The 54719-nt window shown below is 71.5% G+C and carries 59 protein-coding genes (1 of these 59 running past the window's edge); 21 read left to right on the forward strand and 38 right to left on the reverse strand.

Annotated elements, in window-relative coordinates; genetic code table 11:
- Positions 1 to 77: 77 nt before the first annotated feature.
- Together AB0M30_RS39320 and AB0M30_RS39325 are read left to right on the forward strand one after the other, a co-directional pair.
- Positions 78 to 671: a TetR/AcrR family transcriptional regulator gene (locus tag AB0M30_RS39320; protein WP_364595157.1), complete on the forward strand. Its 594-nt coding sequence runs from the start codon at positions 78 to 80 to the stop codon at positions 669 to 671.
- A gap of 585 nt (positions 672 to 1256) precedes the next feature.
- Positions 1257 to 2216 carry an alpha/beta hydrolase gene (locus AB0M30_RS39325; RefSeq protein WP_364595160.1) on the forward strand — a complete coding sequence of 320 codons (960 nt, stop codon included), beginning with the start codon at positions 1257 to 1259 and terminating at the stop codon, positions 2214 to 2216.
- Here the strand turns inward: AB0M30_RS39325 and AB0M30_RS39330 are convergent.
- The 3 genes from AB0M30_RS39330 to AB0M30_RS39340 all read right to left on the reverse strand — a co-directional run bounded on the left by AB0M30_RS39330 (position 2156) and on the right by AB0M30_RS39340 (position 3935).
- Complete coding sequence (locus tag AB0M30_RS39330; RefSeq protein ID WP_364595163.1) at positions 2156 to 2662, reverse strand: hypothetical protein; 507 nt, start codon at positions 2660 to 2662, stop codon at positions 2156 to 2158. The genes AB0M30_RS39325 and AB0M30_RS39330 overlap by 61 nt on opposite strands.
- A gap of 301 nt (positions 2663 to 2963) precedes the next feature.
- Entirely contained in the window at positions 2964 to 3272 is a 309-nt protein-coding gene (locus tag AB0M30_RS39335; protein WP_364595166.1) for a hypothetical protein, read from the reverse strand.
- 162 nt (positions 3273 to 3434) lie between these two features.
- Positions 3435 to 3935: a TFIIB-type zinc ribbon-containing protein gene (locus tag AB0M30_RS39340; protein WP_364595169.1), complete on the reverse strand. Its 501-nt coding sequence runs from the start codon at positions 3933 to 3935 to the stop codon at positions 3435 to 3437.
- 278 nt (positions 3936 to 4213) lie between these two features.
- Here AB0M30_RS39340 and AB0M30_RS39345 point away from each other — a divergent pair, with 278 nt between their 5' ends.
- Positions 4214 to 5029 (forward strand): endonuclease/exonuclease/phosphatase family protein, encoded by an 816-nt coding sequence (locus AB0M30_RS39345; RefSeq protein WP_364595171.1) that lies wholly within the window; start codon positions 4214 to 4216, stop codon positions 5027 to 5029.
- A 77-nt stretch (positions 5030 to 5106) separates the two neighbouring features.
- Here AB0M30_RS39345 and AB0M30_RS39350 read toward each other — a convergent pair whose 3' ends face one another.
- The 3 genes from AB0M30_RS39350 to AB0M30_RS39360 form a co-directional block, all read right to left on the reverse strand.
- Positions 5107 to 5466: a hypothetical protein gene (locus AB0M30_RS39350; protein ID WP_364595174.1), complete on the reverse strand. Its 360-nt coding sequence runs from the start codon at positions 5464 to 5466 to the stop codon at positions 5107 to 5109.
- Between the two features lie 72 nt (positions 5467 to 5538).
- The gene (locus tag AB0M30_RS39355) at positions 5539 to 6531 is read right to left on the reverse strand and encodes a carbon-nitrogen hydrolase family protein (RefSeq protein ID WP_364595177.1); all 993 of its coding nucleotides are present in this window, start codon (positions 6529 to 6531) and stop codon (positions 5539 to 5541) included.
- 252 nt (positions 6532 to 6783) lie between these two features.
- On the reverse strand, positions 6784 to 7548 hold the full coding sequence (locus AB0M30_RS39360) for a PIG-L deacetylase family protein (RefSeq protein ID WP_364595180.1): 765 nt from the start codon (positions 7546 to 7548) through the stop codon (positions 6784 to 6786).
- An 89-nt stretch (positions 7549 to 7637) separates the two neighbouring features.
- Here AB0M30_RS39360 and AB0M30_RS39365 point away from each other — a divergent pair, with 89 nt between their 5' ends.
- The gene (locus tag AB0M30_RS39365; RefSeq protein WP_364595183.1) at positions 7638 to 10310 is read left to right on the forward strand and encodes a tetratricopeptide repeat protein; all 2673 of its coding nucleotides are present in this window, start codon (positions 7638 to 7640) and stop codon (positions 10308 to 10310) included.
- A 272-nt stretch (positions 10311 to 10582) separates the two neighbouring features.
- Here AB0M30_RS39365 and AB0M30_RS39370 read toward each other — a convergent pair whose 3' ends face one another.
- The 4 genes from AB0M30_RS39370 to AB0M30_RS39385 form a co-directional block, all read right to left on the reverse strand.
- Positions 10583 to 11545 (reverse strand): hypothetical protein, encoded by a 963-nt coding sequence (locus AB0M30_RS39370; protein WP_364595185.1) that lies wholly within the window; start codon positions 11543 to 11545, stop codon positions 10583 to 10585.
- Positions 11546 to 11665: 120 nt separating this feature from the next.
- Positions 11666 to 12463, reverse strand: a complete 798-nt coding sequence (locus AB0M30_RS39375; protein WP_364595188.1) for a hypothetical protein — start codon at positions 12461 to 12463, stop codon at positions 11666 to 11668.
- Complete coding sequence (locus AB0M30_RS39380) at positions 12460 to 12990, reverse strand: SigE family RNA polymerase sigma factor (RefSeq protein WP_364595190.1); 531 nt, start codon at positions 12988 to 12990, stop codon at positions 12460 to 12462. Before AB0M30_RS39380 ends, AB0M30_RS39375 begins: the two co-directional genes overlap by 4 nt.
- A gap of 107 nt (positions 12991 to 13097) precedes the next feature.
- A complete protein-coding gene (locus AB0M30_RS39385) occupies positions 13098 to 13283 on the reverse strand; it encodes a hypothetical protein (RefSeq protein WP_364595193.1) in 186 nt (61 codons plus the stop codon).
- 228 nt (positions 13284 to 13511) lie between these two features.
- Between AB0M30_RS39385 and hypF the strand changes: the two genes are divergently transcribed.
- Complete coding sequence (gene hypF, locus AB0M30_RS39390; RefSeq protein ID WP_364595196.1) at positions 13512 to 15662, forward strand: carbamoyltransferase HypF; 2151 nt, start codon at positions 13512 to 13514, stop codon at positions 15660 to 15662.
- Here the strand turns inward: hypF and hypB are convergent.
- Genes hypB through AB0M30_RS39465 form a run of 15 tightly spaced genes read right to left on the reverse strand, consistent with a single transcriptional unit; the run spans position 15619 to position 26958 of the window.
- Positions 15619 to 16314, reverse strand: coding sequence for a hydrogenase nickel incorporation protein HypB (gene hypB / locus AB0M30_RS39395; protein WP_364595199.1), 696 nt, complete (start codon positions 16312 to 16314; stop codon positions 15619 to 15621). The genes hypF and hypB overlap by 44 nt on opposite strands.
- Positions 16307 to 16642, reverse strand: a complete 336-nt coding sequence (locus AB0M30_RS39400; RefSeq protein ID WP_364595202.1) for a hydrogenase maturation nickel metallochaperone HypA — start codon at positions 16640 to 16642, stop codon at positions 16307 to 16309. The genes hypB and AB0M30_RS39400 overlap by 8 nt, the downstream gene beginning before the upstream one ends.
- A 1-nt stretch (position 16643) precedes the next feature.
- Complete coding sequence (gene hypE / locus AB0M30_RS39405; RefSeq protein ID WP_364595205.1) at positions 16644 to 17720, reverse strand: hydrogenase expression/formation protein HypE; 1077 nt, start codon at positions 17718 to 17720, stop codon at positions 16644 to 16646.
- On the reverse strand, positions 17717 to 18844 hold the full coding sequence (hypD, locus tag AB0M30_RS39410) for a hydrogenase formation protein HypD (protein ID WP_364595207.1): 1128 nt from the start codon (positions 18842 to 18844) through the stop codon (positions 17717 to 17719). Before hypD ends, hypE begins: the two co-directional genes overlap by 4 nt.
- A gap of 8 nt (positions 18845 to 18852) precedes the next feature.
- Entirely contained in the window at positions 18853 to 19125 is a 273-nt protein-coding gene (locus tag AB0M30_RS39415; protein ID WP_364595210.1) for a HypC/HybG/HupF family hydrogenase formation chaperone, read from the reverse strand.
- A gap of 3 nt (positions 19126 to 19128) precedes the next feature.
- Complete coding sequence (locus tag AB0M30_RS39420) at positions 19129 to 19626, reverse strand: hydrogenase maturation protease (protein ID WP_364595213.1); 498 nt, start codon at positions 19624 to 19626, stop codon at positions 19129 to 19131.
- Positions 19623 to 20777, reverse strand: a complete 1155-nt coding sequence (locus AB0M30_RS39425; RefSeq protein ID WP_364595216.1) for a hypothetical protein — start codon at positions 20775 to 20777, stop codon at positions 19623 to 19625. Before AB0M30_RS39425 ends, AB0M30_RS39420 begins: the two co-directional genes overlap by 4 nt.
- Entirely contained in the window at positions 20774 to 21403 is a 630-nt protein-coding gene (locus tag AB0M30_RS39430) for a DUF6084 family protein (RefSeq protein ID WP_364595219.1), read from the reverse strand. Before AB0M30_RS39430 ends, AB0M30_RS39425 begins: the two co-directional genes overlap by 4 nt.
- A complete protein-coding gene (locus AB0M30_RS39435) occupies positions 21396 to 22013 on the reverse strand; it encodes a DUF5947 family protein (RefSeq protein WP_364595222.1) in 618 nt (205 codons plus the stop codon). Before AB0M30_RS39435 ends, AB0M30_RS39430 begins: the two co-directional genes overlap by 8 nt.
- The gene (locus tag AB0M30_RS39440) at positions 22010 to 22534 is read right to left on the reverse strand and encodes a NifU family protein (protein ID WP_364595225.1); all 525 of its coding nucleotides are present in this window, start codon (positions 22532 to 22534) and stop codon (positions 22010 to 22012) included. The genes AB0M30_RS39435 and AB0M30_RS39440 overlap by 4 nt, the downstream gene beginning before the upstream one ends.
- Positions 22534 to 24330: a nickel-dependent hydrogenase large subunit gene (locus AB0M30_RS39445; protein WP_364595227.1), complete on the reverse strand. Its 1797-nt coding sequence runs from the start codon at positions 24328 to 24330 to the stop codon at positions 22534 to 22536. Before AB0M30_RS39445 ends, AB0M30_RS39440 begins: the two co-directional genes overlap by 1 nt.
- A 13-nt stretch (positions 24331 to 24343) precedes the next feature.
- A complete protein-coding gene (locus AB0M30_RS39450; protein ID WP_364595230.1) occupies positions 24344 to 25399 on the reverse strand; it encodes a hydrogenase expression protein HypE in 1056 nt (351 codons plus the stop codon).
- The gene (locus AB0M30_RS39455; RefSeq protein ID WP_364595233.1) at positions 25396 to 26085 is read right to left on the reverse strand and encodes an SIS domain-containing protein; all 690 of its coding nucleotides are present in this window, start codon (positions 26083 to 26085) and stop codon (positions 25396 to 25398) included. Before AB0M30_RS39455 ends, AB0M30_RS39450 begins: the two co-directional genes overlap by 4 nt.
- A gap of 19 nt (positions 26086 to 26104) precedes the next feature.
- Positions 26105 to 26290 (reverse strand): HypC/HybG/HupF family hydrogenase formation chaperone, encoded by a 186-nt coding sequence (locus AB0M30_RS39460; protein ID WP_091621794.1) that lies wholly within the window; start codon positions 26288 to 26290, stop codon positions 26105 to 26107.
- Between the two features lie 47 nt (positions 26291 to 26337).
- The gene (locus AB0M30_RS39465; RefSeq protein WP_364595235.1) at positions 26338 to 26958 is read right to left on the reverse strand and encodes an SIS domain-containing protein; all 621 of its coding nucleotides are present in this window, start codon (positions 26956 to 26958) and stop codon (positions 26338 to 26340) included.
- 511 nt (positions 26959 to 27469) lie between these two features.
- Here AB0M30_RS39465 and AB0M30_RS39470 point away from each other — a divergent pair.
- The 3 genes from AB0M30_RS39470 to AB0M30_RS39480 all read left to right on the forward strand — a co-directional run bounded on the left by AB0M30_RS39470 (position 27470) and on the right by AB0M30_RS39480 (position 30918).
- Positions 27470 to 28828: a PHB depolymerase family esterase gene (locus tag AB0M30_RS39470; protein ID WP_364595238.1), complete on the forward strand. Its 1359-nt coding sequence runs from the start codon at positions 27470 to 27472 to the stop codon at positions 28826 to 28828.
- Between the two features lie 581 nt (positions 28829 to 29409).
- Positions 29410 to 30132 (forward strand): GAF and ANTAR domain-containing protein, encoded by a 723-nt coding sequence (locus tag AB0M30_RS39475; RefSeq protein WP_364595241.1) that lies wholly within the window; start codon positions 29410 to 29412, stop codon positions 30130 to 30132.
- A gap of 45 nt (positions 30133 to 30177) precedes the next feature.
- A complete protein-coding gene (locus tag AB0M30_RS39480; RefSeq protein ID WP_364595244.1) occupies positions 30178 to 30918 on the forward strand; it encodes a GAF and ANTAR domain-containing protein in 741 nt (246 codons plus the stop codon).
- A 6-nt stretch (positions 30919 to 30924) separates the two neighbouring features.
- Here the strand turns inward: AB0M30_RS39480 and AB0M30_RS39485 are convergent, their stop codons facing one another.
- A complete protein-coding gene (locus AB0M30_RS39485) occupies positions 30925 to 31542 on the reverse strand; it encodes a hypothetical protein (RefSeq protein ID WP_364595247.1) in 618 nt (205 codons plus the stop codon).
- Positions 31543 to 31783: 241 nt separating this feature from the next.
- Between AB0M30_RS39485 and AB0M30_RS39490 the strand changes: the two genes are divergently transcribed.
- Together AB0M30_RS39490 and AB0M30_RS39495 are read left to right on the forward strand one after the other, a co-directional pair.
- Positions 31784 to 32068 (forward strand): hypothetical protein, encoded by a 285-nt coding sequence (locus AB0M30_RS39490; protein ID WP_364595250.1) that lies wholly within the window; start codon positions 31784 to 31786, stop codon positions 32066 to 32068.
- Between the two features lie 115 nt (positions 32069 to 32183).
- The gene (locus AB0M30_RS39495) at positions 32184 to 32513 is read left to right on the forward strand and encodes a hypothetical protein (RefSeq protein ID WP_364595253.1); all 330 of its coding nucleotides are present in this window, start codon (positions 32184 to 32186) and stop codon (positions 32511 to 32513) included.
- Between the two features lie 45 nt (positions 32514 to 32558).
- Here the strand turns inward: AB0M30_RS39495 and AB0M30_RS39500 are convergent, their stop codons facing one another.
- From AB0M30_RS39500 to AB0M30_RS39510, 3 genes are all read right to left on the reverse strand, one after another.
- Positions 32559 to 33710 carry a N(5)-(carboxyethyl)ornithine synthase gene (locus AB0M30_RS39500; RefSeq protein ID WP_364595256.1) on the reverse strand — a complete coding sequence of 384 codons (1152 nt, stop codon included), beginning with the start codon at positions 33708 to 33710 and terminating at the stop codon, positions 32559 to 32561.
- An 82-nt stretch (positions 33711 to 33792) separates the two neighbouring features.
- On the reverse strand, positions 33793 to 34683 hold the full coding sequence (locus AB0M30_RS39505) for a TIGR03619 family F420-dependent LLM class oxidoreductase (RefSeq protein ID WP_364595259.1): 891 nt from the start codon (positions 34681 to 34683) through the stop codon (positions 33793 to 33795).
- Positions 34684 to 34732: 49 nt separating this feature from the next.
- Positions 34733 to 35356: an NAD(P)-binding domain-containing protein gene (locus tag AB0M30_RS39510; protein WP_364595262.1), complete on the reverse strand. Its 624-nt coding sequence runs from the start codon at positions 35354 to 35356 to the stop codon at positions 34733 to 34735.
- Positions 35357 to 35499: 143 nt separating this feature from the next.
- Here AB0M30_RS39510 and AB0M30_RS39515 point away from each other — a divergent pair, with 143 nt between their 5' ends.
- Positions 35500 to 36099: a TetR/AcrR family transcriptional regulator gene (locus tag AB0M30_RS39515; protein WP_364595265.1), complete on the forward strand. Its 600-nt coding sequence runs from the start codon at positions 35500 to 35502 to the stop codon at positions 36097 to 36099.
- Between the two features lie 154 nt (positions 36100 to 36253).
- Here AB0M30_RS39515 and AB0M30_RS39520 read toward each other — a convergent pair whose 3' ends face one another.
- Positions 36254 to 37165 carry a LysR substrate-binding domain-containing protein gene (locus AB0M30_RS39520; RefSeq protein WP_364595268.1) on the reverse strand — a complete coding sequence of 304 codons (912 nt, stop codon included), beginning with the start codon at positions 37163 to 37165 and terminating at the stop codon, positions 36254 to 36256.
- Positions 37166 to 37303: 138 nt separating this feature from the next.
- On the opposite strand from AB0M30_RS39520, the gene AB0M30_RS39525 reads away from it, so the two are divergent.
- The 3 genes from AB0M30_RS39525 to AB0M30_RS39535 all read left to right on the forward strand — a co-directional run bounded on the left by AB0M30_RS39525 (position 37304) and on the right by AB0M30_RS39535 (position 42359).
- A complete protein-coding gene (locus tag AB0M30_RS39525) occupies positions 37304 to 37924 on the forward strand; it encodes an NAD(P)-binding domain-containing protein (protein WP_364595270.1) in 621 nt (206 codons plus the stop codon).
- Between the two features lie 12 nt (positions 37925 to 37936).
- Positions 37937 to 38878 carry an SDR family oxidoreductase gene (locus tag AB0M30_RS39530; RefSeq protein ID WP_364595273.1) on the forward strand — a complete coding sequence of 314 codons (942 nt, stop codon included), beginning with the start codon at positions 37937 to 37939 and terminating at the stop codon, positions 38876 to 38878.
- A 106-nt stretch (positions 38879 to 38984) separates the two neighbouring features.
- Complete coding sequence (locus AB0M30_RS39535) at positions 38985 to 42359, forward strand: glycosylhydrolase-like jelly roll fold domain-containing protein (protein WP_364595276.1); 3375 nt, start codon at positions 38985 to 38987, stop codon at positions 42357 to 42359.
- Positions 42360 to 42362: 3 nt separating this feature from the next.
- On the opposite strand, the gene AB0M30_RS39540 is transcribed toward AB0M30_RS39535, so the two are convergent.
- A complete protein-coding gene (locus tag AB0M30_RS39540) occupies positions 42363 to 43064 on the reverse strand; it encodes a TetR/AcrR family transcriptional regulator (protein ID WP_364595279.1) in 702 nt (233 codons plus the stop codon).
- Positions 43061 to 43792 (reverse strand): TetR/AcrR family transcriptional regulator, encoded by a 732-nt coding sequence (locus tag AB0M30_RS39545; protein WP_364595282.1) that lies wholly within the window; start codon positions 43790 to 43792, stop codon positions 43061 to 43063. Before AB0M30_RS39545 ends, AB0M30_RS39540 begins: the two co-directional genes overlap by 4 nt.
- A 108-nt stretch (positions 43793 to 43900) precedes the next feature.
- Here AB0M30_RS39545 and AB0M30_RS39550 point away from each other — a divergent pair, with 108 nt between their 5' ends.
- The 6 genes from AB0M30_RS39550 (at position 43901) to AB0M30_RS39575 (ending at position 49043) form a co-directional block, all read left to right on the forward strand.
- A complete protein-coding gene (locus tag AB0M30_RS39550) occupies positions 43901 to 44965 on the forward strand; it encodes a medium chain dehydrogenase/reductase family protein (RefSeq protein WP_364595285.1) in 1065 nt (354 codons plus the stop codon).
- Positions 44966 to 45025: 60 nt separating this feature from the next.
- A complete protein-coding gene (locus AB0M30_RS39555; protein WP_364595287.1) occupies positions 45026 to 45919 on the forward strand; it encodes a TIGR01777 family oxidoreductase in 894 nt (297 codons plus the stop codon).
- Positions 45920 to 46206: 287 nt separating this feature from the next.
- Positions 46207 to 46506: an EthD family reductase gene (locus AB0M30_RS39560; RefSeq protein WP_364595290.1), complete on the forward strand. Its 300-nt coding sequence runs from the start codon at positions 46207 to 46209 to the stop codon at positions 46504 to 46506.
- Between the two features lie 129 nt (positions 46507 to 46635).
- Entirely contained in the window at positions 46636 to 48135 is a 1500-nt protein-coding gene (locus tag AB0M30_RS39565; protein ID WP_364595293.1) for a UvrD-helicase domain-containing protein, read from the forward strand.
- A gap of 96 nt (positions 48136 to 48231) precedes the next feature.
- On the forward strand, positions 48232 to 48570 hold the full coding sequence (locus AB0M30_RS39570; RefSeq protein WP_364595412.1) for a helix-turn-helix transcriptional regulator: 339 nt from the start codon (positions 48232 to 48234) through the stop codon (positions 48568 to 48570).
- A gap of 56 nt (positions 48571 to 48626) precedes the next feature.
- Positions 48627 to 49043, forward strand: coding sequence for a VOC family protein (locus AB0M30_RS39575; RefSeq protein ID WP_364595295.1), 417 nt, complete (start codon positions 48627 to 48629; stop codon positions 49041 to 49043).
- 9 nt (positions 49044 to 49052) lie between these two features.
- On the opposite strand, the gene AB0M30_RS39580 is transcribed toward AB0M30_RS39575, so the two are convergent.
- Positions 49053 to 49406 (reverse strand): hypothetical protein, encoded by a 354-nt coding sequence (locus AB0M30_RS39580; protein WP_364595298.1) that lies wholly within the window; start codon positions 49404 to 49406, stop codon positions 49053 to 49055.
- Between the two features lie 356 nt (positions 49407 to 49762).
- On the opposite strand from AB0M30_RS39580, the gene AB0M30_RS39585 reads away from it, so the two are divergent.
- A complete protein-coding gene (locus AB0M30_RS39585) occupies positions 49763 to 49993 on the forward strand; it encodes a hypothetical protein (protein WP_364595301.1) in 231 nt (76 codons plus the stop codon).
- A gap of 43 nt (positions 49994 to 50036) precedes the next feature.
- Here the strand turns inward: AB0M30_RS39585 and AB0M30_RS39590 are convergent, their stop codons facing one another.
- From AB0M30_RS39590 to AB0M30_RS39610, 5 genes are all read right to left on the reverse strand, one after another.
- Positions 50037 to 51071, reverse strand: coding sequence for an alcohol dehydrogenase catalytic domain-containing protein (locus AB0M30_RS39590; protein ID WP_364595304.1), 1035 nt, complete (start codon positions 51069 to 51071; stop codon positions 50037 to 50039).
- A gap of 121 nt (positions 51072 to 51192) precedes the next feature.
- On the reverse strand, positions 51193 to 52176 hold the full coding sequence (locus AB0M30_RS39595) for a teichoic acid biosynthesis protein C (protein WP_364595307.1): 984 nt from the start codon (positions 52174 to 52176) through the stop codon (positions 51193 to 51195).
- Positions 52177 to 52279: 103 nt separating this feature from the next.
- Positions 52280 to 54094, reverse strand: a complete 1815-nt coding sequence (locus AB0M30_RS39600; protein ID WP_364595309.1) for a hypothetical protein — start codon at positions 54092 to 54094, stop codon at positions 52280 to 52282.
- A gap of 40 nt (positions 54095 to 54134) precedes the next feature.
- Entirely contained in the window at positions 54135 to 54557 is a 423-nt protein-coding gene (locus AB0M30_RS39605) for a hypothetical protein (RefSeq protein WP_364595312.1), read from the reverse strand.
- On the reverse strand, positions 54554 to 54719 hold the 3' portion of the coding sequence (locus AB0M30_RS39610; RefSeq protein WP_364595315.1) for a hypothetical protein. 215 nt of this gene lie beyond the right edge of the window; the window shows 166 of its 381 coding nt (coding positions 216-381); the start codon falls outside the window, past its right edge — the gene reads right to left on this strand; the stop codon is at positions 54554 to 54556. Before AB0M30_RS39610 ends, AB0M30_RS39605 begins: the two co-directional genes overlap by 4 nt.

A 54719-nucleotide genomic window follows, 5' to 3' on the forward strand; every position in this document is an offset into this window, starting at 1 on the left:
GGGCCGTCCGACCCCGGGGAAACAGTACGGTACAGTAGCGTACTGTTTCTGGGAGAGAAAGAAGCGGAGATCACCAGGTGGCCCGATCCGGGGACAGTGTCGACGTTCGAGTTCAGCGGTCCAAGGCGGCGGTGCTCGCCCAGACGTACGAGTTGCTGTCGGCGGGCGGCATCGGCGGGGTCAGCATCGACGAGGTGTCGCGCCGCTCGGGGGTGTCCAAGACCACGATCTACCGGCACTGGCCGTCACGGGCTGCGCTGCTGATCGAGGCGTGCTCGACGATCGGGTCGGCGCCCCCGGTTCCCGACACGGGCAGCTTCGGCGGGGATCTCGTCGCCTTGACCGAGGCGTTGGCCGAGCAGCTGCGGAGTGCCCGCTGGGCGGCGGTCCTGCCCTCCATCGTGGACGCCGCCGAGCGCGAGCCCGAGCTGGCCGGGCTTCATGCGGATCTGCACGCCCGCTTGATGGCTCCCTTCGGTGTGGTGACCGAACGCGCGCGAACTCGCGGTGAGCTCGCCGCGGATCGTGGGGCGGCCGATGTCACCGCCGCCGTGGCCGGCCCGCTGTTCTACCGTCGCTGGTTCTCCCGCGAGCCCCTGGACGCCGCGTTCGTCGCGCGCGTGGTCGAGGACGCGCTTGGCCATCTCGGCGTCCAGGCTCGTTCGACCTGATGGGCGGGCGCCGATGCCACCAGCCGGGCGGCGGCCGACGGCTGGATGGCAACTGTCCGCGCGTGCCGAGCATCCCGCAGATCGCTGATCTGTTCCGGAGGACACCCGCGTGGACGGCGGGCAGGCCGATGTCGGGACCCGGTGCGATCCCGAGCAGGTCGTGCTTCTCAGCTGCCGATCTGGGCGCTCATCGGCATGAGCGTGCATCCTCGCGCGATTGGTGTGCGGATTCCTGTGATCGAAACTCGCTCGCCGTGGCCGGCGCCCGCGACCTACCATCGCGACGAGCCCGCCCAAGGCGCATCTACCCGGTAAGGGTGCGTCCTGCCCGTCGCACGGTGGGGGTGGCAGCCCGTTCGAGCCGGGCCGGGTCCGGGGAACTCACGTCTCGACGGGAGGTGTCGGGGTTCCCGCCTCAACGCTCGCACCGCGGCAAGAGCGGACGTTGGGCGCAAGCGCCGTCCTCTCGGACGGACGGTGCCGCCCGCCGATGGAGCAAAGCCCTGCTCACCCTGGTACCGGCGACGCGACAGCGCGATCTGCGATGCGGGAGCGCGATGTGCTGGGCATCCGGATACTGGGTAGATGGTGACCGGTGAACGCGTTCGCGATGTGACTTTCCCCAGCGTCGACGTGGTGCTGTCAGGAACATTTGCCGGTCCCGCCGGCCGTGACCCGGCTCCAGGGGTGGTCATGGTCGGTGGCTCCGGACCGTCGGACCGCACCAACGACAACTTCTTCCCGCCAATCCAGCGAGGACTCGTGGAAGCCGGGTTCGCCGTGCTCTCTTACGACAAGCGTGGTGTTGGCTCGTCTTCCGGCGACTGGCTCGCGGGAACGATCGACGACTTCGCCGCCGACGCTGCAGCCGCACTGGACTTCCTCCGCTGCCAGCCTGGCGTCCAGGCCGAGACCACCGGCCTGTTCGGGCACAGCGAAGGTGGTTGGGTCGTTCTGCGCGTCGCAGCCCGGGGGGACGTGCCCTGGGTGGTCACCAACGGCTGCCCCGGCATGACACCCGCCGTTCAAGACCGTTACGCGCTGGCCACCGCCCTTCAGGCGATCGCCGGGATCACGCCCCACGATGTCGAGGTCACCCTGGCCGTGTACGACCAACTCGTCGAAGCGGGTCGGCGCGGCGCCGACTTCGATGAAGCGACGCGGTTGGTCGGGTCTTTCTCGATCCCCGCCTCCGTCGAAGATTTGTTCGGCGAATACTGGTCAGAGACCGACGAAAGCCTCTGGGAGTTCACAAAGCGCAAACAAGACCACGATCCGATCCCGGACGTGTTTCGTCTGCGTTGTCCGCACCTGGCGACCTTCGGCGGCGCCGACGAACTGGTTCCGGTCGCGGACAGCATCGGCCTGTTCGCCGCGGCCGCCTGCCATGCCGAACGTCATCCGCGAGCAACCCTGACAGTCCAGCTGTTTCCCCATGCTGACCACCGCGTTCAAGTACACGGTGGTACCGCTCTGGTACCCGGCTACGTCGAAACCTTGGTCCGGTGGATCACCGAGCGGCGCGACGCCAGTTCGCAGAGCTGAACGCACGCTCGGCGCCAGGCTGTCCGGAGACCTTCCAGGTCATGGCGGGGGAACGGGCGACCCCACCGGGTCTGGTAGACGGTCTCGCCCAGGTCGTCGGAGAGGGTGTCGAATGCTCTGAGCACGGTTTTGGCGAGCGTCGTCGTTGGCTGCTCGCTTTGCCAGAGCAGCTTTCCCTCATGCTCAGGTGTTTTCCGGTCGGCTGCTTCGAGAAGGCGGATCGTGACCGTGTTCGTGCCACGGTGGAAGAACCAGCGGTAAACGGTGGGTTCGGCTTCGAACTCGGCCTTGGTGTGGGTCTCGTGGAGGATGACCCTGGCGACGGCCTTCAGCAGCTGCTCGGGACCATCGGTGACGTAGGAAGCGAACGCCTCGGCGCCGGCGTGCTCGTCCTCGACAAAGCAGAGCGCCCAACCGTGGTGCTGGATCGTCCAGGTGAGTCGCATGTTCAGCATTGTGACCGGATACGGTACCTGGCGTCATCCGATTACCGCTGCCGACTGCAGCGGCGTCCGCCCATCGGCATGAGCGCGTGTTCCGACGGACAACCGGTCGGCAGGAGAAGGCGATGTCCGGCTCAGACTCGCACCTGGCGGTGCTGGCTCATCAGCGCGTCGGTCAGCGGCACTTCGGTGCAGCGACGGAGGGCACAGACGGAGCATGGGAAACCCCTCAGCCTCAGAACCAAGCCGGTTCGGCAGCACTTCGGCGCATCCTGACCTGCAGCGCCTGATCGCCGGTGTAGCGCTAGAGATCGTCCGGACTCCCACGTTGCCATGGATGGTTCGTCTCCAGCGCCAGTACCGCCATGTCCAGAAGTCTTTGGTAGTAATCGCGACCATGGGCGTCCAGCTCGGGGATGACCCGGACGAGTCGCTGTTCGCATTCGGCGAGGACGGCGAATCCGCGGTCGTCCAGGAGACCTTGTCTTTCCAGCCAGGCAGAGACACCACCGGCTGCGGTTGCATCAAGCATCACCATGTCGATGCCTTCCACGTCGGCACCCCGCCACCGGCTCGGGAACGGCGCTTCGCGGTGGGCCTCGAAGAGCGTCATGACTGCTGCCCGACGATCCGTGAGATCCACCGGTTTACCTCCCTGCTTCACGCGAAGCCGAGGGCCGAGTCGTTACCCGGTGTCGACGCCGAGACCACATGGGTAGGCAGCACAGCTGCGCGGCCGGGCAGCCGCAACGACCGCACCAGTGTACTGCGAGTGTCACCGTGAGAGGGACGCTCGCAGCCGGCCGATGACTTGCAGGATCTCGGTGCGGTGCTTGGCCGACTTCATCCATCCCGGAAGCCGGGCCAGCATGGTCATCCCGGGACGTTCGCCGCGTTCGCGGAGCCGGGCACCGACGTATCCCTCCAGGATGTCCAGGTGGCGTTCGTTGAACGCCCACAGAGTCTGGCCTCCGCAGCAATCCGCTCGCAGCCACAGCGGTTGTCGGAAGTACGGATCAACCGGACCGCCCCAGCACGAGGTCGCGTGCTTGGCCTCGCCGGGCCAGTTCCTGACGTGGCCACAAGCGTGGCACGCCAGCCGGCGAGGCCACCTGATCGAGTAGGGGCTACGCGGTTGCCCATCAAGCCACGGCACCACCTCAGCGCGGCCCTGGCACGCCGGACATACCACCTGGATCGCGTTCTCCGCCACGGCATACAGCGATACACCGGGATCGGCAAATCGCATTGGCGCCGTCGACGGGTTGGTGTTCATACCGCGATTGTGCCCACGGGATCCGTCTCCACGCACGCCGATTTCCGGTACGTGCCCACCAACACACACCACGGCGAGTCCAGCTGACCACCTTCGGGAAGCGCCGCGTCAGCACGCACGGCACTGCGGACGCTGGACTGACCTGCCTGGATCTATTCAGGGGGCATCTGCGGGACGCAGACCGGCATGCCCGCCCATCGGCATGAGCGGACACCGGGAGGCTCGGAAGCCTGGAAGCACCTGCAGTCCGCCGTCCCGCGGCGGTATCGTCTCGGGTCGTGACGGTCGATCCTCTCCAGCCGTATGGCCCGCTGATCGACTCGCGGCTTCGGCTGCTCACGTGGAACGTCTGGGGTCGGTTCGGGCCGTGGGAGCAACGGCAGGCCGGCATCTCCGCCGTCCTCGCCGAGCACGCTCCGGACGTCGTGGCGCTCCAGGAGGCGTGGTCGGCGCCCGGATACGATCAAGCGCGGGAGCTCGCCGCCGCGGCGGGGCTGCACCATCACCGGTTTTCCGGCGACCGGGTGGAAGACGGTGTGACGTCGGGCAGTGCGGTGCTTTCCCGCTGGCCGATCGCCGCGGTGGAACCCTGGGTCCTGCCCGGGCCCGCCGGTCATGGGGGCAGCGCGGTCCGGGTCGACCTCGACGGTCCGCGCGGCCAGGTCCGGCTGGTCAACGTCATGCTCGACTGGCCGCTGCACCACACCCGCGTCCGGCAGGACCAGGTCACCGAGCTCGCGCGGCGGGTGCGTGAACTGGGCCGTGGCCCGCTGACGGTGGTGTGCGGCGACTTCAACGCCGCGCCGGACTGCGACGAAATCCGGATGCTCACCGGCCGCGCGGCGGGTACCGGGACGTGCTGGCACGATGCCTGGGAATTCGCCGGTGTCGGCCCGGGATACACGTGGTCCACCGGCAATCCGTGGGCTGCGGCGGCGTTCCCCCGGGACCGGCGCATCGACTACGTCTTCTCGACATCGTTCCATCGGGGCGGGGCCGGGCAGCCCCTGCGGGTGGAACTCCTCGGCACCGCGCCGGTCGGGGCCACCGTGCCCTCCGACCACTACGGGGTGCTGGCCGAACTGCGCTACTGAACCGGACGGCCACCGTCACGATCAGGCTGACCGGACACGCTCAGCGGCCTGAGCGGATGTCGGGCAGTTGTCACCGCTCACTGGCCATAGGCGAAACGAAGATCGGCGAACAGCAGTTGGTTGAGCCGTCGCCGAAGGTGGCCGGTCTTGCTCCGGTCGGGGGCTTCGTCGGGAGTGAGCAAGGTAAATCTCAATAACGTCCCTCCGTCGCGCGAGTCCGCCAGCGCGAAATGTACCTGATCATCGGGCCGGCTTGGCCACAGCGATGACCACACCGCCTGGCTGGGCTTCTCTGCGGCCAGGACTCTGGGATCGACTTCGTCGGCCAGCAAGTGGAGCCATGGACGGGCTCCTGGCCGACGAGGCTCCACGAGCGAGTCCCAGACGGCAGACGGAGGTGCCGGCAGCGTGCGCGCCCGCGAACCGATCTCGATCACAGAAGCAGAATATGTCGATCTGCCAACGTGCACACACTCAATTCGGCATGAGCGCTCGTCGCGACAGCGCGGTCAAAACACGCGACGGTCGTCGCTCCTGCGGTCGTCTTGGACGAGGTGTGGGTCGTACACGCCGGAGCGTGCGGTGCGGCGCCACCGCCGTGCGAAGTTCTCCGGGCCGTTGTCGAGGTCGACCGTCGCGATGGCGGGCTTGCCGGTCTCGGGGCAGCGCACGACCCATCGGCCCGCGGGAGAAATCACGCCGGAGGCCACGTCCTGGGTGGGGCCGGCGTAGCTGACCCAGTAGCTGTTGGTGGCGGCGTGCGCCTGCGCCTGGGTGGCGAAGTCGCCGTCGTCGGTTTGCCGGCCGGGTCCCGCTGTGGAGAACAGGACGCAGTCGACGTCGAGTCGTTCGTACTCGATGAACAGCTCGGGGAAGTGGACCTCCATGCCGAGCAGGAGCCCGAAGCGCAGCCCGTCGACGTCGAAGGTCACCGGCGCCGATCCCGGTGTGTACATGTGCGTGACCTTCGTGTTCGACAGCATGCGCTCGTCGTAACGCGTGACGACTTCTCCGCGGTCGGAGATGACGTACAAGCTGTTGTGCGGGCGGTGCGGCGGGGTCAAGCCGTGCACCGAGCCCACCACGGTCCACAGCCTGAGTTTCCGGGCGAGTTCCGCGATGGCGGCCAGTTCCCGGCGCAGCACACCCCACTCGAACCGGGTCCAGTCCGCCGGCCCGACCTTGTCCGGGCCCTCGGCGGACATGATCCGCTTGTGCGGAGAACAGGTCGCGCCCTCGGGGAAGTGCACGAGTGCCGCACCGGCCTCGTGCGCCTCGCGCATCAGCCGGCGGATGTCGCTGCCACTGTCGCGCAGCTCCGTACGGTGGCGGGGATCTTGGCGGAGAACAGCCTGCGCCACGGCCAGCCGCAGCCGTTTCGTCTCCGCCGTGACGTCTCCTTCCGGCGCTTGCCGGAGGTGCCGGAGGGCAGTCGTGTAGGACTGGCCGGTCTTGGCCGCGCGGGCACGAACCCTGCGTTTGAAGTTCCTGTTCGCCGTCATGGAAGCCCTTCCGCGGCTCGGACGGAAGTTCCCCCAGCGAACACCACGCCCGAGACGGACAAGGCCGACGACAACGACCCGAGACGAGAAGTCCCTTTGCCTCCCTGCGGGACTGCGCTGGGGGCAGTCGACGGAGGTCCGGCGTGAGCCACGCCGGAGATCACGGTAGCACGGCACACAGCACAGTCGGGCCGAAGCGCGCTCGTCGGGATGAGCGGGTGTTCCAGCGGTTCCCGCTGCCCGGGACCCGAGTCAGTCCTGGGTGGATTCGGTGGGGAGCTCCGGCGGTGCCTGCAGATCGTGGGCGCGGAACAGGACGGCGTGCTCGACGCCCATGGCCTTGCCGCCCATCGCGGCGAACCGCGGGATGAAGTCGGCGGGGGCCGGGTGGTCGGGGAGAGCCGCCAGGTACGCGGCGTGTGCCTCGAGCGAGGCGACGCCGCGGCGCAGTGGTTCGCCCGTGACGTCGACGCCGTGGGTCGCGTCCGTCATGCCCGGGGTCAGGTACCAGCGTGCGGAGTGCGGTTCGAGGCCCTCGTCGTCGATCTGTTCCGGGAACACCCACCGGTTGCCCGCGTCGCGGATCGCGTCGAGCGTCGCCAAGCCGGCCGCGCGGTGGTCGGCCTGGTCGAAGCCGTACGGGGTCTCGACCTCGAAGCCGGTTCCGTACACGGCGTCCGGCTTGAAGCGGCGGATCTCCCGGCAGATGTCGCGGCGCAGGTCGAGGCCGTGGACGAGCACGCCGTCGGGGTGTTCGAGGATGGTCAGGTGGTCGACGCCGACCGTGGCGCACGCCGCCCGCTGTTCGGCGGTGCGCAGGCGGGCGGTCTCTTCGGGCGGGTTCGGCATGCCGGCCTCGCCGCGGGTGAGCAGGAGGTACCCGACCTCGATGCCGCGTGCGGTCCAGCGGGCGACCGCCGCGGACGTGCCGTACTCCATGTCGTCGGGGTGCGCGACGACGCAGAGCACGCGCTGGAACGATTCCTCGGGCAGAGCCGGCAACGTCATGCCGGACATCCTGCCGCATTCCGGGCCGGCGCCGCCGATGCCCGCGGGCGGCCGGTGCGGTTGGATCGAGTGGACGATGTCCGGGAGGTGGGACGCTGGTGGGTAGCGATGCCGGAGGGCCGGACCCGGCCCGGATCACGGACGTCGCGGGGTTCGTCCGCGAGGTCGATCTGCTGCGCCGGCAGGCGGCCCGCGGCACCGGCAAGGCGCGAGTCAGCCTGACCGAGCTCGCCCGCTTGGTGGACGTGCCGCGCTCGACCGTGCACGCCTACGTGTCCGGCAAGATCCACCCCCCGTCCGACGTGTTCGACCGGATCGTCATCGCCTTGGGTGTGCCGCGCACGGCGTGGGCGAGCTGGAACGAAGCCTGGTTCCGGGTGGCCGCCCACCTCCACACGGAGAAGCAAGCCGCGCCTCCGCGGCAGCTGCCCCTCGACGTCGCCGGGTTCGTGGGACGCGAGCGGGAGCTTGCCGCGCTCGACGAGCTGGTGAGCGGCTCGCCGGGCACCCGGGTCGCGCTCGTCACCGGGATGCCCGGGGTCGGCAAGTCGGCTCTGGCGATCCGGTGGGCGCACCGGGCCGCCGGCCGCTTTCCCGACGGCCAGTTGTTCGCGAACCTGCGGGGGTTCGCCGAAGCTCCCCCGGCCGATCCGGTCGACGTGCTGTCCGGGTTCTTGCGCGCCTTGGGGACGGCCGAGCGGGAAACACCGCGGGAAGCCGACCGGCTCGCCGCGAGCTTCCGGTCCGCGGTCGCCGGCCGTCGCCTGCTGGTGGTGCTCGACGACGCGAGCAGTGCCGAGCAGGTGCGTCCGTTGTTGCCCGGCTCGCCGGGCTGCGCCGTCCTGATCACCAGCCGCACGAAACTGGTCGGCCTGGTCGCCAGGGAAGGGGCGGTGCCCTGCGAGCTGGGGCCGCTCGGGACGGACGACGCCGTGGCCCTGGTCCGGCACGCCGCCGGTCCGGATCGGGTCGATGCCGACCCGGCGGCGACCGCGGAGCTGGCCGAAGCCTGCGGACGTCTCCCGCTCGCGCTGCGGATCGCCGCGGCGAACGCCCGTGTCCGGCCGGGCCTGCTCCTCTCGGCGATGGTCGAGGAGCTTCGTTCGGCCGATCCGTTCGCGGTGCTCGATGCGGCGGTCGACCGGGCGACGGCGGTGCAGAACGCGGTCGCGCTGTCCTACCGGGCGTTGAACGCCCCGGCGCAACGGGTGTTCAGGCTCCTCGGGCTGTTCCCGGTCGACGGGATCGCCCTGCCGGCGCTGGGGGCCGCGGCCGAGCTGGAGCCGGAGTCGCTGGCTCCGGTCGTCGGCACCCTGCTGGACATGCACCTCCTCTTCGAGCGGACGCCGGCGCGGTACAGCCAGCACGCCTTGCTGCATTCGTGGGCCAAGCGCCGTTGCCTGGCGGAAGACGCCGGCGACGTGCGTGACTCGGCGCTGCAGCGGCTGATTTCCCACTACGCGGGGCTCGCGACCGAGGCGGCGCAGCTGAGGCACCCCCGTCCGTACCGGGAGAAGTACGCGAGTGCTCGATCCGGCGGCGCGTCGTTCGCGACCGCCGGCGAGGCGCTGACCTGGTTCGACGTCGAATTCGCCACGCTGTCCACGCTGACCCGGCAGGCCGCCGCCGCGGGCCTCCACGCGCTGGCGACCCAGCTGTGCGTCGCCCTGCACTTCGAATTCGAACGGCACCGGTCCGCGGAGTGGCTGCCGGTCAGCGAAGCCGCGCTCGCCGCGGCCCGCGTCGCCGGGGACGCGGCCGGGCAGGTGCTGTGCCTGCGGGTGCTCAGCAGCGCGTACTGGAGCAGGTCGGACCACGCCGAAGCGCTCCGCCACCTCGACGAAGCCGGGAAACTGGCCGACGAGCTCGACGCGCCGGACCTCCGGGGAATCGTCCTGAGCGACCTGGGCCGCATGTCGATCTCCGTCGGCCGGCTCCACGACGCGGCCGGGCACTACCGGCGGGCCCTGGACCTGGAACTGGCCCAGGGCGGGGTGGCGTCCATCCCGAACCTCGTCGTGCTCGGCGACGTCCTCTGGGAACTGGGGGAGCTGGCCGGTGCCTACGCCCTCCAGACCCAGGCGATCGAGACGGCGGCTCGGCAGGGTTACGCCGCCGGGCTGCAGCTCGCCGAAAGCCACGCGGGCCGGCCGAGCCAGGCGCTCGGCGACCTGGAGCGCGCCGTCGAGCACTACCGGACCGGTCTCGGGCTGTGCCGGTCGGCCGGGGAGCACGCGGACGAGGCCAGCGTGCTCGCCAACCTCGCGGGTGCCTTGCGCGACCTCGGCGAGTACGAGGAGGCGCTGGCGACCGCCCGCGACGCCCTGGCCAAAGCGACCCGGCTCGGCATGCGACGGACGCAGGCGGGCGCGCACCACGTTGTCGGCACGGTCATGCTGGAGCTCGGCCGGATCGACGAGGCCGAGACGGCGCTCGAGTCGGCGCTGGACCTTTCCCGCGAGGCGAGCCACCCGCGCGGCCGCGGGGACGCGCTGGTCGCCCTGTCTGCCGTGCACCTGCGCCAAGGGAGGCTCGACGAGGCCTACGACCGGGCCTCTCAAGCCCTGGTCCTCGGCGAGGAGACCGGCCACGGCCTGATCCGGGCCGGCAGCCTGCTCGCGATGGCCGCCGTCGAGCTCGAACGCAGCGAATCCGGGGCGGCGCGGGCCCACGCCGAGCGGGCTCGGGCCCTGCACGGACAGGCGGGCTGCCGGCTGGGTGCCGCGCGCGCCGACGCGGTCCTGACGTCGTTGCCGTCGGCACGCCGCTGAGGGGCCGGTGTCCGTGAGCGTCCAGGTATGTCCAGGATCCGGCCGTTCCCGGCCCTCGCCGTGGTGAAGTGTGGCGGTCGTCGCCGAGCCGGCGACGACGTGCCGGTGTTCGGGGCACTGGCCGGCGGTTCGGCGGTTCGCAGCCAAGGGGAGGTGGCGACGCCGAACCGCCGTGGCCGGCTGTCCCCGAGAGCCGTGGAGGCCCACCGTGCGCCACCCGATCCTCCGATCCCGGTGTCGTCCACTTCGGACTGACAGCCGGGGCTCGCCGCTCAGCCGTGCAGCTCTGCCCAGCGGCCGGGACGCTTCGGCAGCACGACCTCCTCGGCACCGGCCGACCAGCCCGCGGGCCAGGTGCGGACGGCGTACCAGTCCGTCCGCGCCCACGCCCGTGCCAGCCCCGGCGGGGCGGCGAAGGTCGCCCCGGTGAAGTCGGCGTGACCGGTGAACCGGGCCTGGGCGAACCGGGTCCTGGCCGCGAACCGGGCGTCGCGGAAGGACGTCCGGCCGGCGAACCCGGCGGCGACCGCGTCGAACGGCCCGGCGAACCGGGCGCCGGTGAAGTCCGTGAGTCCGGAGAACCTGGCCTGGTGGAACCCGGCGGGGCCGGCCACCATCGCTCCTGGGAACGCGGCCGTCCCGGTGAAGGTCACCTGGTCGAAGTCCGCCGCGCCCCGGAACTCGGCCTGGCGGAACCGGGCGTGCCCGGCGAAGCAGGAGCCCGCGAACGTGACGTCCCCGGTGAAGACGGTGCGGACGAACCGGGTGGTGCCGCGGAAGCGCACCTCGTCGACGGTGAGGTCGCGGACCTCGCAGCCGGACAGGTCGAGGGCGGTGAGGACGGCGTACTCGACCCGGAGGTCGATGCCGGGCCAGAACGCCGGCCCGTCCGGGCGCAGGTGCGGGAGCACCAGCGCCCAGAGCCGGTCCTGCCAGTCCGGCCGCCGGCTCCAGCCGCCGAAGCGCAACTGGGCCAGCACCTGGTCGACGAAGCCCTGCCGCTGGGCCGGGTCCTGGTGAGCCCGCTCGTCCAGCTCACGGAACGTCTCCAGCCGCGTTGCGGGGTCCGGCGCGTAGAGGTCGGGGCGGTGGACCGCCGTCGTCGTCGCCCGGACCGGTACCCGCCGCCGCACGGCGCTCTTGTGCAGGAGGAAAACCCGTACGTACTGCACCGCGAGGGCGATGAGGACGACGGTGAGCACGGCCTGCGCCGCCGCCGGCGGAAAACCCGACATGGGTGGAGTGTGCCCGGGAGAACGGATCCGGGACAGCGAAATACCCGCTGCCCGGCCGTGACGGCAACCGTCCACTTCGGTCTGGAAGCCCCCTCGTGCCGGCTCGGAAAGGACGGGACCTCAGCCCGCCGGGGTGAAGCCGCCCTGCACCGTGTGGATGTCGCCGGAGGCCGTGGCTCGCACGCGGTAGCTGTCGGCGGCGGCGTCGCGCGCGCCCGCCGTGTGGTTGTACTGGACGGCGAAGGTGTGTCGTGCGGCCGGGACGGTCCGGCCCGGCTTGAGCTCCCATCGGTAGACCACGGCGCCGTCGCTTTCCTGCGCGGTGACGGTGAAGTCGTCGGCGGGCGCGGTCTGCCACTGGCCGGTGCTCTGCACGCCCCCGTTCTGCGTGACGCGCACTTCCACGGTGAACGCGGTCAGCGGCTCGGCGACGTCGAGGGTGAGGGTGGCCTGAGCCCAGTAGACGGTGCTGTGCGGATCGATGGCGCCCTGCGCCGACAGCGGCCCGTCCGCGACCCGGCGGCCGGCCGGTGCGGCCGGGGTCGGGGTGCCGGCCGACGGCCGTGCGGTGGTCGTCCGGTTCGGATGACCGGGTGCGGGCGGCGGCCCGCCGGTCGTGCCGGGGGAGTGCGTGGAGGGCGTTTCGCTCGGGCTCGGGACGGTGAGCGTGGTCTCGCTGTCCGGGTGCGCCGGCGTCGTCTGGACGCTTCCGGCGACGGCGAGGCCGGCGACGGCCAGGATGCCGGCCGCGGCGGAGCCGGCGAGCACCACTTTCGGCCACGACCTCGCGATGCCCGAGCTCCGCCGCGGGACGGCGGTGCCCGCCATGCCGCGGTGCACGCGGGCCAGCATCCGGTCGCGGTCGGGCCGGTGTGCCTCGGCGGCCTCGCGCAGCCGCCTGCCGATCTCGTCGTTCACCGGTCGCCCCTCTCCGCCGCCAGGTCTCCCGCCGCTCGCGCGCCGAGCAGGCGTTCCAGCTCGGCCAGCGCCTTCGAGGTCTGGCTCTTCACCGCGCCGACCGAGATGCCCAGCGCCTGCGCGGTGTCCTTCTCCGACAGGTCGAAGGCGTGCCTCAGGATGACGCAGGCCCGCTTCCCGAAGGACAACCGGTCCAGGGCCGCCCGCACGTCCACCACGGCGGCCACGTCGGGACTCCGCTGCTGCTGCGAACCCGGCGACCAGAACAGGGCGATCCGGCGGCGCTCGCGCGTCGCGCTGCGGACCCGTTCCCGCGCCAGGTTCGCGACCACCCCGCGGGCGTACGCCAGCGGGTGCTCGGCCGCGCGCAGCCGGTCCCAGCGCTGCCACAGCGCGACCAGGGCGTCGGCGGCGAGGTCGTCGGCGGCGTCCGGCTCGCCGGTCAGCAGGAAGGAGAACCGGGCCAGGCCGGCGTAGTGCCGTTCGAAGAAGTCGTGGAACTCCGCCGACGTGTCATCGAGGAGCATGTGTCTCGGCTGCCCTCTTCCTGCCCATGCGCCGCTCCGGGGCGGCAACGTACCGGTGTCCACCGGCCGGGCCGGCGCTCGCGCGACCCGGCCGGTGCAGCCTGTGTTCAGGACGGGTCGCCGTACAGCACACCACGGGCCGCGGCGGAGCCCGGACAGGCCCCGCGGCCCTTCGGCTGCGACTGCTGACTCGCGGCGCCGGCCACGTCCAGCGCGCTGCCGTCACGCACCGAGACGAACTGGTGGCAGGCGGCCGAGTCGACTCGCACGGGCTTGTCCGGCGTGCCGGGCACCGGTGGACCTGGTCTTCCTCACAGCAGCACTCCTCGGGTCTGCCGGGGCCGCAGCGGGCGGCCTGGCGGTGGGTCATTCTCAGCTCTGCCGCTCAGTTGCCGCCGGCCCCGGAAAGGTTGCCGCCCGCTCCGGAATTTCTTCGGCCCCCGTCCGGCTCGGGGCTGGCCGCCCTGGCGGTCCCGGCCCATGCGGTAGCGACCCGGGCGGCTCGGGCGCAGACTGAGCGGGTGCGGGTCGCGGTCCGGGTCGTCGGGGTGGTTCAGGGCGTGGGGTTCCGGCCCTTCGTCCACCAGCTGGCGGCGCGGCTCGGGCTCAGCGGGTTCGTCGGCAACGACGTGCACGGTGTCTTCGCCGAGGTCGAAGGGGCACGGTCGGAGGTCGACCGCTTCGTCGGCGCGCTCACGGCCGAAGCGCCGCCCCTGGCCCTGGTCGATGACGTGCGGGTGCGGGAAATCCCCGCCGTGGGCGGGGCCGGGTTCCGGATCGCCGGCAGTCCGCGGGGCGGCGGTGCCGATACGCTGATCTCCGCCGATTCCGCCACCTGTGACGACTGCCTTCGCGAACTCTCCGATCCCGCGGACCGGCGGTTCCGGTACCCGTTCGTGAACTGCACGAACTGCGGCCCGCGGTTCACCATCGTCCGGGGCGTGCCCTACGACCGGCCGCTCACCACCATGGCCGCCTTCGCGATGTGCGCCGGGTGCGAGCAGGAGTACGAGGACCCGGCCGACCGGCGGTTCCACGCCCAGCCCGTCTGCTGCCCGGCCTGCGGGCCCACGCTGCGGTTCGAGCCCGGGGGCGGGGATCCGCTCGCGGCGGCCGTCGACGCCCTGCGGGCCGGAAAAGTGGTCGCGATCAAAGGGCTCGGCGGCTACCACCTCGCCGTCGGCGCCCGGCACGAGGAAGCCGCGCGACGGCTCCGGCAGCGCAAGCACCGCGAGGACAAGCCGTTCGCCGTCATGGTCGCCGACCTCGCGCAGGCCCGGGAGCTGGCCGACGTCGATACCGCGGCCGAAGAAGCACTCGGCAGCCGGCGACGGCCCATCGTGCTGCTGCCGAAGAGGGCGGACCTCGCGGCCGCCGTCGCGCCCGGGAACCGGCGGATCGGGCTCATGCTGCCCTACACCCCGCTGCACCACCTGCTGCTGGCCGAGACCGGCCCGATCGTGCTGACCAGCGCGAACGTCTCCGACGAGCCGATCGTGTACCGCGACGAGGACCTCGGACGGCTGGCGCCCATCGCCGACGCCTTCCTCACCCACGACCGGCCCATCCACATCCGCACCGACGACTCCGTGGTGCGCATCGTCCGCGGGCGGACGCAGCTTCAGCGGCGGTCACGCGGCTACGCGCCCGAGCCGGTCCGGCTCGAAACGCAGAAGCACCTCCTCGGCTGCGGCGCCGAGCTCAAGAACACGTTCTGCCTCGCCAAGGGCCGCCACGCCTTCGTCTCGCACCACATCGGCGACCTCGAGAACTACGAGACGCTGAAGGCGTTCACCGAGGGGATCGCGCACTTCAAGCACCTCTTCGACGTCGACCCGGTGCTCGTCGCGCACGACCTGCACCCCGACTACCTGTCCACGAAGTACGCGCTCGAACAGGACGTCGAACTGCTCGGTGTGCAGCACCACCACGCGCACATCGCCGCTTGCCTGGCCGACAACGACCACGAAGACCCGGTGCTCGGTGTCGCCTTCGACGGCACCGGTTTCGGCCCCGATGGCACGATCTGGGGCGGCGAATTCCTCCTGGCCGATCTGAGCGGCTACGAACGACTCACCCACCTGCGGCCGGTCGCCATGCCCGGCGGCGCCATGGCCATCCGGCAGCCCCGGCGGATGGCGGCGTCCTATGTGGACGAACTCGGGCGGCCCGCCGACGAAACCATCGTGAAGCTGAAACGCAGCGGCCTCAACTCACCGCTGACGTCCAGTGCCGGACGGCTCTTCGACGCCGCGGCCGCGCTGCTCGGCGTCCGCGAGACCATCACTTACGAAGGCCAGGCCGCCATCGAGCTGGAACAGCTGGCCGATCCCGCCGAACGGTCCGCCTACCGGGCCCGCATCGACGACGTCGTCCACGGTGAGGACCTCATCGCCGCTCTCCTGGACGACACCGCCCCGAAGGCGAAGCGAGCCGCCCGGTTCCACAACGGGGTCGCCGCGGCGATCGTGGAGACCTGCCACCGGCTGAGGGACCACAGCACGACGGTCGCGCTCTCGGGCGGGGTGTTCCAGAACGTCCTGCTGCTCGACCGGACCGTGGCAGGCCTGGAACAGCGGGGCTTCCGCGTCCTGACCCACCGGAACGTGCCCACCAACGACGGCGGGATCAGCTTCGGTCAGGTCGCCGTAGCCAGTCGTACCACTCGGTGAGGCCGTCGCCGCGGGTCGCGCTGACCTGGAGCAGCGTGGCCGACGGGTTCACCCGGCGGACGTCCCGCTCGAACTCGGCGACGTCGAAGTCGACGTAGGGCAGCAGGTCGACCTTGTTCAGCAGCACCAGGTCCGTCGCCGCGAACATGTGCGGGTACTTCAGCGGCTTCCCGGGCCCCTCGGTCACCGACAGGACCACGACCCGCGCCGCCTCGCCGAGGTCGAACAACGCCGGGCAGACCAGGTTGCCGACGTTCTCGATGAACAGCGTCGAGCCGTGGGCGGGCGACAGCGAATGCAGGGCCCGGTGCAGCATGGCCGCGTCCAGGTGACAGCCCGCGCCGGTGTTGATCTGCACCACCGGCGCGCCGGTGGCCTTGATCCGCTCGGCGTCCAGCAGCGTCTCCTGGTCACCTTCGATCACCGCGCAGGGCCCGCCCGAGTCCCGGATGGTCCGCTCCAGCAGCGTCGTCTTGCCGGCGCCGGGCGAGCTCATCAGGTTGATCGCGAAGACACCTCCCTCACGCAGGTGCGCGCGGTTGTGCGACGCGAGTTCGTCGTTCTTCGCCAGGATGTCCTGCTCCATGACCACCGTCTGGGCGTGGTCGGTGATCCGGACGTCCGCGTCCGAGCATCCGCAGGTGTCACACATGGCCGACCTCCACCGAGGTGATGCGCAGTTCGCGCCCCGCGAGCACCGCGACGTCGGCGCTGCCGCAGGGACACAGCAGGATGAAATCGTCGAGGGTGAACTCGTCGCCGCAGGCCCGGCAGCGCGCCCGCCCGGACGGCTCGGCGATGTCCAGCCGGGCGCCTTCGAGCGACGTCCCGGTGCAGAGGACGTCGAAGCAGAACCGGACGCTGTCCGGCACCACGCCGGACAGCCGCCCGATCTCCAGCCGCACGCTCGTCACCGCCGCGTCGCCCAGCTTGGCGACGATCGCGTCGACGACCGACTGCGTGATCGCCATTTCGTGCATTTCAGCAGATCCTCGGCAGCGGGTCCCCGACCAGCAGGTCCACGATCCGGGTGCCGCCGAACGCGGTGTTCAGCAGCACGATCCCCGGCGGGTCTTCGGCGACGCGCCCGATCACCGCGGCGTCCGCGCCGAGCGGGTGCGCGCGCAACGCGGCCAGCGCGGCGTCGACCTGCGAGCCGTCGACGACGACCACGATCCGGCCTTCGCAGGCGACGTACAGCGGGTCGATCCCGAGCAGCTCCGACGCACCGCGGACCTCGTCCCGGACCGGGACGGCCTTCTCGTCGACGACCACGGCGACCTCCGCGGCCTTGGCGATCTCGTTGAGGATCGTCGCGACGCCGCCGCGGGTCGCGTCGCGCATCGCCCGCACGCCGGGGACGGCGGCCAGCAGCCCGGCCACCAGGTCGTGCACCGGCGCGGTGTCGGACTCGAGGTCGGCGTCGATGTCCAGTTCGCCGCGGGCCAGCATGATCGTGACGCCGTGGTCGCCGATCGGCCCGGAGACGAGGACGGCGTCTCCGGGCTTCGCGGTGGCGACACCGAGCCCGGTGCGCGTGAGCACCCCGACTCCGGCGGTGTTGATGTAGACGCCGTCGGCCTTGCCGCGCTGCACGACCTTCGTGTCGCCGGTGACGATCTGGACGCCGGCCGCTTCGGCGGCCGCCTTCATCGACTCGACGATCTTCAGCAGGTCCTCGACGGGGAAGCCTTCTTCGAGGATGAATCCCGCGGTGAGGTACAGCGGCCGCGCGCCGGAAACGGCGAGGTCGTTCACCGTGCCGTTGACCGCCAGGTCGCCGATGTTCCCGCCGGGGAAGAACAGCGGCGAGACGACGTAGGAGTCCGTCGTCAGGGCCAGGCGGGCGTCGCCGATGGTCAGCGACGCCGCGTCTTCCAGGGGCTCGAGCAGCGGGTTGCGGAACGCGTCGAGGAACACGGCCTCGATGAGCGTGTGCGTCGACTTGCCGCCGGCGCCGTGGGACAGCGTGATGCGCTCTTCCCGCACCTTCGCGCGCCGGCGCCGCGCCCGCTCGATGCGGTCGAGGACCTGCTGCTCGCGCTCGGTGGTGGTCATGCGCGGCTCGCCTCCCGGACGCGCTGCCGGCTGAACCGGCCGAAGTTGTAGTACGCCGCGCAGGCGCCTTCGGGCGAGACCATGCACGTCCCGATCGGCGTTTCCGGGGTGCACGCGGTGCCGAACACCTTGCACTCCCACGGTTTCAGCACGCCCTTGAGCACCTCGCCGCACTGGCACGCCTTCGGGTCGGCGACGCGCAGCCCGGGGATCTCGAAGATCCGTTCGGCGTCGAAGGCCGCGTACTTCTCGCGGATCGCCATCGCCGAGTGCGTGATGAACCCGAGGCCGCGCCACTCGAAGTACGGCCGCAGCTCCATCACCTCGTTGATGGCCTTCAGCGCCACGATGTTCCCGTTCCAGGGCACCACGCGCGAGTACTGGTTCTCCACTTCTGAGCGCCCCGAGGACAGCTGGACCATCAGCATGTAGATCGACTGCAGGATGTCCAGCGGCTCGAACCCGGCCACGACGACGGGTTTGCCGTAGTCGCGCGCGATGAACTCGTACGGCCGGCAGCCGATCACCGTGGAGACGTGCCCCGGCCCGATGAAGCCGTCGAGCCGCAGGTCGGGGGAGTCGAGGATGGCCTTGATCGCCGGGATGATCGTGACGTGGTTGCCGAACACCGAGAAGTTCCCGATGCCCTCGGCGGCCGCGCGCAGCAGCGTCATCGCGGTGGACGGCGTCGTCGTCTCGAACCCGATGGCCATGAACACCACGCGCAGGTCCGGGTTCTGCCGCGCGATCTTCAGCGAGTCCAGCGGCGAGTACACCATCCGGATGTTGGTGCCTTCGGCGTTGGAGTCGAAGAAGTTCCCGCCGGAGCCGGGCACGCGCATCATGTCGCCGAACGACGTCATGAGCACGCCGGGCTGCCGGGCGATGTGGATGGCGTCGTCGATCCGGCCCATCGGGATCACGCACACCGGGCAGCCCGGCCCGTGCACCAGCGTGATGCTCTCGGGCAGGTAGTCCTCGAGGCCGTGCTTGTAGATGGTGTGCGTGTGCCCACCGCAGACCTCCATGAACTTGTAGTGGCGGCCCGGCTCGCACAGCGACGTGATCTTCGCGGACAGCGCCCGCGCCTTCTCCGCGTCGCGGAACTCGTCGACGAAGCGCATGACGCCTCCTATTCGATCCGTGATTCGAGCAGTGCGGCCATCTCGTCCTCGTACGCCTTGCCGATGCTCTCGAGGAACTCCAGCGCGGCCGCGGCCTCCTGCTCGTCTATTTTGGACAGTGCGAAGCCGACGTGGATGAGGATCCACTCGCCGGGCTTCGGCGGGTCGTCGTCGAGCAGGCCGATGTTGATGGTGCGCTTGACACCGCTGACCGACACCTTCGCGAGGTCCGGGCGCTCCTCGCTGATCTCGATGATCTCGCCCGGTATGCCGAGGCACATGGCTCAGACCTCCGTCTTTTCCTTGACCGGCAGCTCGGGGCGGGTGCCCCAGGCGAGTTCGGTGACGGCGCGGACCGCGGCCGGCACCGCGGCCGCGACCGCCGGGGACAGGCCGATCCCTTCGTCGACGCACCCGGGTTCGCAGCCGACGATCAGCACCCGGCCGGCGTCCCCGCCGAGCAGCCGCAGCAGCCGGAACACCGCTTCGGGCTGCATGCCGTGCGCGTCGATCGAGGCGGAGGCGGCGAGGTCGTCGACGTCCGCTTCGATGAGCGAGAGCGTGCCGGGCGGGCGTCCGTGCGGCGTCGCGTCGAGCAGGATCGTCGTCTCGTAGCCGGCCGTCAGGTCGTAGGCGAGGTGCATGCCGGCGATGCCGTAGTCGGCGAGCCGGACCCATTCGGGCAGGTCGGTGCCCGCCAGTGCCTTGACGACTTCCACGCCGAAACCGTCGTCGCTCAGGAAGATGTTGCCGATGCCGGCGACCAGGACCCGGGGTCTCATTCCGCACCCTCCAGGGGCTCGATCTCGTCGGGGGAGAAGTAGCGGTACCGGCCGTGCGTGTGCTGCAGGTCGGCACCCGGGTCGTCGTCGAGGGTGACCGCGACGTACGTGACACCGTCCACATCGGTCAGCACGGTCCGGACCGTGGCGACCAGGCCGGCGAGGAACATGTCCTGGGCGTCGGCGCCGCGCAGGTTCGGCCGCAGCCGCACGCGGGACCCTTCGGCGACGCGCACGCCCGCGACGGTCACGGAAGGCTGGACCGGCCGCAGGGACCGGACCGCGCCGTGCAACCGTTCGAGCAGCTCGGGCGGCATCGCGTCGACGCGGTCCACGATCGCCGCGGCGCGCGGGTCGGTGGCCCGGGCCTCGCGCTTCTCCTCGTCGGTCAGCGTCATCGTGCGCAGCGTCAGGATCTCGTCGATCTCGGTGCCGTCGAACAGGTCGCCCGGGCTTTCCGGCGCGATCGCCGGGTCGTCGTAGAGGATGATCGGCGACGCGAGCACCACCGTGCTGCGTGCGGTGTCGCCGATCAGCACCGGCCACAGCCGCTCCTGCCGGCAGGCCTCGACCGCGGGTTTCGCCCACTCGGGCGGGTCCAGCATCGACAGGAAGTGGCCGGTGTCGACGCTGAGCACGAGGTGGGCGGCGAGCAGCGCGTGCCGCAAGGCGTGCTCGCGGACGCCGTCAGCGGGCCACGACGTCGTGTTGTGCAGGTCCAGCCGCAGCCGGGCGCCGCCGAACGGCCCGTCGAGCGGGTCGGCGCGGGCGGTGAGGACACCGGACAGCTCCTGCGTCCGCTGGCCGTCGCCCGGCACCTGGAAGGGCGTCTCGACCGGGAGCCGCGAAAGGGGCAGCTCGAAGTCGATCTCGTGCTCGACGGCTTCGTCCCACTCGGTGTCGAGCCGCGTCCGCGCCTGGAGGAACCGCAGCTTGACGTGCAGGATCGGGTGGTCCGCCGGTTCGGCGAGGCATTCGACGCGGGCGGAGGAGTGCTCGCCGATCTCCGCCGACGCGTACGACGGCGGCACCAGCACGCCCCACTGCCAGCGCACCCGGTTCTTCGGCGCCGACGCCCGGTACGGGTAGAGGAGGTAGCCCTCGTAGAGCACGGCGTCGCCGACCGCGCGGGCCTGCTCTCCGGCGTTCACGGCCCACCGGCCAGCAGTTGTTCGACGGCGGCTTCCCAGGTCGGCAGGGCGTTGGCCGCCTTGTACTTGAGCAGCGCGTCCACCGTCTCCCGCGGCAGCTTGATCCACACGACGTTCGGGAAGTAGCGGGACATCAGCTCGTCCCAGACGGTCACCGGCATCCGGCACTCGGCCTGGGTGTGCCACGGCACCTGCTCGACCCAGAACCCCGGCCCGCCCTTGCCGAACACCGTCCCGCTGAACAGCAGCACCATCGGCACGACACCCTCGGACAGCGCGTGGAAGTACTTGCCGGCCGCGACTTCGAGGTCGTAGGTGCACGGCACTTCGGCGTCGACCTCGGTGGCGCCGGAGAACCCCGGCACGGTCACCGAAACCGTCGTGAACTGGAACGGCTTCAGCGTCTCGCCCCACCGGGACCGCTCGCCGAAGAGGTGGGTGAGCAGCTCCGACTCCTCGTCGGCGTACCGGCGGCGCTGCGGTTCGATGCGGATCTGGACGCGCAGCACCATCGCGTGGACGGGCTGCCCGGTCAGCTCGGAGATCCGCAGCTTGAACGCCAGCGTCGGCGACGCTGCGTACTTCAGCGGCCGGACGTCGATGCAGTCGAAGGTCAGCTCAGCCATCGGCCACGACCTCGCTGCGTTCCCGCAGGCGCGCGAAGAACCCGTCGATGGCCTCGTGCGCCTCGGTGCCGCCGTCGAAGCCCCGCCACGTCGAGCGCACGATCCCGACCAGCTCGTAGCAGACGTCGATCGGCACCAGGAAGCACTCGAAACCCCGGTCGAGCTGGTTCAGCAGCAGGGCTTCGACGTCGTCGGCGATGTCGGCGAACGCCGGTGTGCCCGCCCGCAGCTCGTCCCACGTGCCGAGCGGCAGCAGCGACTCGGTCGCCCCCGCCGGGCTGGGGTAGAACGCGACCGGGCGGTCCTGCACCGAGTTGCGGAACAGGAACGCCGTCTTCACCGGGATCCCGGCCGTCTCCCACAGCGCCGTCCCCGGCCCGAAGCGCGGCGCGTGCCGGAAGCGGTCCGGCACCGCCCGGTGCCGCTTCCCGCCCGCCCCGCGGTGGGTGAAGAGCAGGTAGCAGCCCCGGCAGGTGCACAGGATCGTCCGGGATTCGAGGTCGATGACGTGCCCGTGCTCCGCGCTGATCGGTTCCGCGCACATCTCGCACTTCTCGCCCGGCGCGGCGCGCCGGACGGGAGTGCGGAACCTGCGCAGGCCGCCCGTCACGGGACCTCCACGGGACACGGCACCAGCGGCAGCAGCGTGCGTCCACCCGGGCCGGTTTCCTCCGGCACGACCCCTTCCACGACGACGTCGGAGATCTCCGGCGCCGCTTCCCGGACCACGCGCTCGATGGCGTACTTCGCGGTGACCGTCGACGACGGGCAGCCGTCGCAGGTGCCCTGCAGCCGCAGCCGCAGGACACCGTCGGCTATCTCGACGAACTCGACGTCCCCGGCGTGCGAACCCAGGTACGGCCGGACCTTGTCGAGCGCCTCGGTGACCCGCTCGTGCGTCGACCTCGGGTGCAGGTCGTGCAGCACGAGCAGGCCGCGGACGTGCTCGTCCTCGGCGAGGCGCTCGAGCAGCACGGGATCCGAGCCGGCGAGCTCCACGATCCGGGCCAGGCCGGCGCCGTAGAACTCGAGCAGCGTGTGGACGAGGTCCTCGGCGAGTTCGGCGTCCGCGCCGGAGAACTCGCCCAGCAGCTGCTCGATGCGTTCGCCGACCCGGTCGACGTCGGTCATCAGCCGATCTCCCCGCCGAACGCGTGCGGGGTGTGCAGCCGCTCGATCACCTTGCCGTTGCCGGTGTACATGTGGACGCCGCAGGGCAGGCACGGGTCGAAGCTGCGGACCGCGCGCATGATGTCGATGCCCTTGAAGTTCTCCTGCGTGTTCTCCTCGAAGATCGGCGTGTTCTGCACGGCGTCCTCGTACGGCCCCGGCGTGCCGAAGCTGTCGCGGACGCTGCCGTTCCACGGCGTCGGCGGGTACGGGTGGTAGTTCGCGATCTTGCCGCCCTTGATCACCATGTGGTGCGAGAGCACCCCGCGGACGGCTTCGGTGAACCCGCAGCTGACGCCTTCGTCCGGGACCTTGAACGGTTCCCACGTCTTGGTGCGGCCCTGGCGGACCTCACCCAGTGCCTGCTCGGCGAAGTGCAGGGCCAGCGCCGCCGAGTACGCCTGGAAGTACGTCCGGGCGCGGTTGCGCTCGAGGGCGTTGCTCCACTGCGGGATCTTCCACTCGAAGTTGGCCTCGGGTTTGGTCGCCGTGCGCGGCAGGGTGATCGTGACGCTGTGCCCGGTCGACTTGACGTACGGCGTGTCGACGAGCCCGGCGAGCGCGGTCACCCACAGGCGCGCGATCGGGCCGCCGCCGGTGTCGAGGGCCAGGTGGTCGGTGCCGTCGAACCACCGCGGCGACATCGTCCAGGAGTACTTGCCGTCGAAGTCGCGCTTGGCCGGGCGCGGGATGGTGTGCTGGTTCCACGGGTGGCGCTGGTCGACCGGGTTGCCGAGCGGGTCGTGCGTGACGAACATCGGCTGGTCGGCCCAGTCCTCGTAGAACGAGCTGCCGAGCAGGATCCGGATGCCCAGGTTGATGTCGAGCAGGCTGGTGGTGACGAGCTTGCCGTCGACGACCACGCCCGGCGTCACGAACATCTTGCGGCCCCAGGCCTCCATGTTCTGGTAGCTGAAGTCGCAGTACTCGGGATCGTTGAGGCTGCCCCAGCAGCCGAGCAGGACGCGCCGCCGGCCGACTTCTTCGTAGCCGGGCAGGGCTTCGTAGAAGAAGTCGAACAGGTCGTCGTGCATCGGCAGGCAGCGCTTCATGAACTCGACGTAGCGCATCAGCCGGGTCAGGTAGTCGGTGAACAACTGCACGGTGGCCACCGTGCCGACCCCGCCCGGGTACAAAGTGGACGGATGGACGTGCCGGCCCTCCATCAGGCAGAACATCTCGCGCGTGCTGCGGGAAACCTGCAGGGCCTCGCGGTAGAACTCGCCTTCCAGCGGGTTGAGCGAGCGCATGATGTCGCCGATGGTCTTGTACCCGTGGTCGCCCGCGTGCGGTGCCTCGGTGCGGTTGGCCAGCTCCAGGACGCCGGGGTTGGTCTCGCGGACCATCCGCTCGCAGTAGTCGACCCCGACCAGGTTCTCCTGGAAGATGTTGTGGTCGAACATGTACTCGGCGGCCTCGCCGAGGTTGAGGATCCACTCGCCGAGGTGCGGCGGGCGGACGCCGTAGGCCATGTTCTGCGCGTACACCGAGCAGGTCGCGTGGTTGTCGCCGCAGATCCCGCAGATCCGGCTGGTGATGAAGTGCGCGTCGCGCGGGTCCTTGCCCTTCATGAAGATGCTGTAACCGCGGAACACCGACGACGTGCTGTGGCACTCGACGACCCGCTTGGCGGCCCAGTCGATCTTCGTGTAGATCCCGAGGCTGCCGACGATCCGGGTGATCGGGTCCCACGCCATTTCGACGAGGTCGGTCTTGCCCTTGGTGCTGATGCCCTTGTCGGTCTGCGTTTCCGTCATGTCCCGATCCCCCTCAGCGCCAGGAAGACTTGTAGCCGGTGTTGAGCTTCTTGCCCGTGTGCCGCCACTTGGGCTCCTTGTCGAGCTTGCGCTCGGTGATCTTCCGCAGCCGCCGGATCACCGACCCGTACGCGCCGCTGGCCAGCGACGACACCTGCGCGCCCGGCGGCTCGTCCATGAACGGCATGAACTTGTCCGGGAAGCCCGGCATGGTGCAGCCGATGCAGATGCCGCCGACGTTCGGGCAGCCGCCGACGCCGTTGATCCAGCCGCGCTTGGGCACGTTGCACTTGACGACCGGACCCCAGCAGCCCAGCTTCACCAGGCACTTGGGGGAGTCGTAGCTGTCGGCGAACTGGCCCTGTTCGTAGTAGCCGCCGCGGTCGCAGCCCTCGTGCACGGTCGCGCCGAAGAGCCACTGCGGCCGCAGGTGGTCGTCGAGCGGGATCATCGGTGCCTGGCCGGCGGCCTGGTAGAGCAGGTAGGTGATGGTCTCGGACAGGTTGTCCGGGTGGGTCGGGCAGCCGGGCACGCAGACGATCGGGATGCCGGCCCCGGACTTCCAGTCCCAGCCCAGGTAGTCGGGCACGCCCATCGCGCCGGTCGGGTTGCCCTCCATCGCGTGGATGCCGCCGTAGGTGGCGCAGGTGCCGACGGCCATCACGGCCAGCGCCTTGGGCGTCAGGCGGTCCAGCCACTCGCTGGTCGTCATCGGCTGGCCGGTCTCGGGGTTGTTGCCGAACCCGCACCAGTAGCCTTCGTCCTTGATCGCCTCGTTCGGGATCGAGCCTTCGATGACCAGCACGAACGGTTCCAGCTCACCGCGGTCGGCTTTGTAGAACCACTCGATGAACGTGTCGGCCCCCTTGTCGGGGCCGCATTCGAAGTCGATCAGCGGCCAGTGGACCGCGATCTTGGGCAAGCCGGGCAAAGCGCCGAGGACGATTTCCTCGATGCTCGGTTGCGTGGCGGCGGTCAGTGCGACGGAGTCGCCGTCGCACGACAGGCCGGCGTTGATCCAGAGGATGTGGATGGGCTGTTCTTCGGTTTGCTCCACGGCATGCGTCACGGCTGATCAACCCCGAATTCGTCGAGTGCGCCGAGGGTCAGCTCCCACAGCGCGTGGTAGAGGGTCGTCTGGGCTTCCTGGATGCGGTGCACGGACGGTGAGGGCACGACGAAGAGGTGGTCGATGCTGTCCAGCTCGGCCATTTTCCCGCCGTCGTAGCCGGCGATGCCGACGGTCACCAGGCCGCGCCGGGCGGCTTCGTCGAAGGCACGCACCAGGTTCGCGGAATTCCCGCTGGTGGACAGGCCCACCGCGATGTCGCCGGCCCGCCCGAACGCGCCGATCTGCCGGGCGAACACGACGTCGAACCCGATGTCGTTGGAGAGGGCGGTGACCACGGCGATGTCGTTCGTCAACCCGAAGGCGGGCAACGCCCGGGCGTCGCCCGCCGGGCTCAGGAACAGGCTGGCCAGGTCCTGGGCGTCGGTCGAGCTGCCGCCGTTGCCGAACGCGAGCAACCGGCCGCCGCCGGCGAACGCGCGCGCGACGTCCTGGGCGCACGCGAACAGGCGGTCGCGGTCGGCCGCGAGCACGTCGCCGCGCAGGGCGACGATTTCGTGCACTTTGTCCACCGTGGACTGTTCCACTTGGCGGAGGACGGCGTCGATGTCGCTGGAGCCCGCGTAGAGGAACGGGTACAGCGCTTCGAGACCGTCCGCGCCGACGGGGGTGTGCTCCCGCGTCATGGCGCGTCAACTCCCTAGGTCAGGGATTCTCCAGACGAGCGATGGCTTCCCCGGCGTGCACCAGGATTCGGTCGCCGACGCCGGCCGAAACCAGCGCCACGCTCACCTCTTCCCGGCCCGAGCCGGTATCCACGACGGCGAACCCGAGGTCCAGGAGTTCGACGACGGTCACTTCGACCGCGGTGTCGGAGCAGGTGATGCACACCCCGTCGTGACAGACGGGGCCGGCTTCTCTGTCGGCGTCACGGGCGCTCACGACGCCACCTCCGGGGTCAGTGCACCGGGGTGTTCGAAGAACACGTGGACCAGCTCCCACAGCACGTGGTAGGTGGTCACGTGCACCTCCTTGACGATCCGCGGGTCGGCCGAGCGGGCGATGAGGACGTGGCCCAGCCCGGCGGTCGCGGCGATCGCGCCGCCGGTGCCACCGGTCAGGGCGACGGTGAGCATCCCGAGGTCGCGGGCGGTTTCGAGAGCGCGGCGGACGTTGGCGCACTCGCCGTCGGTCGAGATGCCCAAGGCGATGTCGGCCGGTTCGCCGATGATCCGCAGCTGGTGGGCGAAGACGTCTTCGAGGCCCACGCGGTTGGCGACGCCGGTGACGGTCGCGACGTCGGCGGTCAGCGAAATGGCCGGCAGGGCGCGCTTGCCGACGATCACCGGGTGGACGAACTCGACCGCCACGTGCTGGGCGTCGGTGCTGGGGCCGCCGTTGCCGAACACCACGAGCTTGCCGCCGCGGTGGAAGCGGCGGGCCATGTCGTGGCACGCCTCGGCCACCGTCCTGGCGTCGTCGGCCAGGGCGAGCACGGGTGCCTTCCGGCGCTCGAAGAGGGCGTCGACGGAGTCCGGGTGATTCGGTGACCACGACATCGCGGTACTTCCTCCGGGCTGCTGCTCGGTGATGGGAGCCCATCTCAGGCTAGAGCTGTGAGGTGGATCACACAATAGCGTAAAGCGGTCGGAATGTGGTGCTCTCGGTCGCCCGGGGCGTGCTCCGCCCGGGTGAGCCACTGCTGGGCCTCGTGGCCGGACCCGTGCGACCGCGGCACGCGTGCCGGGCCGGGTATGTCCGTCGCCGGTCCGGGCGGTCACGAAGCGGCAGAGCCATTCAGCTCGCCACCGCCATCGACGAATTCGGAATCGGGGGAACAAGTAACTTTCAGCGGCGGCCGGACGATCATTGACCTCCTCATCGACCGCTCTTATCGTGAGTCCAGTTTCTCCGGTCCCGGTAGCCGGACGAATTTCACGGCACGCATCGGCCGCATTCCTGAAGGGGAGTACCCCATCCCGTCCGGGATCGCGCCGCGCGCCTGACCCGAGAAGGCCGCTTCCGGCGGTCTGCCGAGCAATGGATCTGGCGATGAAGGCGGAGGAAGCGATGAAACGGGTGATCCGCGGCTTGCTGGCGCTGGTGCTGATGGTGCCGCTGACCATCACCATGGCGTTCCTGACCGCCGGTTCCGCCACGGCCGCCACCTTGACCAGGGTCACCGACTTCGGCACCAACCCGACCAACCTCGGCATGTACGTGTACGCGCCCGACTCGCTGGCGGCGAAACCCGCGCTGCTCGTGCTGGTCCACTACTGCGGTGGTTCGGCGGGCGGGATCTTCAACGGCAACGGGCACGACTACGCGACGGCGGCCGACCGGTACGGCTACGTCGTCGTCGTGCCCGAGGCCACCCGCGACGGGCACTGCTTCGACGTCTCCACGAAGGCGGGCCTGACCCGCAACGGCGGCAGCGACTCCACCGGCATCATGTCGATGGTCGGGTGGGCCCGGCAGCACTACAACGTGGACCCGGGCCGCATCGTGGTCAGCGGCTTCTCCTCGGGGGCCATGATGACGAACGTCCTGGCCGCCGAATACCCGGACGTGTTCGCCGCCGGGGCCGCGTTCTCCGGCGTGCCCGCGGGGTGTTTCGCGACCACGGACGGCTCGTTGTGGAACAGCCAGTGCGCCGGCGGGAACGTCGTCAAGTCCGCGCAGCAGTGGGCGGACCAGGCGCACGCCATGTACCCCGGTTACGCCGGCGCCTACCCGCGGATGCAGCTGTGGCACGGCGACCAGGACACGACGCTGGCCTACCCGAACTACGGCGAAGAGATCAAGCAGTGGACGGCCCTGCACGGGCTGAACCAGACGCCGGCCGCCACCGACCACCCGCAGTCGTCCTGGACGCGGAACCGCTACGGCGACACCGGGACCCACGCCACCGTGGAAGGCATCGTCGTCGCGGGCACCGGTCACACCCTGCCGCAGGCCGGGATGCTCGCGTACGCGATTTCCTTCCTCGGCCTCGACGGCGGCGGCAGCACCGGAACCCGCAGCGGCCCGGTGCGCTCGGTGGCCGCGGGGAGGTGCCTCGACGTGCCGGGCCGGTCGACGACGCAGGGCACCCGGTTGCAGCTGTGGGACTGCAACGCCGGGACGAACCAGACGTGGACGGCGACCGCCGCCGGCGAGCTGACCGTCTACTCCGGCGACACGCTGCGCTGCCTCGACGCCGAGGGCGGCGGAACCAGCGCGGGCACGGCGGTGATCATCTGGGCCTGCCACGGCGGCGCCAACCAGAAGTGGCGGAGCAACGCCGACGGCACGGTGACCGGCACCCAGTCGGGGCTCTGCTTGGAGGTCGCGGCCGGCTCGACGGCCAATGGGACCGCTGTGCGACTGGGCACTTGTGGTGGCAGGCAGAACCAGAAGTGGACCGGCCCGGCTTCGGCCGCGCGGTGATCACGGCCGCCAGCCGGTCGGCCTCGCGCGAGGAGTAGGGAGGCTGGCCACGTCTCCGGCGACGGAAGCGGCCCGGCCGGCACGGTGACCGGCACCCCGTCCGGGCTCTGGCTGGAGGTCGCGGCCGGCTCGACGGCCAATGGGACCGCTGTGCGGCTGGGCACTTGTGGTGGCGGCCAGAACCAGAAGCGGACCGGTCCGGCCGCGACCACGCGGTGACCACGGCCGCCCGCGACGACGGCACGATCGCGAGTGTCCAAAGCGGACTTTGCCGGTCGATTCCGGTGCCGGAATCGCCAACCGCATCGAGGTGCTCGCCTGGACCCGCGACCACGGCGCCGGCCGGCAAGGGAACCGGAACTGACCCCTCCGGGTGAAGTGCGGCGGCGGTTCCCCTCCCGCCACGGTTCGGCGCCCTTCGAGCTCCGGTTTCGCCTGGGGGCGGGTGGCGGCCTCGCGCGGTAGGGTGCGGGGGGAGCGCACCCGCGGTGGCGGAGCTGATCCGGACCTTGTCTTTTCCGAGTCGGTGAGGTGTGAGAACACCGACTCGGAGGAGATCGGCATGCAGGGTCGGCTGGCCCGTGGCTGAAATCGACGTGCTGCGGGAGAGCGTGCTGGCCGCGCTGGCCGGGGGCCGGTCCGGCAGCGGGGTCGACATGGTCGGCCGGGTGTGCCGGGCGTGTGTCCGGTTGCTCCCGGTGGACGGGGCCGCGGTGTCGGTGATGGCCGACGCCGGGCATCGAGAGGTCGTGTACACCAGTGACGCCATCAGTGGCGCGCTGGCCGAACTGCAGTTCGGCCTCGGGGAAGGGCCGTGTTTCGACGCCTACACCCACGGCGGCCCGGTGCTGGTCGCCGATCTCGGCGCGGGGCTGCCCACCGCCTGGCCGGTGTTCGCCGCGCAGGCCGCCGAGTACCCGGTGGCGGCCTTGTTCACCTTCCCGCTGCAGATCGGGGTCGTGCGGGTGGCGACCCTGGACACGTACCGGTCGACCCCGGGCTCCCTGGCCGGCGACGAACTCGCGGTCGCCCTGCAGGTCGCGGACATCGCCGCGCTGGCGCTGTCCGGGCTGCTCGGCGGGGACCGGTGGCTCGACGGCGACGGGCGGTGGATGGAAGGGGCCGGGATGCGCCACCGCGAGGTGCACCAGGCCACCGGGATGCTCATCGCGCACCTGGACCTGCCGGCCGCGGAGGCGCTGGCCCGGATGCGCGCGTACGCCTTCGGGCACGGCCGGGCGTTGCGGGACGTCGCCGCCGACATCGTCGCCGGCCGGCTCGAATTGGACCGGGAGGCCTGGTGAGGACCACCATGAAGACATCCGACGAGCAACCAGGAGATGGTGGCCATGGCCGACCGTGAACGACAGGTGACCCGGACGTTCGTCGCGCTGGCCGACACGCTCGTCGACGACTACGACGTCGCCGACCTCCTGCACACGCTGGTGCGGCGCTGCGTGGAGCTGCTCGACGTCGCCGCGGCCGGCCTGACGCTGGTCGACGAGCGCGGGAGCCTGCAGGTGCTCGCGTCCTCCACCGAGCAGGCCCGGCTGCTGGAGCTCTTCCAGCTCAGCATCGACGAGGGGCCGTGCGTGGAGTGCTTCGCGACCCGGGCTCCGGTCCTGGTCGCCGACGTCTCCGCGGAGGCCACGCGGTGGCCGCGGTTCGCGGCGGAGGCGTCCCGGCAGGGGTTCGCGTCGGTGCACGCGCTGCCGATGCGGTTGCGCAAGCAGATCGTCGGCGCGCTGAACCTGTTCGGCGCCCGGCCCGGTGAGCTCGGACCCGAGGACGTCCACCTGGCGCAGGGGCTGGCCGACACGGCGACCATCGGCATCCTCCAGGAGCGGGCGATCCGGCACGGCGAGACGATGTCCGAGCAGCTGCAGACCGCCCTGAACAGCCGGGTGACCATCGAGCAGGCGAAGGGCGTCCTCGCGGTGACCGGCCGGCTCAGCATGGACGACGCCTTCACCGCGTTGCGCGGCTACGCCCGCAGCCACAACCTGCTGCTCGGGGAGGTCGCCCGCGGACTCGCCGAGCGGCGGCTCGACCCGGCACTCGTGCTGGCCCGGCACGACCGCAAGACCTGACCGGCATCAGCGCCGGGTCGTCAGGTACGGCCCCGGGTCGCTGCCGGCGCCGGCGCCGTCGGCCAGCCAGCGGAGGAAGCCGCTGCGGTCGCGGCGTTCGAGCTCGTCGAGGTAGTCCTGCCGGCGCTGGACCAGGTAGCGGCGAGCCAGGAGGTCGTGGGTGACGAGCAGCCGGCAGTAGCTGCGCCGCCAGGCCGCGCACAGCTCGTCCGTGCTCAGTTCGGCGACCGTGCGGGCCGCCGGAGGTGGGGTGGCGGCGGCCCGCGTGCCGGTTCCGGACCGGACGGCTTTGCGCCGCGGGCCGGCCACCAGCACCACCGAGGCGAGGACGACCACCAGGGACGCCGTCAGCCAGCTGCCGAGGGACGCCAGCATCCCGGAGACGGTGAAGGACAGCGCGAAGAAGATCCCCGCGGCGAGGGCGCCGGCGCGCGGGTTCGCGGTGCGCGGCCGGCCCGGTGCCGCGCGCCGGACGTGCGGCGCGAGCACGGCGGCGAGCGCGCCGATCGCCGTCCCCAGCAGGCACAGACCGGCGAGCACGCCGGCGGGGGTGCCCAGCACGCCGATCGTCGCGAAGCCGCAGACGACGAGCGTGGCCGTGGCCCAGGCCGTGCGTGCGGGCATGGTCGGCCTCCGCGTTCGGGACGGGTGCCGGGCCGTCCGCCCGGCACCGCCGTCGGGATCATGAACGCCGAGGTCCGGGGCGGGGTACCGACTTTAGCCCACGCGGCGGCCCGAGCACACGTTCGCCGGCCGGACCACTCGGACAGCGCTGCCGGTCCGCGAGACACCCGGCGTACGGTGGGTTGCTCCGCCCCGGACCCCGGCGAGTGCCCGTCGACCGCCGACCGGATCGGGGTGTGCCGTGAAATCACCGCTGGACGATCTCCATGACGAGTACCCGGTGGGCTGGGTCCTCACCTACCGGCGCCGCCGGGCGCCCGATCCGCCGTTCGGCGGGTACGCGGCCGGGGTGGTCCTCGGCCCGCCCGTCCGGGACGCGTGCACCGGCCTCGAATCCATCCCGCTCGCCTCGCTCGGCGACGGCCCGACGGTCTGGGTGCCCGACGGGGACGTGATCGGCATCCAGCCCCGCCCGGCCCCCGACGGCGGTGCCGCGCCGGCCACCCGCCGACCTCCGTCCACATAGGACACACTGCGGGGAGATCACCCGCCTGGCTGACGACTTCGTACCCCGGCCGAGCCTAGGCTGGATGGCGCGCCCCGGACCCCGGCGCCCGAACCCGACCGAGCGGGGTGGCGACATGAGCACAGGCGAGAGCACCGAACCCGGCACCGAACGGACCTGGCCGGCCAGGCACGGCGGCGGATACCCACCGGGCTGGCAGGTCCGCTACCGCGGCCGCCGGCCGCGGACGGTGTTCGGGACGAATGCGCCGCGGACGGGTCAGGAGCGGATCGGCACGATCGCGGGCCCCACGCTGCGTGACGAGCACACCGGCACCACCTGGGTGGCGGTCCGGCCCTTCTGCGCGGCTCCGCACACCCCGCTGCGGCTGGTGCGGGCGAAGGACATCATCGACGCCCAGCCGCCGGACGAACCCCCCGCCACCACGGCCGTGGACGACGAATAGGGCCGGCTCGCCCTCCGGTCGCCGGCGACCTCGTTCCCGGCGGGTTCAGCCGCGGGGGTGCGGGTACTGCGGTGAGCGGCCTTGGAAGGACAGGATCGCCGGGTTGCGGATCGTGCCGTCCTGGATTTCCACGGCCCGCCGGACGGTTTCGTGCTCGTCCCAGGTGGACTGTCCGGAAAGGACCGGACGCAGGTGCGGCAGCAGGGCTTCGCTGATCTCCCAGGTCGCCGAGTTCCACAGGTACGACGGGCTGTGGTCGACGGCGTAGTAGGTGATGCCGTCGCCGACCGGGAAGGTCGGCTCGGTGAACGTCGTGGGCCGGGCCCAGCTGAAGCCCATGCCTTCGTCGCACGACACGTCGACGATGAGACCGCCGGGGGTGAAGGCGGCGAGGTCCTCCTCGGTGAGGAAGGTCAGGGGTGCGGCGGTGTCCTGCAGCACGCAGTTGACGACGACGTCGTGCTCGGCGAGGAACCCGGCCAGCGGTACCCGGCCGTTGCCGGTGATCGCGTGGCTGCGGCGGAGATCTCCCGGGTTGTTCGCGTCGTGGTCGAGGTGCACCATCGTCGCGGAATGGATCGGCGAGCCGACCGCGCTGAGGCCCCGGGCGGTGAGGACGTCGACGTCGTGGATCCCGTGGGCGTTCAGCGCGGTCACCGAGCCGCGTGCCGTGGCACCGAAGCCGATCACCACGGCCCGCAGCCGCCGGCCGTAGTCCCCGGTCGACCCGATCAGCTGCAGGGCGTGCAGCACCGAGCAGTAACCGGCCAGTTCGTTGTTCTTGTGGAAGACGTGCAGGCCGAACGAGCCGTCGCGCCGCCAGTGGTTCATCGCCTCGAACGCGATCACGGTGAGCCGCCGGTCGACGGCCAGCTGGGTCAGCTCGACGTCCTGCACGCAGTGCGGCCACCCCCACAGCACCTGGCCGGGCCGCAGCTCGGCGACGTCTTCCCGCAGCGGCTTGGCCAGCAGCACGACGTCGCACTCGGCGATCAGCTGCTCGCGGGTGCGCAGCCCCGCGACGGCGGCCGCCAGGTGCTCGTCCGGCACGCCGAACGGTTCGCCGTAGCCGTGTTCGAGGTAGATGGACTTCCGGAGATCGGGGTCGATCCGGTCCAGGTGGTGGGGGTGGATCGGCAGCCGTCGTTCGTTCTCTTTCCGTGAACGCGCGATGACGCCGAGGCTGAGCTGGTGCACGAGGGCCCCTTCGCTAGGAGCCAGTCTTAACACACTCGGCGACCCGCCCGAGCCCCGGCTGGAACGTCCGGCTCTCGGGTGGTCACAACCTGCCGGTGCGCGCGATCACCTCGCCGGCGAAATCCAGCGTCCCGTCGAGGCTGGGGAACACCGCGAAAGCGTCCACGAACGCCTCGTCGACACCCGCCTCGGCGAAGCGCGTGAGCTTGCCGGCCAGCGCGTCGGCGGACGTGCCCGGTTCGAGGTTGATCCGCATGGCCGTCTTCAGCGCGTCAGGATCGCGGCCGGCGTCCTCGGCCGCGCGGCGGGCGACGGACCACAGGTGGCCGGCGACCTCGTCCGGCAGCCCCTCGAACCCGAGCCAGCCGGTGCCGCTGCGCCCGACCCGGCGCATCGCGGCCTCGCTGGCACCGCCGATCCAGATCGGTGGTCCGCCCGCCTGGACCGGCCGCAGGTCGGCGTGCACCGGCGGCAACGAGAGGAACTCGCTCTTCCAGGACACCGGGGTGGTCGTCCACCACGCGTGCAGGAACGCCAGCAGGTCGTCGAGCATCTTGCCGCGCCGGTGCCAGTCCGCACCGCGGGTGATGTCGTACTCGTCCTTCATCCACCCGAGCCCCACGCCGACGTCGAGGCGGCCCTCGCTGAGCACGTCGAGGGTGGTCAGCAGCCGGGCGAGGTGCGGCGGCTCGTAGTAGAACGTGCTGAGCGTGCTGGCGTTGAGCCGCATCCGGCTGGTCGCCGTCGCGGCGACGGTCCACAGCAGCAGGGGATCGAGGTAGCGGGTCATCTGCGGCGGGTACGGCTGTTCTTCGCCCGGGTAGGTGCTGTGCATGTCGACGGGCGTGACCAGCCGGTCGCCGACCCACAGCGTGTCGTAGCCCAGGTCTTCGAGGCCGCGGCAGAAGGCGCTCAGGCCGGCGGCGCCGCTGATGGCGGGGCCGACGATGGGGATGGCGAAACCAAGCTTCATGGTAAGAGTTCTCTCCGGTCAGAGGACTTTCGATATCGGGCAGTGCGGCTCAGCCGGCGAGTTCGGTGACGCCGAGAGCGAAGTCCCAGTTCCCCACGCCGTGGCGGGCGAGGCCCATCGTGAGCACGCCCGCTCCCTCCAGCCAGTACGCCATTTTCAGGTCGCCGACGTCGAGCGGGCGCAGCCCGAGGCTCTCGACGAACGCCGCCACGTCCGCCTTGGCCCCCGCATCGTCACCGGCGATGAAGACCGCGGGCCGGCCCTTCTCCAGGACGTGGCGGAAGATCGTGTTGAACGCCTTCACCACGCTGGTGCCGGCCGGGGCCGCCTTGGCGGCTTCCTGCGCGACCGAGGTGCCCTCGCCGTGGGCCAGTCCGTCGGCCTCGGGGTTGAACGGGTTGCTGATGTCGACGACGACCTTGCCCGCGAGGGCGTCCCCGTAGTGGGCGACGACCGGAACGACGCCGGCGTGCAGCAGGGCCACGATGACGATGTCCCCGGCCGGGACGGCGCCCCACTCTCCCGTGGTGGCGTTGTCGCCGAGAACCTTGGCCAGGTCGGCGGCTTTGGCCTGGTCGCGGCCCATGACCTCGACGGTGTTGCCGCCCGCTACCGCGAGCTCGCCGATGGTGCGGGCCATGTTCCCGGTGCCGATGATGCTGATGCTGCTCATGAGTTGTCCCGTCTTGGCTGGTGATCGGAAACGTGCTCTGCGCCGGGCTATGTACACCGATCTGTGTGCTTAACGTAGCGGACGACCGAGCGGGAGGCAAGCTATGTACACCGGTCGGTACCCAACTCGGCTAGACTGAGGGCATGACGGAGCCGGAGAAGGGTCCCCAGGGCCTGCGCCGCGGCCGGGGCGCGCGCGAGCGCATCCTCAGCGCGTCACAGCAGCTGTTTCGCGAGCAAGGCATCAACCAGACCGGCATGGACCAGCTCTGCGCGGTGGCCCAGGTGTCGAAGCGCACGGCCTACCAGCACTTCACCGGCAAAGACGAACTCGTCGCCGAATACCTGCGCCGGTTCGATCCCGAGGTCATGGCCGGCGTGTTCGACCGCACCGACCTCACGCCTCGCGAACGGCTCCTCGCGGCTTTCGACCTGCCCATGACCGCGACACAGGACGACATCACGCCGCTGTGTCCCTTCATCGCGGCCTCCGTCGAAATCCCCGACCCCGGCCATCCCGCGCGCCGGCGCGCCCACGACTACAAGAAAGCCGTCGCCGCCCGGCTCGCCGAAACCGCCCGCGAAGCCGGCGCCACGAATCCCGAACAGCTCGGCGAACAACTGGCGCTGCTCCTCGACGGCGCCTCGGCCCGCAACCGGGCTCTGAACACCGAAACCTTCCCCACGGCCGCCGCCATCGCCGCCGTCCTCATCGACAACGCCATTCCCGCGCCGGCTGAGTAATAAGGGGCCAGGGCCGGTCCTCAAAGCTGGCTAGCCCGTCAAAGCCAAAGGAGCAGGGTGGCCAGGCCGAGCGTTGGTAGGCGACACGGTCGTAGGTCGGTGGGCGCCCACTGCCCATACCGTTGCGCCAAGTCCCGCCACGCGACACCGGTTTTTAGCGAGGCTCGGCGACGGCCTCGCCGCCGAGCTGCCACATTTCGTGGTTGCCGCATTCCGCCGTGATTTCGGCGGCCGTCTGAGCCGCGGTGAAGAAGTCTTCGACCACCGGCGAGAGATGTGCGGTCGCCATGGCGAGGCACACCTGGTCCGGCGCCAGATCCGGGACGGCCACGTAGGCGACCTCCGGATGCGTGTAGAAGACGGTCGCCGAGCGCGCCAGGAACGAGATGCCCCGGCCGGCGGCGACGTGCTCGAGCGTTTCGTCCACGCCGCGGACCAGGTATCCGGCGTTGAGGTGCGGGCGCCTGGTGGGCTGCGTGCTCGCGTCGGCGTGCCAAAGCAGCGGTTCGCCGGCCAGGTCGGCTTCGGTGACTTCTTCCTTGCCGGCCAGCCGATGGCGCGCGGGCAGGACCGCCACCCGCGGCTCGGTGTAGAGCGGAACGACGCGCAGGCCGGCCTCGTCGATGGGCAGCCGCACGTAGCCGATGTCGATGCGGCCGTCGAGCAGCAGCTCGGCTTGCTCGTCGGCTTCGATGCGCTGCACGTCGACCCGCACATCCGGGTGCCGGACGGCGAACCGGTGGATCGCCGGGGTGACCGCGACGCCGGCCCGGAAGCCGACCATCAGCCGCCGGTCGCCCCGCGCGGCCGCGGTCACCCGGCGGCGGGCCGCGTCGGCGGAGGCCAGCAAAGGGGCGGCGTCGGTGAGCAGCTGTGTGCCGGCGTCGGTCAGCACCACCCCGTGGCTGTCCCTGGTGAACAGCGCGGTGCCGAGATCCTGTTCGAGCGCGCGGATCTGCCGGCTCAGCACCGGCTGCGCGATGTGCAGCCGTTCGGCGGCGCGGCCGAAGTGCAGCGTGTCGGCGACCGCGACGAAATAGCGCAGCTTGCGCAGGTCCAGATCCATCCACGGGCTCCCGGGGTCCGGCGATGCCACCAGGGTATCGCCGCGGCCGAAAGAGGTCTTGGACATCGGCTCCGACCGGCGGCAACCATGGATGTCGGGCGCCCCGAAAAAACTTCCGACTCCAGAAAGCAGCACACCATGAGCACCATCAGCATCATCGGCCTCGGGGGCATGGCCCGCGCCATCGCCACCCGCGCGGTCGAGGCCGGCCACACCGTCGAGGTCATCGGCCGCGACGCGGCCAAGGCCGAGGACCTGGCCGCCGAGCTCGGCGGCAGCGCGACGGCCGGAGCCTTCGGCGCACCTCCGGCCGGGGACATCGTGGTCTCCGCGGTGCCTTATGCCAGTGCCACGCCGGTCTTGGCCCGGTTCGGCGACGCGCTGGCCGGCAAGATCGTCATCGACATCTCCAACACCTTCAACGCCGACGCCACCGGGGTCGTCACCCCCGCCGGCACCTCCGGGGCGCAGGAGATCGCCAAGACCCTCCCGGCGAGCGCGCACGTCGTGAAGGCGTTCAACACCGTCTTCGGCCACGTCCTGGCCCGGGGCGGCCGGCTGGACGTGCTCATCGCCGGCGACGACGTGGACGCCAAGACCCGCGTGTCGGCCTTCATCGAGAGCCTCGGGCTGCGTCCGCTGGACGCCGGCGATCTCGCGGCGGCGCGGTGGCTGGAGGCGGTCGGCCCGCTGCTGATGGGCCTCGCGAACCACGGCGCGGGGTTCGACATCAGCCTCGGCGTCACCACCAAAGACTGAGCGGGACACATCGTGCGAGTTTTCGTCACCGGCGGAACCGGCCACACCGGTTCCCACCTCGTTCCCGAGCTCATCGCCGCCGGGCACGAGGTCACCGCCCTGGCCCGCTCGGACCGGGCCGCGGCCACGTTGTCCGCGCTCGGCGCGACGGTGCGTCGCGGCGACCTCGAGGACCTCGACGGGCTCAAGGAGGCCGCCGCGGACTCCGACGGCGTCATCCACGTCGCGCACCGGCAGGACCTGCTCCCCACCGGCGGAATCGCCGCCGTGGCCGCCGCCGAAGTCCCGATCATGCTCGCCTACGGCGAAGCGCTCGCGGGAACCGGCAAGCCCCTGGTCGCGGCCGGGAGCATCGGCTCGCCGGGGAACCTGGGCCGGCCGGCCACCGAGCGGGACCCGGCCCTGCCCGGCGGCGAAGAGCACGCGGGCACCCTGCGGGCTCGCAACGTCGTGGAGACCACCGTCATCGGCCTGGCCGAGCACGGCGTGCGGTCGTCGATCGTGCGCATCGCCAACATCGCCCACAGCACGACCGACCAAGCCGGCTTCCTCCGGCGGCTGATCGCGCTGGCGAAGGAAAAAGGCGTCGCCGGCTACCCCGGGGACGGCACCAACCAGTGGAACGCCGTGCACGCCCGCGATGCCGCCACCGTGTTCCGCTTGGCTTGGGAAAAGGGCCCGGCCGGCAGTTACTGGCACGCGGTGGCGGACGGCGCCATCCCGTTCCGCGACATCGCCGAGGCCATCGGCGGCCGGCTCGGCCTGCCGGTCGTGAGCATCCCCGACGACGTCCTGATGGTGCCGGGCCACTTCGGGTTCCTCGCCAACATCGTCACGCAGAGCTACCCGGCGTCGAACCTCATCACCCGCGAGACCCTCGGCTGGGAACCCGCGCAGCCCGGCCTGCTCGCCGGTCTGGACAACGGCCACTACTTCCCGGCGAGCCGGGGATAGGAAGCGCACCGGACAGGTTTGCGGCCAATCCTTGACCGGCGTGACCCACGTCACGTAACTTCCCGGCTGTCTTGAATCGTTTCAAGTCTTCCGGGGAGAGGTCGCGATGGCCGAGAACGATCCGATGCTCCATCCGATCGGCGGTGGGTTCGAACTGTCCCGGCGGCGGGTGCTCGCGCTCGCCTCCGCGGCGGCCATCGCCGGGACGGCCGGCGGGTGGCCGTTCGCTTACGCCGAGTCGGATACCGCCGCGTCCGGCGCCGCCGATCCGGCGCGGCGGTTCGCGGACCCGCGCCCGGATTCGCGGCCCACCGTGCTGTGGTTCTGGAACGGCGCCGTCACCACCGCCCTCGTGGCCGCCGGGCTGGCGGACCTGCGGGACAAGGGCGTCCACGAGGTGCTGGTGTTCCCGTTCGACACGGCGGCGCTGCGGCCGGCGTTCTTCACCGAGGACTGGTTCGCGCTCATCGAGTTCACCCTGCGCGAGGCCCAGCGGCACGGGATGCACCTGTGGCTGTTCAACGACGACTACTTCCCGAGCGGCCGCGCCGGCGGGCTCGTCGTCGACGGCGGGAAGGTCGGCGACCGGGTCTACCGGCCGCGGCCGGACCTGCGGCTCAAGGGCGTGGGGCACCAGGTGCTGACCGTCGCGGGCGGGGCTCCGGTGCCTCTGGTGAGCCGGGGGCTCTCGGTGTCCGGCGGGCGGCTGCTGGTCGACGCCGGCGCCCGCGACGGCGTGACGCTGCTGCGCGAGGGCACGCAGTGGCAGGACTACGACGTCGTGGCGAAGGTCCGGGTCGAAAGCGCCACGGCCGGGCTCATGGTGCGCAGCGCCGACGAGGGCAACGGCGTCCTCGCCGACCTGCGCGCCGACGGCGCCGTGGACGTCTGGCAGCAGACCGGCGGCGCGTTCAGCCTGGTCCGCGGCGGTACCCCGGTTGCCGGGTTCGACCCGGCGGCCGACCACGAGCTGGTGGTGGGCGTCCGCGGAACGACGCTGACGGTGTCGCTGGACGGTGCCGCGCAGGCCCCGGCCGAACTGCGGTACGGCACCGGCCGCGTCGGCGTGCGCGCGGTGGCGAGCCAGCGGTCGTCGTGGGACAGCCTGAGCGTGCGCGCTCCGGATGGCCGGGTGCGGTACGCGGAGACGTTCGACGACGTGGCCGCGCTCGACGCCTTCGACCTGCCCGCGACCGGTGTCCCGCTGGTCGCTGCGGCCGCCCGGCCGGAGTCCTCGGCCGATCCCGGCTCGCTGGTGGACCTCACCGAGCAGGCCCGCGCGGGCGGCACGTGGACACCGCCCGCCGGGACCTGGCGGCTGGACCTGTTCACCGTCCGCCCGCTGAGCACCCCCACCGGCACCGGCCGCGCCTACCTCGACCTGCTCGACGACGAGGCGGTGCGGCTGTTCGTCGACGCCGTACCGGGGGAGTACCTGCGGCGGTTCCCGTGGGCGGCGGGCTCGGTCCTGCGCGGCTTCGCCGACGACGAGCCCTACCTCGCCTCGGCCGACGGGCCGTTCGACACCGTGCCCTGGTCGTCCACATTGGACGCGGAGCTGTGCCGGGCCGGGGTGGCACCGGGGATCGCGTTGACCGCCGTGCACGACGACCTCGGCCCGGACGGCCTGCGCCTGCGCGGGATCTTCTGGCGGGCGGTCAGCGACCGGTTTGCCGCCGCGTACTACCGGACCCAGGGGCAGTGGATGGCCGCGCACGGCCTGCGGCTGATCTCCAACCCGCTGTGGGACGAATACGGGCCGGGGGAGCAGCTGCGCAGCTCCGGCAACCTGAACACCGCCAACCAGTGGGCGCAGGTGCCGGGCACCGACCTGATCTTCGACCACTACCAGCGCGGCTACCACCGCACGCTGTCGCGGTGGCCGGCCAGCACCGCCCACCAGTTCGGGCTGGAGCGGGTTTACCTGGAGGCGATGGGCGGCACCGGCTGGCCGGTGACGCCCGCCTTGGTCCGCGAGGTGATCGGCGCGTTCGCCGTGCGCGGGGTCAACCACACGCTGCTGCACGCGCGGTTCAGCGACGAGAACCAGATCGTGTACCCGCCGCCGTTCCAGCCGGTCAACCCGTGGTGGGCGGTGTCGGCGCCGCTGAACGACTGGATCGGCCGGCTGATGGAAGCGTGCCGGCTGCCGGCCAGGGCCCGCACCGCGCTGCTCCAGCCGCAACGCGCGGCCGAGTCCACCCAGGGCACTCCGGCGATGGCCGAGCTGGACACCGCCTTCCTCACCGCGGCGCACGCGCTGGAGGACGTCCAGGTCGATTTCGACTTCCTCGACGAAGGCGCGCTCGACGCGGACCCCGCCCTGGTCACGCACGCGCGGCCGGCCGGGCCGCGGCTGGTCGTCGGGCAGCAGGCGTACGGGATCGTGGTGGTGCCCCGGACGCCGATCCTCGCGCTCGGGGCGGTGCGGACGCTGATCCGGTTCGCCCGCGGCGGGGGCACGGTGGTCGTCGTCGGCGAGCCGGGCCGCGAGGCCGGGGGAGACGACGCCGGCCTGCGCGGCGCGCTGGCCGAGCTGTTCTCCGTCCGCTCGGTGGTCCGGGCGGCCGATCCGGTGGCGGCCGCGATCGCCGCCGCCGGGGCGGGCGGTGCGGCGGCGGTGCTGGAGCCACGGCACGAAGACGTCCGCGTTCTGCGGCTCGAAGGCGAGGGCCGGGCCACGTTCGTCGTGCTCAACGAGCGCGCCGACGTCGTGGCGCTGACCGCGACGTTCCCGGCGGCCGGGGTGCCCGAGGTGTGGGACCCCGACACCGGAACCGTGACGCCGGTGGGCGTGTGGCGGCGGGTGCGCCCCGGGAGTACCGCGGTGGAGCTGTGGCTCGAGCCGAAAGCGACGCTGCTCGTGGTGTTCCGCGCGGGGCGGGAACCCGCGCACGCCGTGTCCGCGTCGGCGCCGGTCGAACGCGTGCGCATCGACCCCCGCGCCGCGACCGCCACGGTGCGGGTGACCGGGCCCGGCGAGGTCACGGTCACCGCGGTCGACGGCGGGCGTTCCTACACCGGCACGGCGGCGGTTTCCGACCCGCTCGCGGTGGTTCCGCTCGGCGGCGACTGGGCGTTCCACTTCGATCGGGAGGGCGCGCCGGTGGTCACGCGCGCGCTCGGGTCCTGGACGGACCTGGACCCGGCGTATTCCGGATCTGCTTGGTACGAAACGGAATTCCTCCTGGACGCCGCGGTCCTGTCCGGCCGGTCGTGGAGCCTCGACCTCGGGGAGGTCCACGAAGTCGCCGAGGTCGAAGTCAACGGGCGGAACGCCGGGTCCCGGCTCTGGCCGCCGTACCGGGCCGACGTGACGGCGGCGGTGCGGCCCGGCCGGAACCGGGTGCGGGTGCGCGTCACCAACACCGGCGCGAACGCGCGCGGGCAGGCGCTCGCCTCCGGTCTGCTCGGCCCCGTCACGCTGCGGCCGCACCGCCTCGTCGAGGTCCCGCTGGCCCGCTCGGCGTGGGGCTCTTGAAGATCAGGCGGCGGTGGTCGTCAGGGAGGCGATGGCGTCGTCGATCTCCAGGTCGATCAGCCGCTGGACCTCGATGGTGCGGTTGTCGAAGATCCCGGTGAGCTCGAGGCTGACGATGCCGTGGATGCGGGTCCAGATCCGGATGGCGGCGGTGGCCGCGCGGGGCGTGGCGTCCGGCCGCTCCTGGGCGCGGGCCCAGTGCCGCAGTTGCTCGTCGAGGACGCGGTCACCGGTCTTGCCGTCGGCCGGGGCCGTGTCCTGGATGGCGGCCAGCAGGTCGATGAGCAGGGCCATCGCCTGGTCCAGCGGGGTCGGTGCGGCCGGCTTTCCGGGGGCGTCGCCGGCGCGTTCGGCGAAGAGCATCCCGTAGCGGCGGCGGTGGCGCAGGGCCCAGTCGCGGTAGGCGGCGACCAGGAGCCGGACCCGCGCGCGCGGCGCCCGCCGGCTGCCCTCGACCGCTTCCCGCATCGCCGTGGCGAGCTGCTGGTAGGACGAGGTGACCAGGTGGGCGATCAGCGCGTCCCGGGACGCGAAGTAGCGGTAGACCGCGGGTGCGGACATCGCCATGCTGCGGGCCAGGGCCGCGATCGTCAGCGCGTGCACGCCGTCGGTGTCGATGATCGCGAACGAGGTGTCCTCGATCTCCTGGAACGTCTGGGCGCGCAGGCGTTCGCGTCGGCTCATCGCCGGCGGCTCGTTGGTCATCGTCGCATCGTAATGGACCGTAGCGGTGCCGACGGGAAGGTCGCTCCGCTACGGGTCGTCACGGTGTGGCGGCGGCCCAGTGCGTTCAGCATCGCGTCGATTTCGGTCTGGTAGAGCAGCGCGGTGTCGACGCCGGTGGCGGCCAGGTGCCGGCCGAGCTCGAGGCTGATCAGGCCGTGCAGCCTGCTCCACCAGATCAGCCCGAAGTGCCGCACCGCGGCCGGGATCCCGTGCCGGCCCCGCAGCTGCCTGTCCAGCGCGGGCGGGAGCGCGACGGGGGGTGGCTCGCCGGCTTCGGCCACGACGCTCAGGAACACGGTCATGCACCGCTGCGCGGCGGCCGCGATGCGGTCGGCGGCGTGCTCGCGGGCGGAGCCGTAGGCGGTTTCGTACGCCAGGTGGTAGGCGTGCGGCCGGGCCAGTGCCCAGTCGCGGTAGGCGTGGGCGACCGCGGCGACCCGGGCGGCGACGGAGGCCGTCCGGGCGGCGGCTTCGAGCGCGTCGGCGAGCGCGAGGTGGACATCGACCGCCAGGTCGGCCAGCAGTTCGTCGCGGCAGGCGAAGTAGCGGTACAGCGCCGGTGCGGACATCGCCATGCTCCGCGCGATCGCGGTGAGCGACACCGTCTCCGCGCCGCCCTCGCCCAGCTGGGCCATGGCGGCGGCCCTGATCTCCGCCATGGTCTGGCGCCGGTATCGCTCGCGCCGGGTGGGCTCCGGTCCGGCCATCGTGGACACCTCGTTCCGCGCTATAGGTTGACGCAGTATGACACATCGGTGCATAGTTACGACCATTAACGGAGCGACGAGGAGTCGCACTAATTCGAGGAGCCGGCCATGGCCGAGACGAGCATCCCCACCGTGACCGCGACCGAAGTGGTGCTGCCGGGCAAGGTCGAACCGTCCGGGCTGCGGCTGGTCCGGCGCTCGTTGCCGGCGCCGGCGGCCGGCCAGGCCCTGGTGCGCGTCGAAGCGACCGCCGTGTCCTTCGCCGAGAGCGCGATGCGCCGGGGCCGCTACTACGGCCAGCCCGCGTTCCCGTTCGTGCCCGGCTACGACCTCGTCGGGGTCGTCGAGTCGGTCGGCCCGGACGTGGACCGCGCGCTGGTCGGCCGGCGGTTCGCCGCACTGACCAAGACCGGCGCCTGGGCCACGGCCGTTCTGCTGCCGGCCGCCGATCTGGTCGAGGTGCCCGAGGGCGTGAGCGCGGAGGAAGCGGAGACGCTGACGGTCAACGGGTTGACGGCGTACGAGATGCTCCACCACGTGGCCAAGGTGCGCGCCGGGCAGACCGTGCTCGTGCTGGGCGTCGCCGGCGGGGTCGGGACCCTGCTGGCCCAGCTCGCCCGCCACGCGGGTGCCCGGGTGATCGGCACGGCGAGCCCGCGGCACCACGAGGCGCTGCGCGCACTGGGCGTCGAGCCGGTCGACTACCGGGATCCCGACGTCTCCGCCCGGGTCCGCGAACTCGCCCCCAGCGGGGTGGACGCCGTGTTCGACCACCTCGGCGGGGCGGGCATCTCCCGCTCCTACCGCTTGCTCAACAAGACCGGAACCCTGATCTGCTACAGCATCGCGAGCAAGCTCGACGACCGGACTCCGGTGTTGCTCAGCTTCCTGAACGTGCTGACGAAGCTGGCGTTCTGGAACCACCTGCCCACCGGCAAGCACGCGAGCTTCTTCGACGTGTGGTCGGGCGCGGGCAAACCGGATTCGGCCAAGCGCGAGGCGTTCCGCACGCGGATCCGCACCGACCTCACCCACGTCTTCGGGCTTCTGCGCGAGGGGGTGCTCACGGCGAAGATCGCCGCCCGCTACCCGCTGGCCGAGGTGGCGGCGGCCGTGGAACTCTCCGAATCCTCCGCGCGAACCGCCCTCGGGAAGATCGTGCTGGTGCCGTAAGCGCTTCCCGCGGTCGCGGGAGGAACGCCTTTTTCGTTATTCTCCAAGGAGTCCGGCACCATGAAGATCACCATCACCGGCGCGTCCGGTCTCATCGGCGGCAAGCTCGCCGCCCACCTCCGTGACCGCGGCGACGAGGTGACCGTGCTCTCCCGCTCCGCGGGCACCGACCGCGCGACGTGGCAGTGGGACCCGCTCACCGGACCCGCCCCGCTCGGCGCGCTCGCCGGCCGGGACGCCGTGGTGCACCTGGCCGGCGAACCCCTCGGTCAGCGCCTGACCGAGGAGGTCAAGGACCGCGTCCGCCGCTCGCGCGTGACCGGCACCCGCAACCTCGTCGAAGGCCTGCGGGCCACCCCCGAAGCGGACCGGCCGCGGGTCCTCGTCTCCAGCTCCGGCGTGGCCTACTACGGTCCGCGCGGCGACGAGGAGATCACCGAGGACGCCGAGCCGGGCGCCACGTTCCTGGCCGGGGTTTCCCACGCATGGGAGGACGAAGCAGCCAGGGCGGCCGAGTTCGGTGTCCGGGTGGTGCGGATGCGCACCGGCGTCGTTCTCGACGCTGCGGGCGGCACGCTGAAATCGCTGCTGGCGACCTACCGGATCGGGCTGGGCGGCCCGATCGCGGGCGGTGCGTTCGTGGTGCCGTGGATCCACCTCGACGACATCGTCGGCCTGTACGTCAAGGCGCTCGACGACCCGTCGTGGCGCGGCGCCTACAACGGCACCGCCCCCGAACCGGTCACCCAGCGGGAGTTCTCGAAGGCGCTGGGCCGGGCGCTGCACCGCCCCGCCGTCCTGCCGACACCCGCCTTCGCGCTCCGGATGGCGCTCGGCGAGATGGCGGACATGGTCACCACCGGCCAGCGCGCGGTGCCCCGCCGCGCCCTCGAGGGCGGCTATCGCTACACGCACCCCCAGCTGGACGCGGCGCTGATCGCCGCGTTGCGCTGATCCCGGCCTTCCGAACTCGCGCGGGGCTTGACGAGAAGAGGAAGTCCATAGTGTCCGGTCGACCTCATCGGGGGCTTCCCACCTCAGCTTCGCGGGCGCGGGCAGCCGCTGCTCGGCCCGGCGCAGGCGCTTGCCCATCCGCCGACGTGGAAGCCGCGGGCTCGATGATGGTGCGGTTCGAGGCGGCCGAACCGCCGATGCGGCTGCCGATCACCGGCCGGCCGTCCGCGAACCCGGTGTGCCACGCTGGGCAGGACCGCCGCTGACCCGGCAGAGAGAGGACTCCGATGCACCGGCTGACCGTGCTCTACCCGCCGCCCGTCGACGAAGCCCACTTCCGCGACCACTACGTCGGCACCCACCTGCCGCTGGCGGCGAAGCTTCCCGGCCTCGTGCAGTCCCAGTACTCCTTCGAAGTAGCCTCGCTCGGCGGGGAGCGCAAGTACTTCGCGGTCTTCCACGCCGACTTCGAGTCCGCCGAGGCCATGGCCGGGGCGCTCGGCTCGGAGGCGGGCAAGGCCGTCGCCGCCGATGTGGCGAACTACGCCACCGGCGGGGTGGAGATGATCCACTACCCGCTCAGCTGAGCCGGGCCGGGCATCCCCCAGAAGGAGCAGCGCGAACACACGTACGGCCGGGATGGCGGTACGAATCCCCCGGAACGGCATGTAATCGTTCGATCACCCGTCCTGCCGCTTCCCCCGGGAGGAGACCCGATGCCCGCACGCCCGCCGACGTCCGAACAACGGGCCGCGGTCGACGCGTTCCGCGCCGGTGACCACCTGGTGTTGCAGGCCGGCGCGGGCACCGGGAAGACGACCACGCTGACGATGCTGGGCTCGAGCACCCGCCGCCGCGGCCGGTACCTGGCGTTCAACAAGGCCATCGCGACCGAGGCCCGCCGCCTGTTTGGTCCGAACGTGGCGTGCTCGACCGCGCACAGCCTCGCGTTCAAGGCGGTCGGGCACCGCTACCAGGACCGGCTCAACCACCCGCGGATGGCCACCGCGAAACTCGCGCAGTCGCTGGGCATCACCATGGAAGTGACGATCGGCGAGCGGAAGCTGACCAAGGCCGCGCTGTGCTACGCCGCCCAGCGCACGGTGATCCTCTACTGCTACTCCGCCGACGAGACCCTCGACCGGCAGCACGTGCCCTGGCTCAAGGGCATCGGCGAGGAACACCTGCACGACCAGCTCACGCAGCTGGTGCTGCCCTACGCCCAGCGGATGTGGGCGGACCTGCAGAACCCCGAGCGCGGGCGGGTGCCGTTCAAGCACGACCACTACCTGAAGATGTGGGCCCTGACCCGGCCGCGGCTCTACGGCGACTTCTTCCTGCTGGACGAGGCGCAGGACACCAACCCGGTCGTCGAGCAGGTGTTCCTCGCCCAGGGCGAGCACGCCCAGCTGGTCATGGTGGGGGACTCCGCGCAGGCCATCTACGGCTGGCGCGGCGCCCGCGACGTCATGACCGGCTTCTCGGGGCGCTCATTGGCGTTGTCGCACTCGTTCCGGTTCGGGGACGGCGTGGCCGCGGAAGCGAACCGGTGGCTGGCCATCGCCGGCGCGCCGATCCGCCTCACCGGCTCTCCCGTGGTGGCCAGCCGGGTGGAAACCGTCGAGCAGCCGGACGCCATCCTGTGCCGCACCAACGGCGGCGCGATGGCCGAAATCCTCACCTTGCTCGGCAAGGGCCGCCGGGTCGCGCTCGCCGGCCGCGCCGCGGTTCTCCAGAGCCTGGCCGAAGCCGCGCGCGACCTGCAGGCCGGCCGCCGGACCACCCACCCCGAGCTGCTGCTGTTCGCCTCCTGGGGCGAAGTCCAGGACTACGCGGAGTGGGACCCGGACGGCCGCGACCTGCTGTCCTTCGTGGAGGTCATCGACGAACACGGCGCGGACGTCGTGCTGCACACCCTTTCCCGGCTGGCCGCCGAAACCCACGCCGAAGTCGTGGTGTCGACCGCGCACGCCGCGAAAGGCCGCGAATGGCCGAGCGTCCGCATCGCCGACGACTTCCCCGAGCCGGTCGACCCGGAGAACACCGACCTCAACGGGGAGCCGATCCCGGGCAAGATCGAGCCGAGCGAAGCCCGGCTCGCCTACGTCGCCGTCACGCGTGCCCGGAACCGCCTCGACCTCGGCGGCCTGGCCTGGATCAACCGGCATCCCGACGGCAACCCGGGCCCGGAGCAACTCGGCCGGGCAGCCAGCTGACGCCGTCAGCCCGGGCCGCGCCCGGTGTGGTGGGATCCGGACGTGAGCCGAGCCGCCGAGGAGAGCAACCGTCGTCTGCTGCGTGCCCGCGACACCATGGACCGGGACTACGCGAAGCCGCTGGACCTGCCGGCGCTGGCTCGCGTCGCGCACGTCTCGGCGGTGCACTTCAGCCGGACCTTCCGCGCCACCTTCGGGGAAACCCCGCACCGCTACCTGCAACGCCGGCGGGTGGAGCGCGCCATGTTCCTGCTGCGCGCGAGCGACCGGAGCGTCACCGACATCTGCGTGGAGGTCGGCTTCACCAGCCTGGGGACGTTCAGCCGGACGTTCCGGGACATCGTCGGCGAGTCGCCGACGGCCTACCGGTGCCGTGGCCCGCTGGCGGCCGTGCCGACCTGCTTCGCGATGGCGTGGATGCGGCCGCGGAGCTGACCGGGACGATCGTTTCGGATAAGCGTCCCGGTGCGGCCCTGCACTACCGTCGCCCCATGCTCAACGCAATCAAGATTTCGCAGATCTTCGTGCTCGACCAGGACGAGGCACTCGACTTCTACGTCGGCAAGCTCGGCCTGGAGGTCCACACCGACGCCGACCTGGGGTTCATGCGGTGGCTGACGATCAACGTGCCCGGTCAGCCGGACCGGGAGATCCTGCTGGAGAAGCCCGGGCCGCCCCGGATGGACGAGGCGACGGCGAACCAGGTCCGCGACCTGCTGACGAAGGGTGCGATGGGCGGCTCGCTGTTCTTCACCAGCGACGACTGCCGCAAGACCTACGAGACGCTGTCGGCCAAGGGCGTCGAGTTCACCGAGGAGCCGACCGAGCGGCCCTACGGGATCGACTGCGGCTTGCGTGACCCGTTCGGCAACAGCATCCGGTTCAGCCAGCCGCTGTCGGGCTCCTGAAAACGCGGGTCAGGGCAGCCGGCGCACGGCCGCGTCGACGCAGTCTTCGGGGCTGCTGCCGAAGGCGATCGCCGCGGCCGGTGCGTGCCGGCGGACCAGGTTGACCACCCGCTCGAAGAGCTCGGCCAAGGGCTCGTGGGTGCGGATGCCGCCACCGATCACGACGCAGGCGTAGGTCTGGCCGGTCAACGCCTTTTCGACGGCCTCTTCGGGGCGCTCGCCGGGGGAGACCAGGCAGTAGTCGGCCGCGATGCCGCGATCGTCGAAGCGGGCTCGCCCGCGGGCGTTCGCGGCCTGGACCGGCTCGGGGTCCCAGCCGTCGAGCTTGGCGGGGTCGAGACCGATCACCAGCACTCGTGTCATCGCCGGGACGATACGCCGCCCGAGGCCGCCGAACGCGGGGTCGACCCGGGTGTGACAGGGGGAGTGGTGGCCGGTGCGGTTCGCGGCGAGGCTCTGGTCTGAACCCGACCGCCAACCTGGGCCACCGATGCTCGGGGCCGTGGCCCTCTGTGTCCGTGACTTGCCTTCAGTCTGCCGCCAGGGACACGAGTGCACCAGGGTCATCGGCCCCGGCCTGTCGCGCGTTCGGGTGACGATGGGGCGATCCGGGGACCTGGTCTGCCGAACAGCCGGTGACATTCTGTAACAAGTCCGGTGGCTTCTGCGTCTGTCAGGGGTGCGGTGTTCACGCCGTGCTCGCGGGAAGGTGGTCGCTGATGAGCTTGTTCTGGATCGGGCGTGTGCTGCCGGTGTGGGTGAGTGGCCGGGCCGGTACCGCGCCGCTGACGATCGCCGCGGTGGGTGCGTTGCTGCTCGCGTGGTCGCAGTCGGCGGGCGCCGGATGGGTGATGACCTCGGTGCTCGCGGTGGCCGGGGCCGCTGCCGCGCTGGGACGCGCCCGCCGCCGCGTCGAAGTGATCTTGCGGGAGGAGCTCGACGCCCGGTAGCGCCCGGTGCCCGATCAGTCCCTGGTGGCCGAGGCCAGGGTGGTCACGGGCGGATCAGCACCTTCAGCGCTTCACGGTCGGCCATGGCCTGGTACCCGCCGGGGACGTCGTCGAGCGCGACGGTGCGGTCGAAGACCTTGCCCGGCTCGATCCGGCCGTCGAGGATGTCCGGCAGCAGGTCCTCGATGTAGGCGCGAGCCGGGGCCACCCCGCCGGTGAGGGTGATGTTGCGCAGGAACACCCGGATGCCCGCCGGGACGTCCGGGTACTGCGGGGCGCCGACGCGGCTGACGGTGCCGCCGTCGCGCACGACGCCGAACGCCGTCTCGATCGCCGGTTTGAGGCCGACGCATTCGAGGACGGTGTGGGTGCCGTCGCCGCCGGTGAGCTCCCGGACGCGTTCGATGCCTTCGTCGCCGCGTTCGGCGACGACGTCGGTGGCGCCGAACTCCCGGCCGAGGCCGGTGCGAGAAGCGTGGCGGCCCATCAGGATGATCCGCTCGGCGCCCAGGCGCCGGGCGGCGAGCACGGCGGACAGCCCGACCGCGCCGTCGCCGATCACCGTCACGGTCGTGCGCGGGCCGACCCCGGCGGTGACGGCGCAGTGGTGGCCGGTCGGGAAGACGTCGGACAGGCTCAGCAACGACGGCAGCAGCGCCGAGTCCTCGCCCACGGGCAGCTTGACCAGCGTCCCGGCGGCCTGCGGGACGCGGACGGCTTCGCCTTGCCCGCCGTCGACGTCCGCCGAGCCCCACTGGCCGCCGTGGCGGCAGGAGGTCTGCAGGCCTTCGCGGCAGAAGTCGCAGGTGTTGTCGGCCCACACGAACGGCGCGACCACGACGTCGCCGGGCGCGAGGCCGGTGACGTCGGCGCCGACGTCCTCCACGACGCCGAGGAACTCGTGGCCGATCCGGTCGCCGTGGTCCTGGGCCGGCTTGGCGCCGTAGGGCCACAGGTCGCTGCCGCAGATGCAGGAGCGCAGCACCCGCACGATCGCGTCGGTCGGCTCGTGCAGCCGGGGGTCCGGCACGGTCTCGACGCGCACGTCGCCGGCACCGTAGATCAACGTCGCCTTCATCGGCTCACTCTCGTCGTGGGTGGTTTTCCCTGGCCACCACCCATCAAACGCGCTGAGCCGGAGTCCGGCAGGGGATCGGGTCCGGCTGTCCCACGATCGGGTGATCCCGCCGCGGCACGTCTCACCCCACCAGGACGTTCTTGTAGAAGAGGTTGGCGTAGCGGTTGACGTTGTCGACGCTGCTGCGTGAGCCGAAGCCCAGGAAGAGGCGGGTTTCGCCGTCGGCCGTGCGGTAGACAGCCATGCCTTCGGGTTCGCGCCAGACGAGGGACTCGCCGGCCCGGGTGATCGCGCGTTCCTTCACCTCGCCGGTCTTCATGTCGACGCGCGTGACGTAGGAGTCGATGTCCGCCGCGTCGGCGTGGCCCGCTCCGTCCAAAATGTACAGGGAGCTGCCGAGGATCGTGTAGCCCTGGAAGACGACGCCCGACGAGCTCAGCGACGGCTGCGGGAAGTGGGCCAGCGGCTCGGAAAAGTCGCCGGCGACGGCCTTCGCGAGTGGGAACACGCTGAACCACATCCGGCCGCCTTCGTCGCGGCGCACGACCATCCGCTGGTACACCGGGTCGGTGGCGCAGGTGATGTTCTTGCTGCCGGTGAGGAACTTCTTCACCGCCGGGGTGCCGCCGTTCACGAACTTGAAGCGGGCGAGGGCGGTGCCGCGAGATTCGGTGGTGGTCCCGTCGGCGTCGCACTCCATCCAGATGTAGGAGGCGGTGCCGACGGGTTCCACGCCCAGTGACACGCCGTGCCCGGCGTGGTTCAGGTGCATCGAGCCGAGCAGCTCGCCGGAGAAGCTGAGCTGGCTGACGCACAGGTCGTCGCCGGAGGTGCCGTTCTGCGCCTGCACGATGAACAGGCGCCGGTTGACGTTGTCGAACGCGAAGCCCTGCATGACGTGGTGCGATTCGTGCAGCATCTTGCTGCGGAACAGGTCGTACGAGGGTTTGGTGATGTCGATGTAGGGCGACGCGGGGAGTTCTTCGGCCGCGGCGGCGGTCCCGGCGAGCAGCACCCCGCTTCCGAGCGCGACGGCGGTGGCGGCCCCGGCGCGGAAGAGCGAACGCCGGGAAAGCGTGAAGTCGGGAAGGAAGTTCTGGGGCACGGCTCGCCTCCTGGATCGGTGTATGGCGAGCGACCCTGCCCCGGCGCTGTACACGGGCCGTACAAACGCCTCGCCGGCGGTGCGGGGCCGGCGGCCCTGGTCGTCAATTCCCGGGGGTGAGGATCCATTGCCGTTCGTCGCCGGGATCGGGGCGGTAGGCGCAGTGGGTTCCCGTGTGGACGGTGTCGCGCAGGTGCTGCCCGAGTGGCTCGTCCAGCGTGGTGATCCGGGTGATCGCGGCGGTGATGGCCTTGGTGGCGGCGATGCGGGCGCGTTCGTGGCTGGCCCCGGCCGCCCGCGGTCGGCCGCCGAGACCGGCGGCCGAGGTGAGTTCGTGGACGAGGGCGTCTCGTTCGGCCTCGAGAATTTCGACGCGGCCGGTGTCGGACCACTCTTCGGCTTGGGCGAGCTCGTCGTCCAGGTCGTGGAGGCGCTGCCGGTACGCCTGGACCGCCTGCCGGTCGAGGGTTTCGCCGAGCGCGGGTTGTTCGACGCCGGGTTGCCCGCCGGTCACCAGGTCCAGGCAGGACATCGGCCGGCCGGGCCGGCCGAGGAGTTCACGGAGGTAGCGGTAGCCGCGCAACGCCCGGACCGGGACGGCGGCCTGGTCGGGGCCGATCAGCCACAGGCCGTCCGCGGCCGGGTGCAGGTGTACGCGTACCCCGCGGCCGGCGGGTGTGGTTGCGGGTGGCGGCCAGGTCAGCAGCCGGTTCCGCCACCAGGTCGCGCCCAGGCGTTCGTAGGTGGTGAGGGCCTGGGCTCGCAGCCGGGCGGCGGTTTCGGCGTCGCCCAGGGCCGCGGCGGCGCGGGCGAGGGTGTCGTCGGTGAGGCCGTGGAACATGACGGCGCCGGCGTTGATGACGGCTCGTCCGGTGTACGGGGTCAGCAGCCGGCTCGCCGCGCCGACGAGGTCGCGGTCGTCGACGGCGAGCGCCGCTTCGAGCAGGCATTGCAGGGTCAGCAGCCAGTTGACGTCGCGGGGCAGCTCGGTCAGGACTTGGCCGTGGAAGAGGTGGACGAGGACGCGGGCCCGGTCCGGGCGGCCCGCGCCGGCCCAGAGGAAGGCGGCTTCGGCCGCGACCGCGGTGGCGCCTTCGGCGAGGGCGAAGGTTTCGCATTCGGCGGCGACGGCCGCGCACCCGCCGGCGTCGCCGGTGTGGAGGGCGGTGTAGCCCTTCATGGCCTCGACGACCATCCACGCGTCGGGAAGCGCCGCCTGTTCGGACGCGGCGGTCGCCATGGCGATGAGGTGACCCGCGGTGTCGGTCCGGCCGCGCAGCAGGTCGAGCATCCACCGCCGGGACGCGGCGAAGAACCGGGCCCGGGGAGATTCCTCGCCGAGGTGTTCCAAGGCACGCATGTGCCGGTGGATCGTCGGCAGGGCCAGCGTCTCGCAGGCGACCTGCAGGCCCCACAGGTGTGCGCGCAGCCGCGTGCCGGGGTCGGTGACGTGGGCCGCGACCTCGTCGAGCCGGGCCGCCAGTTCGCCCCGCGCGGCCAGGTCGTCGGGTCCCCACCGGGCGGCGAGTGCGGCGTCGAGGCAGTCGGCGAGCAGTTCCGGTTCGCCCGTGCGCTCGGCGCAGCGGGTCGCCTCGTCGGCGAACCGGGTGGCACGGGCCGCGTGCCCGGCGTAGACCCAGCACCGGGCGAGCGCGGCGGCGATCCGGGCCCGGCCGGGGTCGTCGGTGGTGCGCACGAGGACGTCGTGGAGCTGGGCGGGCAGCTTGCCCGGCTCGGTGCCGAACGTGTAGACCGACGCCGCCCCGAGCCCGGCCCGGGTCCAGCCGGCGAGGTCCCCGGTTTCCCGGCAGCGGGTGATCGCGGTGTCGTAGAGGCGGGCGGCCTCGTCTCCCCGACCGGCCGTGCGGGCCGCGTCGGCCCGGTCGAGGAGTTCGGCCACGGGCACCGGGTCGCTCACCACGCCTCATCGTAGGATCGCGGACCCGGGTTCGGCCAGGTCACGGCCGCAGGAGCGGCACGGCGGCGGCGTGTTCGCGTTGCTTGGCTTCGTCCCAGTCGCCGGTGCAGTAGATCGCCAGTTCGACGATGCTCTCCCCGGCGACGTCGGCCCGGATCATCTCCCGGCTGTACCAGGACTGGCCGTCGTGGGTCCAGCGTTCCTCGAACTCGATGGTGAACCCGTGCTCGGTCGGTTCCACCCGTTCGACCCGCACCTGGCCGGGGTGCGGATGTCCCTCGGCCCGGATGGCCACGACCGCCTCGGGGGAGGCCGCCTGCACGCGCCAGTGCGGCAGCGAAAGGTCGGCGAAGACGTCCGGCGTGAACAGTCCCTCCGGGACGGTCCCGGTTTCGAGGAACCGGATCAGGTTCGCGACCGCCACGCGCGTCCCGTCGCGCAGTGGCGTGGCCGGGGCGGTCACGACCCCTCCCCGGCGGTGTCCAGGTTCTTCGCCACGACGGCCATCGTCGCCTCGAGGTCCGCGGTCGGGCTGAACTCGACCACCGAGGTGCCGGCGGTGACGAGGGGCAGGTGCCCGGGCGGGGCGTAGTAGGCGTCCCCGGCCACGTAGGTCTCGTCGTGG

The organism is Amycolatopsis sp. NPDC051716, from assembly GCF_040681595.1.
Taxonomy (GTDB): Bacteria; Actinomycetota; Actinomycetes; order Mycobacteriales; family Pseudonocardiaceae; genus Amycolatopsis.

Excerpts from the sequence above, each read along its gene's own strand:
- AB0M30_RS39325 (WP_364595160.1), top strand. The coding sequence starts at position 1,257 with ATGGTGACCGGTGAACGCGTTCGCGATGTGACTTTCCCCAGCGTCGAC.
- AB0M30_RS39330 (WP_364595163.1), bottom strand. The coding sequence starts at position 2,662 with ATGCGACTCACCTGGACGATCCAGCACCACGGTTGGGCGCTCTGCTTT.
- AB0M30_RS39335 (WP_364595166.1), bottom strand. The coding sequence starts at position 3,272 with ATGACGCTCTTCGAGGCCCACCGCGAAGCGCCGTTCCCGAGCCGGTGG.
- AB0M30_RS39340 (WP_364595169.1), bottom strand. The coding sequence starts at position 3,935 with ATGAACACCAACCCGTCGACGGCGCCAATGCGATTTGCCGATCCCGGT.
- AB0M30_RS39355 (WP_364595177.1), bottom strand. The coding sequence starts at position 6,531 with ATGACGGCGAACAGGAACTTCAAACGCAGGGTTCGTGCCCGCGCGGCC.
- AB0M30_RS39360 (WP_364595180.1), bottom strand. The coding sequence starts at position 7,548 with ATGTCCGGCATGACGTTGCCGGCTCTGCCCGAGGAATCGTTCCAGCGC.
- AB0M30_RS39370 (WP_364595185.1), bottom strand. The coding sequence starts at position 11,545 with ATGTCGGGTTTTCCGCCGGCGGCGGCGCAGGCCGTGCTCACCGTCGTC.
- AB0M30_RS39380 (WP_364595190.1), bottom strand. The coding sequence starts at position 12,990 with ATGCTCCTCGATGACACGTCGGCGGAGTTCCACGACTTCTTCGAACGG.
- hypB (WP_364595199.1), bottom strand. The coding sequence starts at position 16,314 with ATGTGTGACACCTGCGGATGCTCGGACGCGGACGTCCGGATCACCGAC.
- AB0M30_RS39400 (WP_364595202.1), bottom strand. The coding sequence starts at position 16,642 with ATGCACGAAATGGCGATCACGCAGTCGGTCGTCGACGCGATCGTCGCC.
- hypE (WP_364595205.1), bottom strand. The coding sequence starts at position 17,720 with ATGACCACCACCGAGCGCGAGCAGCAGGTCCTCGACCGCATCGAGCGG.
- hypD (WP_364595207.1), bottom strand. The coding sequence starts at position 18,844 with ATGCGCTTCGTCGACGAGTTCCGCGACGCGGAGAAGGCGCGGGCGCTG.
- AB0M30_RS39415 (WP_364595210.1), bottom strand. The coding sequence starts at position 19,125 with ATGTGCCTCGGCATACCGGGCGAGATCATCGAGATCAGCGAGGAGCGC.
- AB0M30_RS39420 (WP_364595213.1), bottom strand. The coding sequence starts at position 19,626 with ATGAGACCCCGGGTCCTGGTCGCCGGCATCGGCAACATCTTCCTGAGC.
- AB0M30_RS39430 (WP_364595219.1), bottom strand. The coding sequence starts at position 21,403 with ATGGCTGAGCTGACCTTCGACTGCATCGACGTCCGGCCGCTGAAGTAC.
- AB0M30_RS39440 (WP_364595225.1), bottom strand. The coding sequence starts at position 22,534 with ATGACCGACGTCGACCGGGTCGGCGAACGCATCGAGCAGCTGCTGGGC.
- AB0M30_RS39445 (WP_364595227.1), bottom strand. The coding sequence starts at position 24,330 with ATGACGGAAACGCAGACCGACAAGGGCATCAGCACCAAGGGCAAGACC.
- AB0M30_RS39455 (WP_364595233.1), bottom strand. The coding sequence starts at position 26,085 with ATGACGCGGGAGCACACCCCCGTCGGCGCGGACGGTCTCGAAGCGCTG.
- AB0M30_RS39465 (WP_364595235.1), bottom strand. The coding sequence starts at position 26,958 with ATGTCGTGGTCACCGAATCACCCGGACTCCGTCGACGCCCTCTTCGAG.
- AB0M30_RS39470 (WP_364595238.1), top strand. The coding sequence starts at position 27,470 with ATGAAACGGGTGATCCGCGGCTTGCTGGCGCTGGTGCTGATGGTGCCG.
- AB0M30_RS39480 (WP_364595244.1), top strand. The coding sequence starts at position 30,178 with ATGGCCGACCGTGAACGACAGGTGACCCGGACGTTCGTCGCGCTGGCC.
- AB0M30_RS39485 (WP_364595247.1), bottom strand. The coding sequence starts at position 31,542 with ATGCCCGCACGCACGGCCTGGGCCACGGCCACGCTCGTCGTCTGCGGC.
- AB0M30_RS39495 (WP_364595253.1), top strand. The coding sequence starts at position 32,184 with ATGAGCACAGGCGAGAGCACCGAACCCGGCACCGAACGGACCTGGCCG.
- AB0M30_RS39505 (WP_364595259.1), bottom strand. The coding sequence starts at position 34,683 with ATGAAGCTTGGTTTCGCCATCCCCATCGTCGGCCCCGCCATCAGCGGC.
- AB0M30_RS39510 (WP_364595262.1), bottom strand. The coding sequence starts at position 35,356 with ATGAGCAGCATCAGCATCATCGGCACCGGGAACATGGCCCGCACCATC.
- AB0M30_RS39515 (WP_364595265.1), top strand. The coding sequence starts at position 35,500 with ATGACGGAGCCGGAGAAGGGTCCCCAGGGCCTGCGCCGCGGCCGGGGC.
- AB0M30_RS39520 (WP_364595268.1), bottom strand. The coding sequence starts at position 37,165 with ATGGATCTGGACCTGCGCAAGCTGCGCTATTTCGTCGCGGTCGCCGAC.
- AB0M30_RS39525 (WP_364595270.1), top strand. The coding sequence starts at position 37,304 with ATGAGCACCATCAGCATCATCGGCCTCGGGGGCATGGCCCGCGCCATC.
- AB0M30_RS39535 (WP_364595276.1), top strand. The coding sequence starts at position 38,985 with ATGGCCGAGAACGATCCGATGCTCCATCCGATCGGCGGTGGGTTCGAA.
- AB0M30_RS39540 (WP_364595279.1), bottom strand. The coding sequence starts at position 43,064 with ATGACCAACGAGCCGCCGGCGATGAGCCGACGCGAACGCCTGCGCGCC.
- AB0M30_RS39545 (WP_364595282.1), bottom strand. The coding sequence starts at position 43,792 with ATGGCCGGACCGGAGCCCACCCGGCGCGAGCGATACCGGCGCCAGACC.
- AB0M30_RS39550 (WP_364595285.1), top strand. The coding sequence starts at position 43,901 with ATGGCCGAGACGAGCATCCCCACCGTGACCGCGACCGAAGTGGTGCTG.
- AB0M30_RS39555 (WP_364595287.1), top strand. The coding sequence starts at position 45,026 with ATGAAGATCACCATCACCGGCGCGTCCGGTCTCATCGGCGGCAAGCTC.
- AB0M30_RS39560 (WP_364595290.1), top strand. The coding sequence starts at position 46,207 with ATGCACCGGCTGACCGTGCTCTACCCGCCGCCCGTCGACGAAGCCCAC.
- AB0M30_RS39565 (WP_364595293.1), top strand. The coding sequence starts at position 46,636 with ATGCCCGCACGCCCGCCGACGTCCGAACAACGGGCCGCGGTCGACGCG.
- AB0M30_RS39570 (WP_364595412.1), top strand. The coding sequence starts at position 48,232 with ATGGACCGGGACTACGCGAAGCCGCTGGACCTGCCGGCGCTGGCTCGC.
- AB0M30_RS39575 (WP_364595295.1), top strand. The coding sequence starts at position 48,627 with ATGCTCAACGCAATCAAGATTTCGCAGATCTTCGTGCTCGACCAGGAC.
- AB0M30_RS39580 (WP_364595298.1), bottom strand. The coding sequence starts at position 49,406 with ATGACACGAGTGCTGGTGATCGGTCTCGACCCCGCCAAGCTCGACGGC.
- AB0M30_RS39585 (WP_364595301.1), top strand. The coding sequence starts at position 49,763 with ATGAGCTTGTTCTGGATCGGGCGTGTGCTGCCGGTGTGGGTGAGTGGC.
- AB0M30_RS39590 (WP_364595304.1), bottom strand. The coding sequence starts at position 51,071 with ATGAAGGCGACGTTGATCTACGGTGCCGGCGACGTGCGCGTCGAGACC.